56 protein-coding genes and 1 pseudogene (2 of these 57 cut by a window edge) are annotated in these 56535 nt (G+C 60.3%); 25 read left to right on the top strand and 32 right to left on the bottom strand.

Features of this window, described 5'->3' with window-relative positions; all coding sequences use genetic code 11:
* Both KZ772_RS14205 and KZ772_RS14200 read right to left on the bottom strand, forming a co-directional pair.
* Positions 1 to 12, bottom strand: partial view of a nitronate monooxygenase family protein gene (locus KZ772_RS14205; protein ID WP_365871141.1) — the start only. The gene continues 1008 nt to the left of window position 1, outside the view; only the first 12 of its 1020 coding nucleotides appear in the window; the start codon lies at positions 10 to 12; its stop codon lies off the left edge, out of view.
* A 179-nt stretch (positions 13 to 191) separates the two neighbouring features.
* Positions 192 to 1214, bottom strand: coding sequence for an AraC family transcriptional regulator (locus KZ772_RS14200; RefSeq protein ID WP_290537177.1), 1023 nt, complete (start codon positions 1212 to 1214; stop codon positions 192 to 194).
* Between the two features lie 121 nt (positions 1215 to 1335).
* On the opposite strand from KZ772_RS14200, the gene KZ772_RS14195 reads away from it, so the two are divergent.
* A complete protein-coding gene (locus KZ772_RS14195) occupies positions 1336 to 2268 on the top strand; it encodes a sterol desaturase family protein (RefSeq protein ID WP_290537176.1) in 933 nt (310 codons plus the stop codon).
* Positions 2269 to 2349: 81 nt separating this feature from the next.
* On the opposite strand, the gene KZ772_RS14190 is transcribed toward KZ772_RS14195, so the two are convergent.
* The 6 genes from KZ772_RS14190 to KZ772_RS14165 all read right to left on the bottom strand — a co-directional run bounded on the left by KZ772_RS14190 (position 2350) and on the right by KZ772_RS14165 (position 7379).
* Positions 2350 to 2592 (bottom strand): hypothetical protein, encoded by a 243-nt coding sequence (locus KZ772_RS14190; protein WP_290537175.1) that lies wholly within the window; start codon positions 2590 to 2592, stop codon positions 2350 to 2352.
* 291 nt (positions 2593 to 2883) lie between these two features.
* On the bottom strand, positions 2884 to 4176 hold the full coding sequence (locus KZ772_RS14185) for an MATE family efflux transporter (protein ID WP_290539488.1): 1293 nt from the start codon (positions 4174 to 4176) through the stop codon (positions 2884 to 2886).
* Positions 4177 to 4455: 279 nt separating this feature from the next.
* Positions 4456 to 5538: a patatin-like phospholipase family protein gene (locus KZ772_RS14180; protein ID WP_290537174.1), complete on the bottom strand. Its 1083-nt coding sequence runs from the start codon at positions 5536 to 5538 to the stop codon at positions 4456 to 4458.
* Between the two features lie 179 nt (positions 5539 to 5717).
* Complete coding sequence (locus tag KZ772_RS14175) at positions 5718 to 6620, bottom strand: alpha/beta hydrolase (RefSeq protein WP_290537173.1); 903 nt, start codon at positions 6618 to 6620, stop codon at positions 5718 to 5720.
* A gap of 25 nt (positions 6621 to 6645) precedes the next feature.
* Positions 6646 to 6930 carry a pyrimidine/purine nucleoside phosphorylase gene (locus tag KZ772_RS14170; protein WP_290537172.1) on the bottom strand — a complete coding sequence of 95 codons (285 nt, stop codon included), beginning with the start codon at positions 6928 to 6930 and terminating at the stop codon, positions 6646 to 6648.
* Positions 6931 to 6992: 62 nt separating this feature from the next.
* Positions 6993 to 7379, bottom strand: coding sequence for an OsmC family protein (locus KZ772_RS14165; RefSeq protein ID WP_290537171.1), 387 nt, complete (start codon positions 7377 to 7379; stop codon positions 6993 to 6995).
* Between the two features lie 77 nt (positions 7380 to 7456).
* On the opposite strand from KZ772_RS14165, the gene KZ772_RS14160 reads away from it, so the two are divergent.
* On the top strand, positions 7457 to 8404 hold the full coding sequence (locus tag KZ772_RS14160; protein ID WP_290537170.1) for a pirin family protein: 948 nt from the start codon (positions 7457 to 7459) through the stop codon (positions 8402 to 8404).
* Positions 8405 to 8494: 90 nt separating this feature from the next.
* Here the strand turns inward: KZ772_RS14160 and KZ772_RS14155 are convergent, their stop codons facing one another.
* The 8 genes from KZ772_RS14155 to KZ772_RS14120 all read right to left on the bottom strand — a co-directional run bounded on the left by KZ772_RS14155 (position 8495) and on the right by KZ772_RS14120 (position 18174).
* A complete protein-coding gene (locus KZ772_RS14155) occupies positions 8495 to 9208 on the bottom strand; it encodes a DUF4397 domain-containing protein (RefSeq protein ID WP_290537169.1) in 714 nt (237 codons plus the stop codon).
* Positions 9209 to 9317: 109 nt separating this feature from the next.
* On the bottom strand, positions 9318 to 10064 hold the full coding sequence (locus tag KZ772_RS14150; RefSeq protein WP_290537168.1) for a DUF4397 domain-containing protein: 747 nt from the start codon (positions 10062 to 10064) through the stop codon (positions 9318 to 9320).
* Positions 10061 to 11185, bottom strand: a complete 1125-nt coding sequence (locus KZ772_RS14145) for an AI-2E family transporter (RefSeq protein WP_290539487.1) — start codon at positions 11183 to 11185, stop codon at positions 10061 to 10063. The genes KZ772_RS14150 and KZ772_RS14145 overlap by 4 nt, the downstream gene beginning before the upstream one ends.
* Before the next feature lie 24 nt (positions 11186 to 11209).
* On the bottom strand, positions 11210 to 12190 hold the full coding sequence (locus KZ772_RS14140; RefSeq protein WP_290537167.1) for a calcium/sodium antiporter: 981 nt from the start codon (positions 12188 to 12190) through the stop codon (positions 11210 to 11212).
* Between the two features lie 232 nt (positions 12191 to 12422).
* Positions 12423 to 15491 (bottom strand): efflux RND transporter permease subunit, encoded by a 3069-nt coding sequence (locus KZ772_RS14135; RefSeq protein WP_290537166.1) that lies wholly within the window; start codon positions 15489 to 15491, stop codon positions 12423 to 12425.
* Complete coding sequence (locus tag KZ772_RS14130) at positions 15491 to 16564, bottom strand: efflux RND transporter periplasmic adaptor subunit (protein WP_290537165.1); 1074 nt, start codon at positions 16562 to 16564, stop codon at positions 15491 to 15493. Before KZ772_RS14130 ends, KZ772_RS14135 begins: the two co-directional genes overlap by 1 nt.
* A 313-nt stretch (positions 16565 to 16877) precedes the next feature.
* Entirely contained in the window at positions 16878 to 17612 is a 735-nt protein-coding gene (locus tag KZ772_RS14125; RefSeq protein WP_290537164.1) for a glutathione peroxidase, read from the bottom strand.
* 115 nt (positions 17613 to 17727) lie between these two features.
* The gene (locus KZ772_RS14120; protein WP_290537163.1) at positions 17728 to 18174 is read right to left on the bottom strand and encodes a DNA starvation/stationary phase protection protein; all 447 of its coding nucleotides are present in this window, start codon (positions 18172 to 18174) and stop codon (positions 17728 to 17730) included.
* 261 nt (positions 18175 to 18435) lie between these two features.
* Between KZ772_RS14120 and KZ772_RS14115 the strand changes: the two genes are divergently transcribed.
* From KZ772_RS14115 to KZ772_RS14100, 4 genes are all read left to right on the top strand, one after another.
* Positions 18436 to 19095 (top strand): hemolysin III family protein, encoded by a 660-nt coding sequence (locus KZ772_RS14115; RefSeq protein WP_290537162.1) that lies wholly within the window; start codon positions 18436 to 18438, stop codon positions 19093 to 19095.
* Positions 19096 to 19254: 159 nt separating this feature from the next.
* Positions 19255 to 19566: a metalloregulator ArsR/SmtB family transcription factor gene (locus KZ772_RS14110; RefSeq protein ID WP_290537161.1), complete on the top strand. Its 312-nt coding sequence runs from the start codon at positions 19255 to 19257 to the stop codon at positions 19564 to 19566.
* Entirely contained in the window at positions 19563 to 20003 is a 441-nt protein-coding gene (locus KZ772_RS14105) for a YeeE/YedE family protein (RefSeq protein ID WP_290537160.1), read from the top strand. The genes KZ772_RS14110 and KZ772_RS14105 overlap by 4 nt, the downstream gene beginning before the upstream one ends.
* Entirely contained in the window at positions 20000 to 20425 is a 426-nt protein-coding gene (locus KZ772_RS14100; RefSeq protein WP_290537159.1) for a DUF6691 family protein, read from the top strand. Before KZ772_RS14105 ends, KZ772_RS14100 begins: the two co-directional genes overlap by 4 nt.
* Before the next feature lie 166 nt (positions 20426 to 20591).
* On the opposite strand, the gene KZ772_RS14095 is transcribed toward KZ772_RS14100, so the two are convergent.
* Positions 20592 to 21068: a glutathione peroxidase gene (locus KZ772_RS14095; RefSeq protein WP_290537158.1), complete on the bottom strand. Its 477-nt coding sequence runs from the start codon at positions 21066 to 21068 to the stop codon at positions 20592 to 20594.
* A gap of 71 nt (positions 21069 to 21139) precedes the next feature.
* On the bottom strand, positions 21140 to 21814 hold the full coding sequence (locus KZ772_RS14090; RefSeq protein ID WP_290537157.1) for a type 1 glutamine amidotransferase domain-containing protein: 675 nt from the start codon (positions 21812 to 21814) through the stop codon (positions 21140 to 21142).
* Positions 21815 to 21951: 137 nt separating this feature from the next.
* Between KZ772_RS14090 and KZ772_RS14085 the strand changes: the two genes are divergently transcribed.
* Positions 21952 to 23304 (top strand): deoxyguanosinetriphosphate triphosphohydrolase, encoded by a 1353-nt coding sequence (locus KZ772_RS14085; protein WP_290537156.1) that lies wholly within the window; start codon positions 21952 to 21954, stop codon positions 23302 to 23304.
* 65 nt (positions 23305 to 23369) lie between these two features.
* Here the strand turns inward: KZ772_RS14085 and KZ772_RS14080 are convergent, their stop codons facing one another.
* Both KZ772_RS14080 and KZ772_RS14075 read right to left on the bottom strand, forming a co-directional pair.
* Complete coding sequence (locus KZ772_RS14080; RefSeq protein WP_290537155.1) at positions 23370 to 24074, bottom strand: hypothetical protein; 705 nt, start codon at positions 24072 to 24074, stop codon at positions 23370 to 23372.
* Positions 24075 to 24113: 39 nt separating this feature from the next.
* On the bottom strand, positions 24114 to 26099 hold the full coding sequence (locus KZ772_RS14075) for a hypothetical protein (RefSeq protein WP_290537154.1): 1986 nt from the start codon (positions 26097 to 26099) through the stop codon (positions 24114 to 24116).
* Between the two features lie 188 nt (positions 26100 to 26287).
* Between KZ772_RS14075 and KZ772_RS14070 the strand changes: the two genes are divergently transcribed.
* From KZ772_RS14070 to KZ772_RS14040, 7 genes are all read left to right on the top strand, one after another.
* Entirely contained in the window at positions 26288 to 27541 is a 1254-nt protein-coding gene (locus KZ772_RS14070; protein ID WP_290537153.1) for a hypothetical protein, read from the top strand.
* A 21-nt stretch (positions 27542 to 27562) separates the two neighbouring features.
* Positions 27563 to 28009: a hypothetical protein gene (locus KZ772_RS14065; protein WP_290537152.1), complete on the top strand. Its 447-nt coding sequence runs from the start codon at positions 27563 to 27565 to the stop codon at positions 28007 to 28009.
* A complete protein-coding gene (locus KZ772_RS14060) occupies positions 28006 to 28839 on the top strand; it encodes a hypothetical protein (RefSeq protein ID WP_290537151.1) in 834 nt (277 codons plus the stop codon). Before KZ772_RS14065 ends, KZ772_RS14060 begins: the two co-directional genes overlap by 4 nt.
* A gap of 38 nt (positions 28840 to 28877) precedes the next feature.
* A complete protein-coding gene (locus KZ772_RS14055) occupies positions 28878 to 29510 on the top strand; it encodes a CsgG/HfaB family protein (protein WP_290537150.1) in 633 nt (210 codons plus the stop codon).
* Between the two features lie 68 nt (positions 29511 to 29578).
* A complete protein-coding gene (locus KZ772_RS14050) occupies positions 29579 to 30769 on the top strand; it encodes a PDZ domain-containing protein (protein ID WP_290537149.1) in 1191 nt (396 codons plus the stop codon).
* Positions 30770 to 31181: 412 nt separating this feature from the next.
* Positions 31182 to 32252 (top strand): hypothetical protein, encoded by a 1071-nt coding sequence (locus KZ772_RS14045; protein ID WP_290537148.1) that lies wholly within the window; start codon positions 31182 to 31184, stop codon positions 32250 to 32252.
* 120 nt (positions 32253 to 32372) lie between these two features.
* Positions 32373 to 34055: an alpha/beta fold hydrolase gene (locus KZ772_RS14040; RefSeq protein ID WP_290537147.1), complete on the top strand. Its 1683-nt coding sequence runs from the start codon at positions 32373 to 32375 to the stop codon at positions 34053 to 34055.
* An 11-nt stretch (positions 34056 to 34066) separates the two neighbouring features.
* On the opposite strand, the gene KZ772_RS14035 is transcribed toward KZ772_RS14040, so the two are convergent.
* The 6 genes from KZ772_RS14035 to KZ772_RS14010 form a co-directional block, all read right to left on the bottom strand.
* A complete protein-coding gene (locus KZ772_RS14035; RefSeq protein WP_290537146.1) occupies positions 34067 to 35761 on the bottom strand; it encodes an alpha/beta fold hydrolase in 1695 nt (564 codons plus the stop codon).
* A gap of 157 nt (positions 35762 to 35918) precedes the next feature.
* Positions 35919 to 36416: an NUDIX hydrolase gene (locus KZ772_RS14030; protein WP_290537145.1), complete on the bottom strand. Its 498-nt coding sequence runs from the start codon at positions 36414 to 36416 to the stop codon at positions 35919 to 35921.
* Between the two features lie 186 nt (positions 36417 to 36602).
* The gene (locus KZ772_RS14025) at positions 36603 to 37505 is read right to left on the bottom strand and encodes an endonuclease/exonuclease/phosphatase family protein (RefSeq protein WP_290537144.1); all 903 of its coding nucleotides are present in this window, start codon (positions 37503 to 37505) and stop codon (positions 36603 to 36605) included.
* 3 nt (positions 37506 to 37508) lie between these two features.
* Complete coding sequence (locus KZ772_RS14020) at positions 37509 to 38144, bottom strand: thiol:disulfide interchange protein DsbA/DsbL (RefSeq protein WP_290537143.1); 636 nt, start codon at positions 38142 to 38144, stop codon at positions 37509 to 37511.
* A 172-nt stretch (positions 38145 to 38316) separates the two neighbouring features.
* Positions 38317 to 38970 carry a c-type cytochrome gene (locus tag KZ772_RS14015; protein ID WP_290537142.1) on the bottom strand — a complete coding sequence of 218 codons (654 nt, stop codon included), beginning with the start codon at positions 38968 to 38970 and terminating at the stop codon, positions 38317 to 38319.
* A 23-nt stretch (positions 38971 to 38993) separates the two neighbouring features.
* Positions 38994 to 39287, bottom strand: coding sequence for a c-type cytochrome (locus KZ772_RS14010; RefSeq protein WP_290537141.1), 294 nt, complete (start codon positions 39285 to 39287; stop codon positions 38994 to 38996).
* A gap of 169 nt (positions 39288 to 39456) precedes the next feature.
* Between KZ772_RS14010 and yihA the strand changes: the two genes are divergently transcribed.
* Positions 39457 to 40110: a ribosome biogenesis GTP-binding protein YihA/YsxC gene (gene yihA / locus KZ772_RS14005; protein WP_290537140.1), complete on the top strand. Its 654-nt coding sequence runs from the start codon at positions 39457 to 39459 to the stop codon at positions 40108 to 40110.
* An 884-nt stretch (positions 40111 to 40994) separates the two neighbouring features.
* On the opposite strand, the gene KZ772_RS14000 is transcribed toward yihA, so the two are convergent.
* The 6 genes from KZ772_RS14000 to KZ772_RS13975 form a co-directional block, all read right to left on the bottom strand.
* Positions 40995 to 41327 carry a Na+/H+ antiporter subunit G gene (locus tag KZ772_RS14000; RefSeq protein ID WP_290537139.1) on the bottom strand — a complete coding sequence of 111 codons (333 nt, stop codon included), beginning with the start codon at positions 41325 to 41327 and terminating at the stop codon, positions 40995 to 40997.
* 128 nt (positions 41328 to 41455) lie between these two features.
* A complete protein-coding gene (locus KZ772_RS13995; protein ID WP_035245990.1) occupies positions 41456 to 41725 on the bottom strand; it encodes a K+/H+ antiporter subunit F in 270 nt (89 codons plus the stop codon).
* Entirely contained in the window at positions 41719 to 42204 is a 486-nt protein-coding gene (locus tag KZ772_RS13990) for a Na+/H+ antiporter subunit E (protein ID WP_290519662.1), read from the bottom strand. Before KZ772_RS13990 ends, KZ772_RS13995 begins: the two co-directional genes overlap by 7 nt.
* On the bottom strand, positions 42201 to 43682 hold the full coding sequence (locus tag KZ772_RS13985; RefSeq protein ID WP_290537138.1) for a monovalent cation/H+ antiporter subunit D: 1482 nt from the start codon (positions 43680 to 43682) through the stop codon (positions 42201 to 42203). Before KZ772_RS13985 ends, KZ772_RS13990 begins: the two co-directional genes overlap by 4 nt.
* The gene (locus tag KZ772_RS13980; protein WP_290537137.1) at positions 43679 to 44014 is read right to left on the bottom strand and encodes a Na+/H+ antiporter subunit C; all 336 of its coding nucleotides are present in this window, start codon (positions 44012 to 44014) and stop codon (positions 43679 to 43681) included. The genes KZ772_RS13985 and KZ772_RS13980 overlap by 4 nt, the downstream gene beginning before the upstream one ends.
* Entirely contained in the window at positions 44014 to 46806 is a 2793-nt protein-coding gene (locus KZ772_RS13975; RefSeq protein ID WP_290537136.1) for a monovalent cation/H+ antiporter subunit A, read from the bottom strand. The genes KZ772_RS13980 and KZ772_RS13975 overlap by 1 nt, the downstream gene beginning before the upstream one ends.
* 375 nt (positions 46807 to 47181) lie before the next feature.
* Between KZ772_RS13975 and KZ772_RS13970 the strand changes: the two genes are divergently transcribed.
* From KZ772_RS13970 to KZ772_RS13930, 10 genes and pseudogenes are all read left to right on the top strand, one after another.
* Complete coding sequence (locus KZ772_RS13970) at positions 47182 to 49509, top strand: putative monovalent cation/H+ antiporter subunit A (protein WP_290537135.1); 2328 nt, start codon at positions 47182 to 47184, stop codon at positions 49507 to 49509.
* Positions 49510 to 49682: 173 nt separating this feature from the next.
* On the top strand, positions 49683 to 50150 hold the full coding sequence (locus KZ772_RS13965) for a Na+/H+ antiporter subunit B (protein WP_290537134.1): 468 nt from the start codon (positions 49683 to 49685) through the stop codon (positions 50148 to 50150).
* The gene (locus tag KZ772_RS13960) at positions 50147 to 50494 is read left to right on the top strand and encodes a Na+/H+ antiporter subunit C (protein WP_290537133.1); all 348 of its coding nucleotides are present in this window, start codon (positions 50147 to 50149) and stop codon (positions 50492 to 50494) included. The genes KZ772_RS13965 and KZ772_RS13960 overlap by 4 nt, the downstream gene beginning before the upstream one ends.
* Complete coding sequence (locus KZ772_RS13955) at positions 50491 to 51984, top strand: Na+/H+ antiporter subunit D (protein WP_290537132.1); 1494 nt, start codon at positions 50491 to 50493, stop codon at positions 51982 to 51984. The genes KZ772_RS13960 and KZ772_RS13955 overlap by 4 nt, the downstream gene beginning before the upstream one ends.
* A complete protein-coding gene (locus KZ772_RS13950) occupies positions 51981 to 52454 on the top strand; it encodes a Na+/H+ antiporter subunit E (protein ID WP_290537131.1) in 474 nt (157 codons plus the stop codon). Before KZ772_RS13955 ends, KZ772_RS13950 begins: the two co-directional genes overlap by 4 nt.
* A 144-nt stretch (positions 52455 to 52598) precedes the next feature.
* Entirely contained in the window at positions 52599 to 52874 is a 276-nt protein-coding gene (locus tag KZ772_RS13945; RefSeq protein WP_290510906.1) for a cation:proton antiporter, read from the top strand.
* Positions 52783 to 52977, top strand: a pseudogene (locus KZ772_RS18625) (monovalent cation/H(+) antiporter subunit G); the annotation flags it as partial. The gene KZ772_RS13945 and the pseudogene KZ772_RS18625, both read left to right, overlap by 92 nt.
* 61 nt (positions 52978 to 53038) lie before the next feature.
* Complete coding sequence (locus tag KZ772_RS18620) at positions 53039 to 53227, top strand: monovalent cation/H(+) antiporter subunit G (RefSeq protein WP_365870311.1); 189 nt, start codon at positions 53039 to 53041, stop codon at positions 53225 to 53227.
* Positions 53228 to 53430: 203 nt separating this feature from the next.
* Positions 53431 to 56199: a DNA polymerase I gene (gene polA, locus KZ772_RS13935; RefSeq protein ID WP_290537130.1), complete on the top strand. Its 2769-nt coding sequence runs from the start codon at positions 53431 to 53433 to the stop codon at positions 56197 to 56199.
* Positions 56200 to 56248: 49 nt separating this feature from the next.
* Positions 56249 to 56535: the 5' portion of a hypothetical protein gene (locus KZ772_RS13930; protein ID WP_290537129.1), read on the top strand. 271 nt of this gene lie beyond the right edge of the window; only the first 287 of its 558 coding nucleotides appear in the window; the start codon lies at positions 56249 to 56251; its stop codon lies off the right edge, out of view.

Here is a 56535-nt window from a genome sequence, read left to right as displayed (position 1 = left end):
CCTGCCCCGCAGAACGGACACTCCGGGGGCGTTTGGATGGCGTCAACGTTCTCAAGCCCCCTATTTTGCAACAATGACAGGAATGTTCACCCCCTCGGACATTTTGGGTAGCGGCGTCCCGTTTCGAACACCAAGCTCCTGTTTTGCAACGCATTCCATGATCATAATCCGGCACCGGTAAAGATCATGGATTAGACAGCGGATTCTTTTTTGTATGCGGCCGCCAGGGGCTTTCTGGCCTTGCCCGGGGTGGTACCGGTCCAGCGCCGGTAAGCCCGGCTGAAGGCGCTGTGTTCGGAAAACCCCAACAACAGGGCAATGTCGCCCAGGGTCAGGGAGGCTTCCGCCAGGTAATGGCGGGCCAGTTGTTCCCGGGTGCGGTCCAGCAGTTCCCGCCAGGTGAGCTGCCGCTCGGCCAGGCGCCGCTGCAGGGTACGCACCGACATGTGCAACTCCGCCGCCAGCCGCGGCAGGGTCACCGCCGCTTCCGGCATCAACCGCACCATGGCCTGCTGCAGGGCCCGGTCGAAACTATCGGAATCCGGCAGGGCCAGCAGCATGGCACGGGCCTGCCGATCCAGCAGGTTACGCATGCTGGGGTCACTGTGGGGCAACGGCATGGCGAGAAAGTGAATCGGAAAACTGACGCAGGTGTGGGACTGGGCGAAATGCACCGGGCAACCGAAGAAAGCCTCGTAGGCCTGACAGGCTGCCGCCGGCGGCGCCGGGAATACGAAGGACACCGAGGAGGGTGACGGCGGGTCGTCCACCAGCCGGCGCAGAAAGGTAATCAGTGCGGCAATGGCGACAGTATCCGCCAGCTCCCCCACGGAATCTTCGGCGGGCCAGCGCACTTGGATCTGCTCCCCCGCGCCCAGCACTTCCACCATGTCCCGACCGTAAAACAGGGTTTCGTAGCGCTGGTAGGCCTGCATGGCCTCACCCAGGGTGCGGCAGGTGAGTATCAGATAGCCGAGCATGCCCACATGGCGGGGCTGCACCATCGCGCCGATGGACAGACCCGGTGCCACCCGGTCCGGCCGGAGCGACACCGCCTGCTGCAACAGGTCACGCCAGAGCGGCAGGGGTACCAGGTCCGCCGGGCTGCGGCTGTCGAGTACGGTGCGCAGAGCCGGCGCCGGCAGGTTTTCCCGGTCCAGCCAGTCCGTGAGCAGCTGCACCCAGGCTCCAGTCACGCGCATGGCTGTGGCCATGGTCCTCTCCCGCCGTTTGTCCGATGGCATAGATTGTCAAAAATACGGCATAGAAGGTCAATACAAACCCGCTTGCCAATCGCACAATGATCCCATCATCAATCACAACGGGAAGATGCCCATGGCTCTGATGGACTGGTTCAACAGCGTGTGGCAGAACAGCGGCTTGGCCCCGCTCTGGGAAACCGTGGCTCCCTGGCTGGCCCTGGACGAACGGCAACTGATCTTCATGGTGGCCACGCCCTTTTTTATTGGCGTGTTCCTGTGGGAGTTTCTGAAGATCCGCCACAATGCCGAGCTGGTGGATACCCGGGAATCCATTCGTAATTTCATGCTGGGTGCCGGTTACCAGACCACCGAGCTGCTGTTCGCCGGCCTGATCGCCTTCCCGGTGTATGCCTTTGCCTATCACCACCGGCTGCTGGATATCGAGCTGACCTGGTTCACCGGTGCCCTGCTGTGGGTGCTGACCGATTTCTGTTTCTACTGGATGCACCGCAGCTCTCACCGGGTGCGCTGGTTCTGGGCCGCCCATGTGACCCACCACTCCTCCGAGCGGATGAACTTTTCCACCGCCATGCGCCAGAACGCCACCAACATCTTCAACGGTGGCTGGCTGTTCTATGTGCCACTGGCGTTTGTCGGCTTCAACCCGGTGTGGATCGGGGTGTGTTATGCCCTGTCACTGGTCTACCAGTTCTTTATCCACACCACCCTGGTAAAACGACTGCACCCGGCCATCGAATATGTGTTCAACACGCCCAGCCATCACCGTGTCCACCACGGCCGCAACCCGGACTACATCGACACCAACTACGGCGGTGTCTTCATCATTTTCGATCGTCTGTTCGGTACCTTTACCCCGGAACGGGACGAGGAACCGGTGGAATACGGCATTACCCGCCCGGTGTACAGCAACAACCTGCTGGTGAACTGGTGCCATGAATACGTGGATATGTTCCGCGACATGAAACAACGCGGCCCCATCGGGCAGCGGTTGAAACATCTGTGGAAGCCACCGGAGTGGGAGAGGGGAGAGAAAGGGGAAAGCTAGCGGCGGCCTATGCTAAAGCCGCGATAGCGAAACAACGGCGACGCCGTCTATGGGTGGCGTCGCCGTTGTTTGCCAGAACCGTTAGTGCTGAACCCCCGCCACGCGACCGTCATGACGGTCCGACAAGTGATTCATTTTTTCCAGCAACGGCTGCAGCGACTCATCCAGCGTCTGCGCTGCATTCTCATAGGCCGCTTCGAGCTCCAGTCGATAATCCCCGAAGTGGCTCCGTGGTTGCACGTCCTCGACGGCCTGTTCTTCGGCCTGCACCGACAGCGTCAGTACACAAAGGGCCGCCCCCAGCATTCCGTTTGCAATGCGCATGATATTCCCCAAAAGCGTTATCGGTATCCATACCGGCTCTATGGCGACGAAAGACGTCCTTGCGACGCCCATTGCATGGCAAACGAGCCGTGCAACATGTCGCAGTGACCGGCGTTATTGGGGTGGGAGTCTAGGCTTGCCGAGAGGCACGTCTACCAAAATATGTGCACTGGTTACAAAAACAAGTATTTGTTATTAAAGGGAATACGCCTATGTCATTAGCCGGATGCACACACTTACGCATATGCATTTAGTGAGTAAAGGAAGAATGCCTGACCCCGGTATCGACAATCACTGACGATGCCACCCAGCCTCACCCTGCCCCTCACTGGCCAGCGCCTGCTGATAGAACCCCCACGCCATCACCCCCGCCAGCAAGTTGCCGAATGCCGCCCCCAGAGCCAGGCCACCGAAGTCACCCAGTTGGTAGCCCAACCACAGCAGAGGCAGGTAGCACAGGAACAGGCGCAGGAAGGAAATCAGCATGGCGCGCATGGGCCAGCCCAGGGCATTGCTGGCGGAGACCACCAGCATGCAGACGCCGAGCAGGCCATAGCTGGGTGGCAGCCAGCGGATCAGCAGGGTCAGGTAGGCCTGCACCGGCGCCGTCTCTACCAGCAGGCCGGCCAGCGGCGCCGCCAGCAACGCCATCGCCAGCCCCAGCAATACCTGCCAGCCAATCACCATGGCCGCCGCCACCCGCATCAGGCGGCGCACTGTCTCCCAGTCGTTGCCTCCATAGCAACGGCCCAGCCAGGGCGGCAGGGCCATGGTCATACCCAGCACCAGCACGATGGAAAAACTTTCCAGCCGGCTGGCCATGCCCCAAGCCGCCACCGCCTGATCGCCTGCCCGGGCCACCAGTGCCGTGGCCAGCATGGCCGCCAGCGGCGGCATCAGCTGGCTGATCATGGCCGGCCCGGCAATCTGGGCGAACGGCCAGGCGGATACCCGCATCTGCACCAGCATGCCGTGGCGCTGCACCCAGCCTTTGCCGCGCAGGGCCAGCACCAGAATGCCAAGGCCGATGGCGAAGGCCAGCAAGGAGGCCAGCGCGGCACCGGGCAGGCCGAAGCCGTCCCAGTCTCCCACGCCAAAGATCAGCAGCGGGTCCAGCATCAGGTTGAGCAGGCTGGTGAGCACCATCATCAGCCCCGGAAAACGGGTATTGCCGTGGGCCCGAAACAGGCTGTAGCCGAAGTACAGTACCCCGCCCACCCACATGGCCAGCACCTGGATCGCCCAGTAAGGACGGATCAGTTCGCGAATAGCCTCACTGGCACCGATCAGGGAGAACGCCGGGGCCTGCAGCAGCCACAGAAACAGCACCAACACACCCAGCAACAAACCACCGCCAGTTAACACCAACGCGCCCAGCCGGTTGGCCTGGTCCTGCTGCCCGGCACCGATGGCGCGGGAGATCAGCGCGGCGATGGCAATGCCGATACCCACCTGCACCCCGATCACCAGAAACGACAGCGGAAAGGTAAACGACTGCGCCGCCAGCGGCGCCGTCCCCAGCCGCGCCACAAAGATGCTGTCCACCAGGTAGAACCCGAGTAACGACATGACACCCAGCGCCATGGGCCAAGTCTGCTGCCAGAGCTGGCGGACGAGGGAGAAGGTGGAGGGAGGGGCGGTCTGGGACAATGGGCAACCTTGGTGGTGATTCCAGGTCAGGTGAGACTAGCAGGGGTTCAGCTAACAGTTAACAGTGAATAGTTAACAGCTGCGCGATCAGGACCTGCTTTGAATTTAAACGTACGAGGCCGCGCACTGATGTTCAGCACGACCTGATACGTTGAAGGAAGCAGCACTGCCTTGTGTGCTGTTCATTATTCACTGTTAACTGTTCACTGGCTTTTAAAGCGGCTGGATGCGATCCACCAGCTTGCCGCTTTCCACCAGCTCCAGGAATTCATCGCCCAACCGCTGACTCTCCCCCACCGCCTTGCGCCAGTAGGCCTCGCGGCCGGCGTCATCACCCAGGTAATGCTTGAAGTCGGTGCGATCCGGCAACTTGCCGTGAGGCAGGCTGGCCAGGTACTCCCGGGAGGGGGACACCAGCAGCAGGCGGCGCAGGCGTTTGGGGTCGCCGTTGCGCCAGCGCAAAGGCTTGTCGAACCAGCCGGGGATCACCCGGTCAGTGAAGTGCGGATACAGCACGATGCCCGTACTCTGGTATGGCAAGTCCAGGTGGTAATCGAGCATACCACCGTCCCGATAGACACCATCCGGCGCCCCCGGCAACTCGGTGACCCCGTCGAGCACCATGGGAATAGCGGCACTGGCCAACAGGGCCGCGCGCAGGTTCTCTGCCCGCATGGAGATATGGTGGGTCGTGAAATCATTCAGCGGCCCTACCGGTAGAGGAGTACCGTCCGGATAAACCAGGCCTCGCTCCATGAACAGGCCGGTGGCCTGGCGGCTAAAAAGATTGGTACCGATCAGCCCGGCCAGGCCCAGCCCCAACCCCAGGCCACCGTTACGGGCCATCAACCCGCGGCTGCGGATCACCACGATCACCAGCCGGTAGTCCTGGTTATGCAGAATGTGCTGGTCGCGGTCCTGCAGCAGCTCGGAGAGCATGGCCGCACAGCGGTGACTGACTTCTTTCGCGGTAATGCCTTTGGGAAAACGCTGGCGGGTGTATAGCTCCGCCAACCGCGCCAGCCCCTGGGCCGGATCCTGGCCCATGGCAATAGCGGCAAAGCGCCAGCTACCAATGGAGGCGCCAATCAGGGTACGACGGCGAGGCGCCCGAGGGAGAAAGTCCCCGAAAACCGCCCGGTCCAGCCCGTTGATACCCAACGCCTTGGGACCACCGGCCGCACCGGGCACAATGTCCACATCCTCGGCACGCAGGCCATATTCGCGCAAATGGGCAATAGCGTCAGTACCCGCGCGTAACGTCAAGGCCGGGGCTTTGCTGTGAATGGCGACCACCTGTTCTCTCCGAAGCCAGCTCAGGAAAGTAATGCATCCTACCCGCTATTGGCAGATTTCCGAAATTGCATTCCGCTACCAGTGAACGCAGCCGCACCCAGACGGATTGGTGTCGTTCGCCTGGGCTCAGTGCCCCCTTCGCAATATGGAGGCTTGTGTCGCATCCATTCTCACCATCATCACTCCTTGCCGGCCAGAAACTCGCCAAACGCCCGGGTAAACGCCAGCGGCTGGCTCATCAACGGCACATGACCGGAGCGCGGCAGCACCACATGGCGGGCACCGATCAGTTCGGCAAAGGCCGCCTGGCCTTCGGCGGGATACAGGGGGGAGCGGGCGCCGGTAATCACCGTGGCCGGCACCGGAAAATCCGCAGCAGAGGGCCGGTAATCATGGGTCCCGGACAGGTAGGCCTGCAGGTAGGCACGGATATCTGCCAGCTCCGCCACGGGTAACAGCCGAGCCCACAATCCGGACCAGCGGGAAGTGGCCCGGAAGGCGGAATGCAGCCCGGGGCGACCGGCCACCTGGGCGAGAATATGGGTCAGCTGACGCAGTACCGCTTCGCGCAGGCCGGCGGCCAGGTTGGCGATTCGCCCCTGATCCGGCGCCGCTTCCAGCAAGGCCAGCAAGTCACGCAGTTGCGAGAAGAAGTGTTCCTGTCGGTCACCGAACAGGCCATGGGCCCAGTCCGGCTGGTTGGCGATGCAGGGGGTCTGATCAATATGCAGATAACGGCCCACCGGGGAGAAATCCCCATGGGCATGCCAGTGCAGGCTGGTGGTGGCGCCCAGGGAATAGCCCACCAGATGGAAATCCTGCAGGCCGAAATGGGCCACCAGATCTTCCATGTCCTGCATGTGATTATGGAAGACATCCGGCTGGTTGAAACGGGCAGCGGCAGAATTCCCCGCCCCGCGCAGATCCGGCATATAGAACTGGTAACGACGCAGGTAGGGCAGCACGAAGGGAAGCCAGTCGCGCCCCTGCATACCCAGCCCGTGCAACATCAGCACCGGCTGGCCACGTCCCAGAATTCTCACATGCAGTGACTGGCCATCCCTGGCAGGAAATAACGGCATTCCAACCCCCCGTTCTTCCGTGTTGTTATTCGCCGTACAGACACAGGTAAGCGGTATCCACTGCCACCTTTACCTGAAAACGGCTGTCTGCCACCACTTCAAAGGTGTCACCGGCAGCAAATGTCTGCCAGTCGGCGGCGCCGGGCAGCTTCACGGTCAGTGCGCCACTTACCACGGTCATGGTCTCGTGCTCACTGGTGCCAAACTCGTAATCCCCGGGCGCCATGACACCCACCGTGGCGGGCTTGGTCTCGGTTTGAAAGGCAATGGATGCCACCTTGGCATCGAAGTATTCGTTGACCTTGAACATGCAAGGGCCTCCGCTGAGTCAATGGAGGCGCGAGTATGCCAAAACCAGCGTTGCCGTGCCGCTTATTTCCAATCCGTGGCGATCGGGGTGCCCTGGCGAACGGTATTGGTGACCGGGGTTTTGGCGGCAATCTCCAGCAGGCGCTGACGCTGTTCCTCACTCAGCTCACCGCTGCAGGTCAGGGTACGATCAATATATTCCTTGCCCGCATCATCCCGATAAAAGTGCAGCCCTACCTGGATTTCCCCCAAATCCCACCCCTTGCGCTCGGCATACATGCGCAAGGTGATAGAGGTGCAGGCCCCCAGACCGGACAGCAACAACTCGTAGGGGTTGGGGCCGCTGTCACTGCCGCCCAGCTTTTCGCCTTCATCAGCGGCCAGCCGATGCTGCCGGACATCAATCTGTTGCACATACTTCTCAACGCTATGTACCTGTACTCGCGCCATTGCGCTCTCCTTTTCTTTATCGTCAGCCGCTTTCATACTGAAAACCCTAGATCAATGACTATGCCATGGAGGCGGCCATGAGCAACACCAATGCCAGCGGCGAGATGGTGGAATGCCCCAATCTTGCCGGCAAACCCACTCTCAAGGCAGTGGCATCACGCAAGAGCATTCTCGGTAACGGCCTGCCGATCATTCGTCACCTACCCAGCCGCGACCAGCGATTGATTGGCCCCTGGTGTTTTCTCGATCATATCGGCCCCACCTCACTGGCTGCCGACAATGGCGTCGATGTGGGAACCCATCCCCATATCGGCCTGCAGACCGTCACCTGGCTGTTCGAGGGCGCCTTGCTGCACAAGGACAGCCTGGGCTATGAACAGGAAATCCGCCCCGGCCAGCTCAACCTGATGACCGCCGGCCATGGCATTTGTCACTCAGAGGAAAGCCCCGACGGTTTTAGCGGCCCCATGCACGGCCTGCAATTCTGGATCGCCCTGCCCGCCGAAGACGAAGACACCGCCCCGGCCTTCAGCCATCACACCGATCTGCCGCAATGGAATCAGGATGGGGCCGAGATCACCCTGGTGGTGGGCGAACTGGATGGCCGCCGCTCCCCCGCCCAGGTGTTCTCCCCCCTGGTCGGGGCCGATATCGTGGCGAAAGAGGCCTGCACCCTGACTCTTCCCGTGCCTGCGGGATTTGAACTGGGCTTATGCATTAACGAAGGCCGCACCGACGTGGACGGAGAAACCCTACAGGTCGGTGAGCTCTACTATCTGGGGTGTGGCCGTGACAGTCTGACGCTAACGCTAGACGCCAACAGCCGTGTGATGCTGCTGGGCGGCGAGCCCCTGGGGCAACCGGTACTGTTGTGGTGGAATTTCGTAGGTCGGGACCAGGAGCGCCTGGAAGACGCCATGGCGGACTGGGAGCAGTTCCCCAACAAACGATTCGGTGATGTAGAGGCCTATCAAGGCAAACCCCTGAAAGCCCCCAGCCTGGACCCATCAGTACGACTGAAATAATACGGACTGGCTGTAGGAGCTATGCTCGCATGGCGAACCGCTAAACATGTTCGCCATGCAAGCATAGCTCCTACACAAACACAGCCCGGATCAGGACCCTTCTACCTGCTGGCAGAACATGGCCATGTCCGGGTCGGCAAATCCCTTGTGGGTAATGATGGCGTCATAGGTCTTGCCCGCCTGAACCGCACAGGAGACTGTAGCCAGGAGGCTGTCATCAGCGGCATCCCTGACTTCAATTTCCATTCGGCTGCTGCCGTCAGGCACATCCGAGAAATAACCTGTGGCTTTGCCGTAATCCAGATCCGCAGCGCTGCCAATGGAAAAGCTGGTGCCCGCCTCGCCATACATGGCGTGTATAAAGCGCACACCGACCTGAGAGGAAGTTATCGTTGGAAGCTGTTGACGGAAGGATGCCAGCTGCAATTCGCCACCGACCACATCTCCCATGAAAACCAGGGTGTAATTGTCGCCGGATTTCAAACTCGCACTATCGGCATGAAAATCGCTGCCATTTCTACGCACAGAAAACTCGACAGTCTCCGTGCCGGCATCCAGCTTCAGATTCATGCCATCTTGCTCGTCAGTGGAATAGCCCACATCTTCAAACAGAGGATCGGAGGATTTGTTGGTGACCACATCCACACGAATGCTGGACGCATCCGGGGTAGTGAAGTCCGTCAACTGGTTATGGAAATACAGGCTGGCAGGGGGACGCAGCAAATCTTCCACGTCATCGTCATCCCCTCCGCAACCCGACAACACCACCACACCGGCCATGGCCAGCAAGCCCAGCGTTTTCATTGTTTTCTCCCGAATAGATTACCGACGCCATGATTATCATGGCCAGTGGTGTTTTTTTGGTAATAGTTGGCAGTTTGGAGGGGCTCGGAAGGGGGGAAGCGCCAGCCGCTCAGTTGAACGGCTGGCAGTACAGGGCAATTTGATCATCGTCGCTGTCGAAACGACGGTAGGCAATGATGGCATCGTAGCTGCGGCCGCTGCTGACGCTGCAGCTTACCTGGTCGATCTCCAGGCCCTGGGTTTCGTTATTGACCGTCACCTCCAGGGTGCCACTGGCATTGACCGACACATAGCTGCTGCCTTCGGCATACTCCAGACCGGATACCAGCGACTGGCCGGCCGCGCCCGGCGTGACAACGCTGAGTTCATCGCCGGAGAGGCGCGACAGAGTATTGATGAAACGCACCCGGATCTGGCCGCTGGTCACGGTCATTTGCTGGTGCCGGTAGGTGCGCAATTGACGGTTGTCCAGGGTAGTGTCGCCCATCAGCACCACGGTATAGCGATCACCCGCTGTAAGGGTGCGATTCAGCGGGCCGTTGACCAGGGTGCTGCCGGAATTGCTGCCACGGGCATCGAAAGAGAGCGACTCACTGTCGTCATCCAGCTCAATGGATTCGGCGCTGACATTGCCTGTAATCGTGTAGCCCACATCGTCCTGCACCGGCGTGTTCTGGTTATCCACGAACAGATCCACGGTGACGTCATCTTCGCTGCCGCCACCCAGCTGGGTCAGCTGGTTGTGAAAATAGATTCTGGCGTTGTCAGAAAACAGGCCATTATCATCCTCCTCATCACAGCCAAAGGTGGACAGGCCAGCCACGGACGCCGCCAGAACCAGACGCAGGAAAATCATGATGCCTCACTCCCGGGCGGCTCCTCGCTGCTGTCCTGCTGCTCCAGCAGGGCGGCGGGGCTCTCACCCTCATTGAACTCGCGTATGAAAATACCCCAGAAGGCCACAAACAGGGCGGCCAGCAGAGGCCCCAGCGCGAAACCGGTGATGCCGAACATGGCCAGGCCACCGAGGGTGGAAAACAGCACCACATAGTCCGGCAACTTGGTATCCCGGCCCACCAGGATCGGGCGCAGGATATTGTCCACCAGGCCGATGACGAAAATGCCAAACAGGACCAGGATCGTGGCATTCACTATATCACCAACCGCATACAGGTAGAGTGAAACCGGTAGCCAGATCAGGCCCGCCCCCACTGCCGGAATCAGCGACAGCACTGCCATCACCACCCCCCACAGCAAGGCACCAGGGATGCCCAGCCACCAGAAGATCAGCCCACCCAGGGCCCCCTGGGTGGCCGCCACCAGCAGGTTGCCCTTAATGGTGGCCCGGGTCACTTCAGCGAACTTGGCAAACAGCAGCTTCTCACGCTCGTCACCCAACGGCAGGGCACGGATCAGCATGCTGACCATGGCATCGCCATCGCGAATCAGGAAGAACGCCAGATACAGCATCAAGCCCAGATTGAGGAAAAACTGGAAGGTATTCTGGCCTACGGCCAGGGCACGTTTTGCCAGGAACTGACCTGCCCCGGTAAACGCTTCCACGGTCTGCGACTTGACCCGTTCAAGATCAATATCAAAACGCTCGGCGGCGGACTGCAGCCAGGGGAATGCCTGCTTGATGCGATCCACATAGTCGGCCAGATTGAGCTCGCCGCTCTGCACTTTCTGAAACAGGGATACGCCTTCGGTGACGAAGGAGGAGGCCACCACCAGCACCGGAATCACCACCAGCACGACACACAATACAAGGGTGCACAGGGACACCAGATTACGGCGATGAGGCCATTTGCCAAGCAACCGTTTCTGGAACGGATAGAAAATCACGCCTATGGCGCAGGCCCAGAAGATCGGTGCGAAGAAGGGTTTCAACAGCAGCGCAAACGCCACGCTGACAGCCACCAGCGTGAACAGAAACGTGCCACGCTCCAGCTTTACCGATATATCCGTATCCTGCATCGCCACTACGTCCCTCTTTACACTTTAACGGGCAGCCATGATCACGCCGCCGCCCAGGAAACTCATATAAGACACGAACACCACCAGCAATACGATACCGTTGCCGCGGGTGATCTGGCCCTTGCGGCCCCATAATCCGAAGCCCATGACGAACAGGGCCAGAGTCAGCACCATCATCAGGCTCCAGTCACGCTGCAATACCAGCGTTTCCACGCTCATGGGCTTAATGGCGCCAGCAATACCCACCACGGCCAGGGTATTGAACAGATTCGAGCCTAGCACGTTACCAAAAGCGATATCGTGTTCGCCCTTGCGTACCGCAGCGATGCTGGATGCCAACTCCGGCAGGGACGTGCCGATTGCCACGATGGTCAAACCGATAATCAGATCACTGACCCCCAGTGACTGGGCAATGTCCACCGCGCCCCACACCAGCAGGCGAGAGCTTGCCACCAGCAGGGCCAGACCCACCACCAGCCAGAACAGGGACGTCTTCAACGGCAGCGGATGCTCGGCCAGATCGGTTTCCACTTCCCCGGCCAGCACATCGCCCTTGCCAGTCATGGCAGCATAGATGGACCACCCCATCAGCAGCGCCAGGATGGCAATCAGCACCCAGGCATCCGCCCGGGAGATATTGCCATCCAGCAGCTGGTAGCCAGCCACCAACGTTACCAGCGTCAGCACCGGCAGTTCTTTCTTGAGAACCGCTGAATTCAGTGCGATGGGGCTGATCACTGCGACCACCCCGAGAATCAGGGCAATATTGGAAATATTGGAGCCATAGGCATTGCCCAGTGCCAGCGAGGGGTTGCCATCCAGAGCCGCCATGGCAGATACCACCATCTCCGGTGCGGAGGTACCAAAACCGACGATCAACATGCCGATCAGCAGCGGCGGCATACCCGCATGGGCCGCCGTACCGGCCGCCCCTTCCACAAACTTGTCAGCACTCCATACCAGCACGATCAGGCCAGCGATCACGGCGGCAATAGCCAGCAACATGGGGACTCCTTGGGGTAGTGAATCGTTTCAGGCGGGCATTGTGGCAGAGAGATGGGTGGCTGGCACCTGTCATTGAGTTGCTAGCGTTGAGCTACTAGCTGCTAGACGCGAAATTGCACGGCGCCACCCGGAAAGGATGAGCGCCGCGCCTTAACGACAGACCCGGTCCTTTCTAGCTTCTAGCTTCTAGCTTCTAGCTTCTAGCTCGTAGCTCGTAGCTCGTAGCTCGTAGCTAAACATGCTCCTCCTTCCCCGGCTTGATGCCATAGGCCAGCGTATAAAGCACCGGCACCACAATCAGGGTCAGGATGGTGGCGAAGCCCAGGCCGAACATGATCACCACGGCCATGGATTCGAAGAAGGCGTCGAACAACAGCGGGATCATGCCGAGAATAGTGGTCACCGCCGCCATGCACACCGGTCGTACCCGGGAAACGGAAGCGCTCATCACCGCCTCGAAGGGCGCCAGGGTTTCCATCTCCAGTTTTATCTGCTCCACCAGCACGATGCCGTTCTTCACCAGCATGCCTGACAGGCTGAGAAAGCCCAGTAACGCCATGAATCCGAAGGGCGCATTCAGCAGCAACAGGCCCAGGGTCACACCGATGATCGCCAGCGGCACCGTGGCCCAGATCACCAGCGGCTGACGCAGGGAGTCGAACAACAGCATGGTGATGATGAACATGAACAGATAGCCCATGGGCAGGCTGCCGAATACTGCCGTCTGCGCATCTTTCGATGCCTTGTACTCGCCACCCCATTCCAGGGAATAGCCTGGCGGCAATGCCAGCTCGGCAATGGCCGGACGAATCCGGCGCAGCACCTGGTCGGCAGTTTCATCGCCGAGCACATCCGGTTCCGCCTGGACGGTCAAGGTGCGCTTGCGGTCGCGGCGCAGGATCAGCGCGTTCTCCCATTCGGTGCGGAAGTCGGACACCACCTGGGTAATGGGAATGTAGGTGGCATAAACCGGCGACCATACCTGCACATCGTTCAGGTTGTCGGCACTGAGGCGCTCCTCTTCCGGGGGCCGGGCGACGATAGGCAACAGCTGGCTACCATCCCGATACAAGCCAACGGTACGGCCGCTGAAATTCAGTGCCAGGGTATTATCCAGATCTTCCCGGCTGATCCCGGCACGGCGGGCCTGGGCCTCCTGGAACTGGGGACGGATCACTTTTTCCTGCTGACGCCAGTCATGGCGAATGCTTTCCAGACCGCCATCGGCGCGCATGATCGCCTGGGCTTTCAGGCCCAGCTCGCGCAGGGTCTGCGGGTCCGGGCCGCTGAAGCGGGCCTCGATGGACGCCGGCGGGCTGGGGCCGATCATCAGCCGTTTCACTTTGGCAAAGGCCTGCAGATGCTCTTCACCGATCAGTTGCCGGGTGGCGGACAGGGCCGCATCAATCTGCTCGCGCTCGCTCACCTGAACAATCAGCTGGGCATAGCTGGGATAACTTTTCTCCGGGTTGTAGGGCAGCATGAAGCGCTCGGCCCCGCGACCGATGGTGCTGGTCACCCCGGTGACTTCCTCCATTTCCAGCAGCGATGCTTCCAGGCGCTCCACCGCTTCGCGGGTGGCACGGATATCACTACCCTGGGGCAGCCAGTAATCCACCAGGAACATGGGCGTATTGGAGGGCGGAAAGAAGGCCTGCTTGACCGCCCCGAAGCCCACCACCGCCATCACCAGCAGGATGCCCATGCCGGACAGGGTGAGTACCCGGTGGTGAATGGCCCGGTCCAGCAGACGCCGATAGATCACGAAGATCTTTCCTCTGTAGGGATCTTCGGCCTCACCATCCGCACCGCCCACATCCTTGTCAGAGAAGAACAGGTCGGCAAAGAACGGCACCAACGTCACCGCGGTAATCCAGCTGAGCAGCAGGGAAATCAGCAGCACCCAGAACAGGGTATTGGTGTATTCCCCGGTGGCATCTTCGGACAGGCCGATGGGCGCAAACGCCATGATGGCAATCACCGTAGCGCCGAGTAGCGGCCAGATAGTCTGGCGGACAATATCCACCGCCGCTTCCAGTTTCGACATGCCCCGCTTCATGCCCACCAGGATGCCCTCGGTGACCACGATGGCGTTATCCACCAGCATCCCCAGGGCGATGATCAGCGCCCCCAGGGAAATCCGTTGCAGATCAATGGCCAGCACCTTCATGACGATAAAGGTGCCGAGAATGGTCAGCAGCAGTACGCCGCCCATGAGCAGGCCGGAACGCACCCCCATGAACACCAGCAACACGGCGATGACGATGGCAATGGCCTCACCCAGATTGAGCAGGAAAGCACCCACCGAGCTATCTACTTCCTGGGGCTGGTTGTACACCGTGGCCAGTTCCATGCCCGCCGGGCGCTGGTATTCCAGCTCCGCCAGACGCTGCTCCACCCGCGCGCCCACTTCCACCACATTGACTCCCTTGGAGAAGGAAATTCCCAGGGTCAGGGCCGCGTCACCATTAAAGCGATAAAGGTGGTCCGGTACTTCCGCGTAGCCCCGTTCAATGGTGGCCACATCACGCAGGTAGACCAGCTCATCGGCGCCCGGGTCGGAAATCAGCAGATCGCCCATGTCCTGCACTGTGGGGAATTCGCCGGTGGGGTAGATACGGATGTACTCGTCACCCACTCTGACCTTGCCCGCCGGATTCACCGTATTCTGGGTCTGCAACAGGGAGAAGATCCGTTCCGGGCTGATGCCAAGGGACGCCAGCCGGGTGCGAGAAATCTCCACCAGCACCTGCTCCTGACGCTGGCCGCCCACCACGACTTTGCCCACGCCTTTCACCAGCACCAGCTCCCGGGTCAGGTAGTCGGCGTAATCCTGCATTTCCTGATAGCGGTAACCGTCTCCGGTAATCGCCAGCAGAATGCCGTACACATCACCGAAATCATCCATCACCTGGATGGTGCCGACCCCGGGTGGCAACTGCGGCTGCAGGTCGGTGAGCTTGTGGCGCAACTCGTCCCAGATCTGCTTGAGTTGACTGGCCCGGTAGGTGGGCTTCATCTCCACCTGCACCTGGGACAGGCCGTTGCTGGAAATGGAGGTGACATAATCCACGTAGGGCAGATTCTGGATCGCCATTTCCACCGGCAGGGTCACTTCCTCCTCCACCTGGCGGGGCGACGCACCCGGGTAGCTGGTAATCACCATGGCGGTCTTGATGGTGAACTCCGGATCTTCCAGCTGACCCAGCCGGGTAAAGCTGACAATCCCGCCCACCAGCAGAATCAGGGTAAACAGCCAGCTCACCACCCGGTGGCGAATGCTGTATGCGGCGATATTCATTACAGCCCCCGCTCTTTCACCAGCTCACGGACCGTCTGCCCCTCTTCCAGATGGTGGACCCCGGCGCTGACCACCCGGTCCCCAGCGTCCAGGCCGTCGAGAATTTCCACCCCTTCACCGACCACCTGGCCCAGCGTCACCGGCACCGCCGTCACCGTGCCAACTTGATCCTGCGGCTGATAGCGCCAGACAAAGGCGCCTTCCTTGCCGTCCTGCTTGAACACTGCCTCCACCGGTACCTGTAGCTGCTCGGTGGTGGCCTTGCGGATCTGGCTCAGGTCGATGGCCACATCCACGCTCATCCCCGGCAGTACCAGCAGTCCTTCCGGGTTAGCCATGGTCAGGGTGATGTTGTAGGTCTGGGTGCGGGCATCGGCGCTGGCTTCGTGCTCCTTGTAGCTGGCTTTGAAAGTCCGGTTAGGGGCCCCTTCAAAACGCACCGTGGGCTGGTAGTCTTCACCACCTTCACGCAGGTTGGTAAAGAAACGCTCTGAGACGGCGAACTCGATATCGATGTTGTCATCGCCCTGCAAATAAAGGATCGGTTCCTTGGCCTGCACAAACTGGTAGTTCTCCACCTCGGTGCGTGCCACGGTACCTTCATAGGGCGCCTTCAAGCGGGTGTATTCCACATTGTCCCGGGCCTGGCTCAGGGCCGCCCGGGCCTGCCGCCGACGGGCCTGCAGTTCATCGAACTGGGCTTCGGATATCACCCCGCGCTCACGCAGGCTGATACCCCGCTGATACTGGCTCTCGGCAAGATCGTACTGGGCCTGACGATCCGCCAGCTGATTATTGAAATCCGCCGGATCCAGGGCCGCCAGCAGCTGCCCCTTCTTCACCTGTTCACCGGCACGCACCGGCAGCTTCACCAGTTGCCCGGACACCCGGAAGGCCAGTTGCGACCCTTCCGTGGCCACCACTCGCCCCGGATAGTGACGCAGCTGCCCGGCTCCATCGCCATTCACCGTGTACAGTTTCACCGGCTGCGGCAACGGCGCCTCCGCCGGCGGCTCATCGCCGCATCCCGCCATCGCCAGAGACAGGCCAACCAGTGCCCAGAAACGTGCCATGCGTGCTCTCCCAATGTCATGGTACTTATCAGTACCAATTATCACATACCTTGCCGAATGTTGGTGGACCCAATTCATGACCTTAACGAATTCTGACCTGAAATAACTGTGGAGTCTTTGTGTAGGGTGCACTGAGCCCAGGGCGAACTGCCCCTCGTCTTGCAAAGCCGCGGGGGTTCAGCAACCAAAAAAAGGGCCGACAGACGTCGACCCAAGGGGGGAATAAGGTGCACAGCGGGAAGGTCCACCCGACCTGCCATGCGGTGACGGTGAGCGCGTCACGGGGTTACTCTTTACGATGCCTCAGGCCTGATCAGGCCTTGAGCCAGGCCTCCAGCTCGTCGGCGCCGCCAATGCGTTCGCCTTCGATGTACACCTGAGGCGTGGTGCCGGCACCGGTTACCGCTGCCAGGGAGCTGTAGCTCAGACCCCGGCTGCCCAGTTCGATTTCTTCAAAGGCGTAGCCGTTATCGGCCAGGGCCTTCTTGGCACGGGCGCAGTGCGGACAGCCTGGCTTGGTGAAAACGGTGACCCGCTTGGGCAGGGCCGCCTCGCCATTGATGTAGTTGAGCATGGTGTCCGCATCGGAAACCTCGAACGGGTCACCGGGCTTTTCCGGCTCGATGAACATGCGCTCAATCACGCCATCTTTCACCAGCATGGAATAGCGCCAGCTACGTGGCCCAAAACCGAGATCCTGCTTGTCCACCAGCATGCCCATCTTGTCGGTGAACTCACCGTTACCATCCGGAATGAAACGGATATTGCCGGCAGACTGGTCTCCGGCCCAGGCGTTCATCACAAAGCCGTCGTTAACAGACAGGCAGACAATGTCATCCACACCGTTGGCTTTCAGCACCGGCGCCAGTTCGTTGTAGCGGGGCAGGTGAGTGGAGGAGCAAGTCGGGGTGAAGGCGCCCGGCAGGGCGAACACCACCACGGTTTTTCCCTTGAACAAGTCATCGGTGGTCACGTCCTGCCATTCATTCCCTTCACGGGTTCGGAAGGTGACCTGGGGGACTCGTTGCCCTTCGCGGTTTTCCAACATGCTTAGACTCCTGGTGCAATTTAGAGGGTGCTTCATTTGATTTGAAACCAATGATAGCCACCCTCTATCCATACTAAAAACGGATTACTTCTATCCTTCTGATTGATCCTACCTATCAATCCAGATGGGCGGACAGCATCCAGGCGGCTTTCTCGTGAATCTCGATGCGATCACTGGCCACCGTGGAGGACCCTTCATCCTCGTGCTCACCGGCCAGCTTCAGCACCCGGTTGGCCTGCTCGGCCACGGTGCGGTGGTCCTCGGTCAGCTCCCGAATCATGTCACTGGCGGACGGATCGCCCACCGCATCCCTCACCATGGACAACTTGGAAAATTCCGCATAGCTGCCCGGCGCTTTCCAGCCCAGTGCACGGATGCGCTCGGCAATGGTGTCCACTGCCAGAGCCAGATCGGTGTACTGCTGCTCGAACAAAAGGTGCAGGCTGTGAAACATGGGGCCGGTCACGTTCCAGTGGTACTTGTGGGTTTTCAGGTAGAGGGTATAGCTCTCGGCCAGTAACTTGCTCAACTGCTCGGCAACCTGCTTGTTGTGCTCAATCATTGCGTGGCTCCTTGCTGTTCAAATGTGGCGAAAAACTTGTTCCCGCTGTTCCTTTACATGGCCTTGTGAACAGGAACTTCAACCCTGTTGCGCCATGCGTCAGGATCAACATAACGTCACACCCGATCCATCGACAGAAAATTGATTTCATTACATCGATAGAAAACACTGATGTTCATATCTGTCCGAATTGGCGCTTTACAGGCGCCGCAGACGCTCGGCATGATGCAGTCTCCTCTCACCGGAAAGAAGATGCCGTCAATGTCCGCAACCCCACAGCCGGAAACGGATTACTCTATTCTGGAAGAATGGTTGAATGGCTTGACGCACGGCATCGGCGCAGCGTTGAGTGTCGCCGGCACCGTGATACTGATCGTTGCCGCCAGCCTGCAGGGCGATCCCTGGAAAATAGTCGGCTTCAGTATTTTCGGTGCCAGCCTGATTCTGCTCTACAGTGCCAGTGCCCTGTACCACAGCCTGCGCAACCCGAAATGGCGTGCGGTGTTCAAGATGCTCGATCACTGCGCCATCTATGGGTTGATCGCCGGCACCTACACGCCCTTCCTGCTGGTGAATCTGCGCGGCCAGACTGGCTGGATCCTGTTTGCCGTGATCTGGACACTGGCGCTCATCGGCATTGGCCTGAAGGCCATGTACGGGCACCGTTTCAAACTGATGCGGGTGGGCATTTACCTGGCCATGGGCTGGCTGATCCTGTTTGCCTCCGGGGAACTGACCACCAAATTGAACGCGGTGGGCTTCTGGCTGATCCTGGCCGGCGGCATCACTTACACCGCTGGTGTTATCTTTTACCTGGCGGACCGTTTCATTCCCTTTAACCATGCTATCTGGCACCTGTTCGTGATGGGTGGCAGCATCTGCCACTTCTTCGCCGTCTACTACGGTGTGCTGCCGGTATAACCCCTTGCGGGCCGGGCTCCCGTCGGAAAGCCAGCACGGAAAGTCCCACCAGATCCCAACGGAGGGTTCAGCGGCGAGATACCGGTGACGCATTCACGCCCTTGCAAAACCCCACTTAATCATTATATATTTTATTTAAATATATTTTATGGAAGAGCCATGCAAACCCTGGATATGGATGCCCTGCGCGACAACGCCACTGAAGCCAGTCAGCTACTCAAGGCGCTGTCGCACCCGGACCGGCTGCTGCTGCTCTGCCAGCTCACCAACGGCGAGCGCAGCGTCAGCGAGCTGGAGGAGTTGGTTGGCGTTTACCAACCCTCTCTATCCCAGCAGCTCGGCGTGCTGCGCCGGGAGGGGCTGGTGGCCAGCCGCCGGGACGGCAAGCTGATGCACTATTCCATTGCTGACCCCAAGGCTTTGGCCGTGCTGGAAACCTTGTACACCCTTTTTTGTGGAGAGCCCCAATGACCATCGACTGGAATGCCTTTACCCCCTGGTCGGCCCTGGCCGGTGGCGCCCTGATTGGGCTTGCCGCCGCTCTCTTTATTCACGCCAACGGCCGCATTGCCGGCATCAGCGGCATCGTCGGCGGGCTGCTGCGCCCCTCCCCCGGTGACCGGGGCTGGCGACTGGCCTTTGTGCTGGGCATGGTTGCCGCCCCGCTGGTATGGGGACTGGCCACCACCCTGCCGCCGCTGATCATCGCCGCGGACTGGCCCCTGCTGATTGTGGCCGGGCTGGTTGTCGGCATCAGCACCCGCTACGGCGCCGGCTGCACCAGCGGTCACGGCGTGTGCGGCATCTCGCGGCTGTCGCCACGCTCGCTGGTCGCTACCCTGGCATTCATGGGCAGCGGTTTTGTCACCGTCTTTGTGGTTCGCCATCTACTGGGAGGTGCAGTATGAACCGCTCGCTTTTGAGTGCCTTTATCGTCGGCTTGGTTTTTGGGGTCGGTTTGTTGCTGGCCGGCATGGCCAACCCGGCCAAGGTACTGGCCTTTCTGGATCTGGCCGGCGACTGGGACCCGTCACTGGCGCTAGTGATGGTAGGCGCCATCGCGGTGGCATCGGTGGGCTTTGCCCTGACCCGGGGTCGCAGTCTGGCCTGGAGTGGTGACCCCATTCAGATTCCCGGCAACCGCAAACTGGACCGACGCCTGGTACTGGGCTCCCTGGGCTTCGGGGTGGGCTGGGGACTGGCGGGCTTTTGTCCGGGCCCGGCGCTGGTGGCACTGGGCACCGGCAGCCTCAAGGCGGTGATTTTCGTCGCCGCCATGGTAGCGGGCATGGCCGCCTTTGAATGGCTGGAAAAGCGCAAGGGCGTGTAAAAGCAGCTACAAGCTACAAGCCTCAAGCTACAAGGCGCGCCAATGGCCCTCAAGTTCTGAAAGGCCATGCCCGCGCCCGATCCTAAAATCGCGGGCTGCAAGTTTGCCGCATATCCCGACCTTTACCGCGTTGCAGCTTGAAGCTTGTAGCTTGCAGCTCGTCTTTTCACAGCAGGGCTTCGATATCCTTGCGGATCGCTTCCGGCTTGTCGGTGGGCGCGTAGCGCTTGATGACCTTGCCATCCCGGTTGACCAGGAACTTGGTGAAGTTCCATTTGATCGCCTTGCTGCCCAGCACACCAGTAGCCTCGTTTTTCAGGTACGCGTACAGCGGATGGGTGTTGTCACCGTTCACGTCGATCTTGTCGAACATGGTGAAGCTGACCCCGTAGTTCTTCTCGCAGAAGGCGCCAATCTCGTCTGCCGCGCCGGGCTCCTGCTTGCCGAACTGGTTGCAGGGGAAGCCGAGAATCTCCAGGCCCTTTTCCTGCAGGTCTTCATAAAGCGCTTCCAGGCCCTTGTACTGGGGCGTGAAGCCGCACTTGCTGGCAGTGTTCACAATCAGCAGCACCTTGCCCTTGAAGTCGGCCAGGTTCTTGTCTTCACCACTGAGGGTGGTGGCGGTGTAATCGTAAATCCCCATTATCTCTCCCGTAACCAAGCAAACGCCCAAAGGCGCGGTGTCGTAACCTTATCGCAGCCAACCTGTCTCGGCTATTCCCGGTACAGCGCCTCGACCATGGCGTCGGCCACGGCCTGGCTGGATTGCGGGTTCTGCCCGGTAATCAGGCGCCCATCCGTCACCGCATGGCTGACAAACTTGTCCGCCAGATCCAGCTTGGCACCCAGCTCTTCCAAACGCGTGGCGAGCAGGAAGGGCATCACCTCATCCAGCCCCACTTCCCGCTCTTCCTCATTGGTAAAGCAGGTCAGGGTGCGGTTCTGCACCAGCGGCGCGCCGTTCTCATCGCGCAAACCGACCAGAGCCGCCGGACCATGGCAGACAGCGCCGAGCAGGCCTCCCTGGACCCAGGTGCGCTCCATCACCGCCGCCACCAGTGGGTGGTCGGGCATGTCGAACATGGCGCCATGACCACCGGGCACAAACACCCCGGCGAAACCGTCTTCCCAGATTTTCTCCAGCGGGCGGGTATCCTGCAGGGCCGCAATGGCCTCGGACCATTGGGCCTTCTGCTCATCATCCGGCACGGAATTGGGGTCCACCGGGATCTTGCCACCGCGGGGACTGGCCACCACCACCGGAATATTCTTCTCACGGAACAGCATCCAGGGCACCGCGAACTCTTCCAGCCACAGGCCGGTCTGTTGACCCTGGCCCATTTGCGCTGCACTGGTAACCAGCATCAGCAGGGGTTTATCAAGATTCATTACGCCTCCCGTTCGTGTTCAACTGCGTTCCTGTTCTGTTCATCCCAGCACGGCCCATGGCAACATGCTGTGATTGGTTCTTCTCACGTTGGGTGCGACGGCGTTTTTCATCAAGCCCGCAGGCGGATTTTTTTTGTATGGACTGGCACCAGTTACTCAACAAGGCCCGGCTGGGCGGACGCAGCGCCAAGGATGAAAGCGGACGTACCGCCTTCCTGCGCGACCACGACAAGATCATCTTCTCCGGCGCCTTCCGGCGCCTGGCGCGCAAGACCCAGGTGCATCCCCTGGCCACCAACGATCATGTCCATAACCGGCTGACCCACTCTCTGGAGGTGTCCTGCGTGGGGCGCACCCTGGGCATCCGCGTGGGTGAACGGCTGCAACAGCGGCAGCTGTTGCCGGACACGGTCAGCGCCACCGACTTTGGCGACATCGTCCAGTCCGCCTGCCTGGGCCACGATATCGGCAATCCGCCGTTTGGCCACACCGGTGAACGCGCCATCCGTGCCTGGTTTCAGGAGCGCGGCCAGCGGTTTCTGGATATGTTGCCCGCCCACCAGCAAAGCGATCTGACCTTTTTCGAAGGTAATGCCCAGGGCTTTCGCATTATCACCAAGAGCGAGTACCACCAGTATGACGGCGGCATGCGCCTCACCTACGCCACCCTGGCCACCTTTCTGAAATATCCCTGGCTGTCCGACGATGCCGGCGCCGCCAGCAGCAAACCGGGCAAGTACAGCGCCTTTGTCTCGGAAGCGGATGCCTTTCGCGAGGTAGCGGCTGCCACCGGCCTGCAGGAGATTTCTCCGGGCCGTTTCTGCCGCCATCCACTGGCCTATCTGATGGAGGCCGCCGACGACTTCTGCTATGCCATCATCGATCTGGAAGACGGCCTGGAAATGGACCTGCTGCACTGGGACGAGGTCTATGCCCTGCTGCAACCGGCACTGCCGGATACCCCCGAAGTGCGTGACCTGATCCACTCCGACCTGCGTGACGGCCGCAAGGCCGCACTACTGCGCGGCAAGATCATCGAACGGTTTATCGAAGCCGGAGTGGAAGCCTTCGTGGCCAACCACGACAACCTTCTGGACGGAAAAATGGAAGGGGATCTGATCAGTCACTGCGAACCAGCAGTGCGCGACGTGGTGGAAAATGCCAAGCAACTGGCGCGCTCGAAAGTCTTTGAACATCCCAGGAAGATCGAGCTGGAAATCGGCGCCTTCGAAGTGATGGGCGCGCTACTGGACGGGCTCATTGAAGCGGCAGTGTCCCATGCCTGCGATAGCGCCAGGAACTATCGCCATGAACGGATCATCGACCTGATCGGTCGACACAGTTTTCCGGAGAATCTGGCGACACTGCCAGAACAGGAAAGGATCTATCAGTGCATCATGCGGGCACTGGATTTTCTTGCCGGCATGACAGACAACTATGCCACCTATCTGGCCAAGCAGTTTTCAGGGATGGCGGAAACACGCTATTGAAAGCGATCGTGAAAAAGCGCTCCCGGACTGGATGTCCGGGAGCGCTGTGATGCCAGGGTGAAAGATCAAAGTGCCGGGGTTGGCACCTTCACACCCACGGCGATAAAGGTCTCCAGCTCATCGATGGAGCCGAACGTATCCGAGCCGGTATAGTTGGCATACCCACCGAGAATCATGGTGTCACCATCGGCACTCAGGGTGAACGTTTCCTCATCACCGGGAGCATCGCCGGGCCAGAGCACGGTTAACTCCTGGCCGCTGACAGACCAGCTACCACCCGGACCATTGGCTTCGTCGATTGACTCATTGGTTTCCGTGAAGTGCTCACAGTTTTCCCCGAACTCATCACAGTTCTGCTCTTTTTCCAGATTCATGAAGCGAGCCCCTTCATTGATGACCTCCTGCAAGGTGCCATCGGCGTTGAAGGTAATCAGGGAGCTGCCTCCAAAGTGCTCCAGCGACGTGCTCTTGTAGGAGGAACCAGCATCTGCGTAGTTCTCTGAGAGATTACCGGAGAACACCACCAGATAGGTGGAACCACTCACAATGCTCGACAAGTCAGTGGGTGCAGCACCTTCGAGTGCATCCAGCCTTTGGGAGTTGTCATTGATCGCTGCAATCAGGGCGGCAAAATTCCCATTCACTTCGCTGGCAAGGGCCGGCGAATTGGCAGAAAAGACGGTGGTATCTGTACCTTCTACAACCTCGGAAGCCATCGCGCTGGCGCTCATCATTGCTGCGGTGAGGCCTGTCAGAATCATTTTTTTCATGTCTATTTCCTCTCAACGTTTTTTCTTGAACCAACGGCCTCACTGCCAGTTGGCTTGATCCCAGTTAAATTCGTCCCAGACAGCATCAGGGGTTTCATTGTTGCAAGCGTTTGCAGCAGGGTCCGGGTTACACGGATCCGCATCATCCGGGTCCGCCGTATTGGCACCGAAACCATCGCCATCCTCATCGACACTTTCGGTAGCATCATCCGGGAACGCATCTGCGTTATCCCCCACACCATCACCATCCGTGTCAGTGGTTTCCGTTGAATCGTTGGGGAAAGCATCTGCATTGTCCCCCACCCCATCGCCATCACTGTCAGCGGTTTCGGAGGGGTCGTTGGGGAAGGCATCCCCATTGTCACCCACGCCATCGCCATCGCTGTCTACGCTTTCAGCGGGATCTTCCGGGAACGCATCGCTGTTATCACCGACGCCATCTTCATCGCTATCGGCAGTTTCCGTACCGTCGTTGGGGAAGGCGTCACTGTTATCCCCGACACCGTCATTGTCTGAATCCGTGGTCTCGGTGGGGTCTTCGGGGAAAGCATCGCTGTTGTCGCCAACGCCGTCTTCGTCCGTGTCCGTGGTTTCGGAGGGGTTATTCGGGAAGGCATCCCCATTGTCTCCAACGCCATCGTTATCACTGTCCACGGTTTCGGTGGGATCATTCGGAAACACGTCCGCATTATCACCGACGCCATCTTCATCGCTATCCAGCGACTCGGACGGGTCTTGCGGGAAAGCATCGCCGTTATCCCCAACACCATCCCCATCGGAATCTACCGTCTCGTTGGGATCTTGGGGAAAGGCGTCGCTGTTATCGCCAACACCGTCAGCATCGGTGTCGGTGGTTTCGGCAGGGTCATCCGGAAAGGCATCATCACCATCAACAACGCCATCATCGTCGCGATCCGGATTATAGGGAGCGCTGTCCTGCTCATTGAGCTGGCCATCGCCATCAATATCCGCATCACTGCTATCCGGCGTACCATCCAGATCGATATCACTTTCGGTTTCTGCCGGCTCGATAACCGTGGTGGTGTTCTCCGCGGTAGTGGTATCCGCGTCCACGCCGGTATCAGCGGTTTCATCGGCCACCACCGTTGCCACTTCAGACACCGTCCTGGTAGAGCCGGGGATAGTGAGTGTGGAAGGGTCCTGGGTGACTTCCCCCGCCACATCCGCAATGTTGGCGAAAGTCGGGATGGCTTCACCATCACTCTGTCCATCTACCAGGCCGTCATTGAGGTCTTCAGACAGGGCGGCAAACATGGAATCCGCCGTTTCCGTGCTGTTCGGATCGGCGGATTTGGCGGTTTCCGCCATGTCGGCCATCAGCGCCGCCACGGCTTCCACCGCGGTCCGCAACTTGACTACCTGCTCCTGGTCATCCTGGTCGCCGGTAATCAGCGGCGGGGAAGACAATAGATCCACGCTGTCATCCAACAGGCCAAAGCCGAACTGGCTGCGCACCTTTCGCTTTGAAAGCGTCAACGCTGCCGCCCATTCATCCGCGCTTACCGAGCCATTACCATCACCGGCAAAACCATTGGCTGGGTTGTCCGCATTGGCCAGCGCCATGTTCACCACCAGGGTGCTCAACGGTGTCGGGTAACTGGTTTGCCCAGCCGCTACCGCCTCCGCGGAGGTCACCGACAACAGACGGGTGATCACCGGCGCCTGCCCCGTAGTCAGGTCGACGGTATCCCCATCGGCCTGCACTTCAACCAGAATTTCACCGGTGGTGCCCTCAGGAATACTGACATTGGTAAAGGCAGCACGACTATTGGTACCACCGGTATCCAGTTGAGCCCCCGCCCCACCTGGTGCATTGATATCCAGCTGATACAAGGTGACAGCGGCATTGGCCAGCGGCCCCTTGACGGCGCTGCCCTTCATGGCAGTACCGGTCTGCGGGGTCCCCGATGAGCCCCCTCCTCCGCCACTGCTGCCGCCACTGCCGCCACACCCTGCGATAGCCACCGCTACCGCCAGGCTGGCGACCCGTAAAGTTCCCTTCATTGTTTTTCTCCCATTTCCTCGATGACGGGAAATCAGGCTAGCGACCGCCCAAGATCACCGCATCCCCCATATGGGGGATGCGCAGCGATGGCAGCCTGGCCAATACTGTCCCAGAACGACTCCGGGCGGCGACGGATCTGGGGATATCCCGCACGCCCGCAACAAGAAAACATCCAACGGGGAAGTTGATGGCTACCTTTTTTACGCCTGCTGTTTCAGGGGAACACCCCCTCTTTGTCAGCAAGAAACACCTGCTGCCGCTGATCGCTGCCGGCCTGTTGAGCGCCTGCGCCACCGGCCCCAAACAATACGCGGTGACACCGCTGGACCCGGCCAAACAGGAGTATGTGGCCAGCCAGCCGTCTGCCCTGCAGCCCGCCTGGCGAAAACTGTTCCAGGAAGGACGCCGCAATGAAGTGCTCAACCTGATGGAAATCGGCGCCACCGCGTTCAAAACCGGGGATCTGGACACCGCCCGCCGCACCCTGGATGAAGCCATTGCCAATATCGAGAGCGTGTATGCAGACAACGAGGCGGCACGCAAGGCTCGCAGCCTCTGGTACGAAGAAGGCGAGAAGGAGTTCAAGGGCGAGCCCTACGAACGCTCCATGGTCTACTACTATCGCGGCCTGATTTACCTGATCGATGGCGATTACGGCAACGCTCGCGCCACCTTCCTCAATGGCCTGTTGCAGGATGCCTTCGCCGAGGAAGAACAGCACAGCACCGACTTTGCCTCACTGGTCTACCTGGCCGGTTGGGCGGCACGACTGGATGGCAACGAGCGTCTCGCCGGTGAGCATTTCGAGGAATACCGTCAATTCCGCCCCGACGGCCCGGTACCAGGCGACAAGGACAACACCCTGATCGTGGCGGAAACCGGCACCTCCCCACGCAAGCTGGCCGACGGTGTGGGTCACTACGAGCTGGTCTACCGTCGCGGCAAGGGCTTTACCGAGAATCGCGCAAAGATCGCTGGTGAGGGTCTCAACCAAACCCTCTACCCGGCAGAAGACGTGTTCTTCCAGGCGTCCACCCGGGGCGGGCGGGCCGTGGATCGCATTATCGAAGGCAAGGTGCAGTTCAAGCAGACCACAGGAAACGTGGGCGACGCCATGACCAGTCTGAGTGACAACAGCCTGATCACCGGCATCGCTGCCGGTGCCGGAGGCGGCCTTGCCGCCGGCTTCAATACCATCACCGCCATTGGCGTGGCCGCCCAGGGCATGTCCGCTCGCACCAAGACCCGCGCCGACACCCGCTACTGGAGCAGCCTGCCCGACACCCTGCATCTGGGCAGTGCCCAGCTTTCCCCGGACACCAGCAACGCCAGTGTCACCTTCACCAACAAGGCCGGAATTACCCAGCCACCGGGCAGCAAACCTGCCCGTATTTTCTTCGACAAGAATGGCAACGGCGTGATTTTCGCCAGTGCCCGTTAACCCTACGTTAAGGAGAACACCATGCATGCGAAATTCGCTATTGCCGTCGGCCTGCTCGCCGGCGCCCTGCTTGCCGGCTGCCAGAACAGTAACAAGCTGGAACATGAACAGCGTACCGCGCCAACCACCTACAACAGCGTGACCTTCACCGATTACGACCTGAATCGTAATTTCAGTGGCGGCATTCCCGGTCCTCACAAGGTGTTCCGCTTTACCGCCGAAAAGCATGGCATTCGTCGCACACCGGCTAATACATCGGAAGTCTTTGTCGTCCTGCGTAATCACACCGATTACAACGGCATCCTCGAAGCTCGCACCCAGTTCTTTGACCAGTCCGAGATTCCCACCGACGTGGAACCGCGCTGGCAGCGAGTGGTGGTACCGGCCAACTCCACCAGTGTCTATCTGGAAAAATCCACCACCACCGCGCAACTGAAATACCGGGTGGAAGTGAGGCAGGCCAAATGAAAACTGTCGTCGCTATCGCCTTGCCCTTCGCCTGGCTGGCCAGCAGTCAGGTTCTCGCTCAGCAGGATCACCCCGCCACCGAAATGATGGCACCCGCGCAGGCCCCCATGAGCGAAGAAGCCTACGCGGAAAGCCTGCGTGATCAGTCCCAGCGCCCCCCGGAGCAGGACGTCATCAACCGTTTTCGTCAGGCCTTCCCCGACCAGGGAAAACCGCGTATTGCCGTCTTCTGGAATCGTGAATTCCCCAGCCGCGTCAGCGACTGGTACAGCCATTATCGCAGCAGCCTGAATGCCAAGGGTGAACTAAACGTAACCGGCAAGGATGCCCGTGAAGAAAAAGGCCGCGCCACCCTGACGATGGAACAGGAAAGCCGTGGCGGGTTACGTACCAGCGATCGTAACGCCATTGCCATGGGTTTGCAGGGCGGACTCATCAGCGCTTTCAAGCAAGGCGGGGCCACCGTCATTGATCAGGCCATGGCCCAGCGCATCACCGATAACGCCCTGGAAGACGGCACCTTCGAACGCGCCTCTCCAGATCAGTTGCGCCTGCAGATGCGCGCCCTGTCCCAGCAAGCGGATTACGTATTGGAACTGGTGGTAGGCAGCGAGTTTGACCGCGATGGCCTGTACCAGGTGCGCGTGTTGTCAGTGAAAGACGCCAGCGTGGTGGCTGTGTTCAACACCGACGGCAAGCCGCCGGGCAGTGAAGACCAACATGCCTGGGTGGTGGCTGAAAGCGGCTTCGAAAAACGCGATCGCCCGCAACCCATGAGTGCCACGGGCAAGGAAATCGCTCTCCATACCATGGCCCAGATGAGCCAGTAAGCACCTTATTTATCCACGAATTCCATGAGGGGAACACCATGAACGCTTTTAAACCCATTGCCATCCTCGGTGCCGCTGTACTGCTCAGCGCCTGTGCACCGTCACGAGTCGATAACGCCGCCGGCCAGCCTTCTGTATACCAGGACGTAGGCAGTGCCGGTCGGGTTCAGGGGGTCGGTATCGAGTCCCAGGACGTGGTCGCCATGACCGACAAGATGATGCGCAGCCTGCTGTCCAATCCCATGGTATCCAACCGCCCCACCCCGCCACGGGTGCTGATCGACATGGACGGCTTCAAGAACGAGAGCACCTCGGTGATCAACCTCAATATGCTCGCCAAGCGCCTGCAGATCGAGCTTACCCGTGCCGCTAACGGGCGCATGGTGTTCGTCAATCGCCAGAATCTGGCAGCCATCCAGAAAGAGCGCGAAATCAAGCGTGAAGGGCTGGTGGACGGCGGCACCATCCGCAAGACCCAGGCCACCGCCGGTGTCGACTATCAGATGTTTGCCACCATCACTTCCCAGGACGCCATCGACCGCCAGAGCCAAATGCGTCAACGCTACCACTACATTTCCTTCGAAATGGTGGACATGGAGCTGGGCACCCTGGTGTGGGGCGACGGCTTTGAGATGAGCAAGGCCACCCAGGACAACATTCTTTACCGCTAACACCTCGTTCCGTTTGCGGGCGTCCGGGGAACGACCGCCCGCGCGGATCGGGATACAGGAGAAATATCATGGAACGTCTTTCTGCCGGCATCCGCTTGGGGGCGGTTTTTATCGGCTCGGTATTCCTTGGCGCGTGCGCCTCCAACCACCACAGTGGCACCAGCAACCATGCCTCTGTCGCCATCATGGGACTCGCAGGACAGGCCAGCACTGCCGAAACCACCACCAACGGTCGGGTAACCACATCAACGGATACCAACGCCTACCACGCACAGGTAGTGCAAGCGAGCAAATCCGGCCAGACCGCCTGCGTCAAGGCGGAAGTGCAGTCTGGCAAGATGGTCTACCACTCCACCATCGCCCCGCCAGGCACCTTCCAGGTGCAATCCCAGCACTCCACGGATGCCTGGCGCTGTGTGGATTACAGCAATGGCGGCCAGCAAGTCTGGGCGCTGCTGGATACGAACGCCACCGGCACCGCCGTCAACGCGGAACCCCTCGGCAAGGGCCTGCTTGGCATTCGCATCAACCAAACTGAAGACAAGCACTTCCTGAAAGTGGAAAGCCTGGTGCCGTTGAGTGCTGCAGAAGAAAGCGGCCTGCTGCAGAGCGGCGACCTGATCGTAGCCATCGGTGAAGGCAAGGACGGGGAAATGACCCCGACCAGCGGCCAGACCCTGCAACAGCTCGTTGCCCAAATGCGTGGCGAGCCCGGCACCTTTGCTCGCCTGAGCATCATGTCTCCGGGCACTGCCGGCACCCGCGACGTGCTCCTGGAGCGTCGAGAGCAGACTGCTGAGCAACAGGTCGCCATTCAACAGCAGCAGATCGACGCCCTCGCCATCAAGGACAACAGCGGCCAGTTCCTGTCGCCCTACACCAGTGATGGCGTTACTGCGGAATGGGTCAACAAGACCATCAACGTGTCCATGGGCAAGGCAACCGGGTCAGCCGTTGGCGGCATCGCCGGCGCCTATGCCGCCAACAAGGTACTGGAAAACGTCCCCTTCGGCGGCATGCTCGGCGGCTTTCTCGGTTCCAAGGCCGGCAAGGCCGTGGGCGGAAATACGGCGCTGGAAGCCTCCGGCGGCTGGGACTTCATTCGCAGCAGCTCGGACATTTCCTTCAACTCCATGAATGACATGGCTCGCTGGCTGGCCACCACCCACAGCGGCAAGAGCAACTTTGTCGATGTGATCAAGGCCGCCGACAAAATCTACCCCGGCCTGCAAACCGCCGTGGCCAATTCGGCACGCTGATCAGGAGCCCACCATGTCTATTCTTTACGTCTACCGACTAACCCTGATCTTTGCCAGCGCGCTGCTAGTCAGTGGCTGCATGACCTATCGCTATGTGCCCGCTGAAGGGAATACCCCACTCAGCACTGACAACGGGTCTCTGCCTGTCAGGTTTCACATCGAGCCTGTGAGCGTGGAAGCCCACTCCCGGGTTCGCAGCCATCCTGATTGGAAAGAAATCCCCCCGGCTCTGGAAAGTTCTCTCGAACCAAAAATACAAGCGTTATCCGCTGGCACATCGGCAAGCACGTCTCCGAGACTGGCAGTACACATGGAAAACTCCCAGTTCAAAATAAACTGGGGCCACTTTTTCATGTATATCGCCTCAATCTTCACTCTACCAAGCAGCTCCGACATGCCATTCGATAGTGAAATGACTGTAGCAGCGGGTGACGAAACACTGTTCACGTCCCAGGCCAGCGGCAGCATCCGGGGTTATATTTCCGTCTATTCACCCTCGGCACTTTTCGTCGGCAAAAAAGATCCTGCTATTGCCTCCGCGGACATGGCCACCGACATGATGCGCCAACATCGGCAAGCGCTGGAAGAATGGGTCGCTGTGCAGAAACAACAGTACGATCAGGAAATCGCTGGCAAGGATATTCTCGAACAACGTCAGTGGTTGATCGACAATCCAAGCAGCCTGTTTGCCAGTGAGATTCTTGCCAACCTGGCCAGCCATACCCCGAGCCGCAACAGCCTGGGCTGGCACCGGGAAAATGTGTCCCTGTTTCCCGGGTACGTGGCCTTCCTCTCCGAGGAAGACGCCCTGTGGTTTGTCGGTCCGGACGGGCAACGGGTGATCGATCTGGTGGATGCCGCCAGGCGCGGCACCAGCCAGTCCATTCTGGCAGCTCAGGTGGAAGCCCAGGGGCCCTACAAGCTCTTCAGCGACGAGGAAATCCGCCGCTTGCGCAAGAGCGGGCTCTCCAGCGACCTTATCGCTGCCATGATCCGCAGCGGCACCCAGCCTGCCGCGCAACCCGACACCACTGCCAACCTGGCGGCCAGCCCCCGTGCCAGCCAGCAAGAAACCTTGGCGGCCCTGCTGATTCCTGACAACAGCGGCGAGTATATGAGCCCCTGGACCAGTGATGGCGTTCTGGCGGAATGGGTCGACAAGGCCATCAACGCCAAGATGGGCAGCGCCGTCGGCTCCGCAGCAGGCGCCTACGCCGCGCAGAAAGCGCTGAATAACGTGCCTTTCATCGGCGGTTTTCTGGGCTCGAAAGTCGGTAAGGAAGTCGGCCGCACCGCTGCCATCAGCGCGTCCGGCGGCATGGACTACATTCGCCAGACCTCCGACCAGTCATTCCGCAACCTGGAAGACATGGCCCGTTACCTGAAAGCGGTCCATGCCACCAACAGCAACTTCCAGGATGCCATCAAGGCCGCCGATGCGATCTACCCCGGCCTGATGCAATCTCTGGCTTCCGCAGAGTAAATCCCTCCTGTCCTCCGGGTCAGCAAGGCTGACCCGGAGGCAACATTGCGCCCTTCCCGATTCACTCCTCCTTCCCGAAAGTTTGATACAGTTCATACAGGGAACTGAGGGTAAAACGCCATGGATGCTGAACAAAAACAATGGGACACCCTGATCGGGCGCATCTATGAAACCGCCCTGTCACCGGGTGACTGGGGGGAATTGCTGGAGCCCATGGTCGACTGGTGCCAGCGCCAGGAGCAAGATCTGGAGGTGATGGAGTCGCTGCTTCAACACCTGGATCGCGCTGTTCGCAGCAGCAATCACATGCACTCCCAGGAAGACCAAAACCACCTCCTCAATGACATGACCAATCGGCTGCCCTGGCCCATGCTCATGCTTGATGACCAGCTGCATGTGGTGAAACACAATTCGGCAGCCGACCGTATCCTGGCCTCCGGGCCACTGCGCATGGCCGATGGCGGCGCGCTGATGCTCAGTGACCCTCGTCTCAAGCAGCAATTACAGCAGGTTGTTCGCTTGCAGCAAGGCCGTGACAGCCAGTTACTGCATTCCGAGCAGGAACAGCTGGTACTGCTTTGTATGCCGGTGTTCCGCTCTGACGCCCCTGATGAGGTGTCACGTATCACCACGGTAGTCTGGGTGTTTGCCGACAAAAGCGTGGCGGCGCCATCGGTCCAGTCCCTGGCTGACCTGTTCGGCATTTCCCCCGCCGAAGCCAGGCTACTGCATCTGCTGTGCAAGGTGGGCAATCTCAGCCAGAGCGCAGAGCTGCTATCCATCAGTGTTCACACCGCCCGCACCCAGCTGAAATCGATCATGGGCAAGACCGGCATCAGCAGCCAGGTGGCCCTGGTCAGCCGGGCCATGAGCCATGCGTTGCTGGCGACGCCGGCTCTCACCACCCACGATGGCCGCGAAGAGCGTTTCATGGTGCTGCCCGACAACCGCGTATTGAGCTGGTTCGAATATGGCTGCCCGGAGGGTAAACCTCTACTGGTCATGGAGAATCAGGCCGGGAATATGCCGTGCCATGAACCCCATCATGACTGGTATGTATCCCAGGGACTGAGGGTGCTGGTGGTGGTTCGCCCCGGCTTTGGCATTTCCAGCCCCTGTCCGAATGGCAACTTTGTGGATTTTGCCGAGGATCTGCGCCATTTTTGCGAACGCCTTAACCTGCAAAAACCCGTCCTGGCCGGCTATTGTTTCGGTGGACCCTACGCCCTTGCCGCTGCCGCCAAATACCCATCCCTGTTTGAACGGGTCGGTGTGATTGGCAGCATTGTCCCCTGGCAATACATGCAGGAAGGCCAGCTTGACCCCATGCATGGTCGGCTCCTGAAAATGGTAGATCGTGACCCCAGACTCTTTATCGCTCTTGGCAAGATGGCATTGCGCGGGGTCAATCGCTCGCCGGAAAAATTCTTTTCCTTCTTCTCCCGGTTTCTGGATGACAAGGACGCCAGCCTGATCAACGACCCAGTCGTGCAGGCAATCACCCTGCCGCAATTACGGCAGCGCTGGTTTCAGGGGGCCAGAGTGATCATTGATGACTATTTGCGGGTACTGCGACCCTGGGGATTCGAGTTGGAGGAAATTTCTATTCCCACCCTGGTCTGGCACGGCGCCCTGGACCGCAGCGTGCAACTGGAACCGGCCCGGTTGATGGCCCAGGGCATCCCCGGCGCCCAGTTCCATGTGCTGGAAGATCAGGGACGCTACCCGGTGATCGAGTGCTGGCAACCATTCATTGAAGCCCTGGCGGGTTCGGTACCACAAGCCATCACGCAACGGGCCTGATCACGACGGCCTTACTCAGCCACAAAGCTGGCCAGAATCTGCGGCCACCGGGAATAGATAAAAAAGTGACCACCATCCGGCAACAGGGTTAGTTCACTGTTGGTTAACCAACGATCAAGTTGTATTGCCTGATCAGCGGGCACCTGCCCATCCTGTTCGCCATGCCAGAGATACACTGGCAGCGTCAGTGATGATGGTTCCGGGAGCGGCGTGCGTGCCACTGCCTGCAAGTCCTGAACGAATCCCATGGAACCCTGCCGGCACGACTCTCTCAGCGCCAGCAAATAACGTTCCTGATGACCCAGTTCGGCAAGCAGTTTGCGGTCCACCGACGATCCCAAATGGCGGCGAGGGTTTTTCAGAATCGTGCGAGCCATATGGTCCAGAACAGTCTCAGCCAGGCCCGGCGCCTTGTCAGCCAGAGCAACAGCCAGGCGCATCATGCCCTTCAACGGTTTACCCGCCTCCCCACCCGGAGGAGCCAGACTGGAAACCAGCCCCAGACGGCTGACTCGGTCTCCCAACCGGGCCGCGCAATGCAAGGCCAGGAATCCGCCCAGCGAGTAACCCAACAGATGGAATTGCGGCAGCCCCAGATGATCGGCCAGGCATCGCATGTCCTCCGCCAGATCATCCACCGTCCGCTCGGTCAGCGCCTCCGACTCACCATAACCTGGGCGCTCGACGATAATCAGGCGAATCTGCATGTCCCGCAACACACTGTCACCGCCAGGCACCTCCAGACGGGAGCCACGCACACTGTGACAGAACATCACCGCCACCCCCTGCGGATCACCGTACTCCGCAAAACAGAGCCGCTGACCATGGGCGCCTTTGCAATAACGTAACCCCGTCGCTTCACCGATCTCATCAGCTACGTTTCCGGTTATCGACTCTCTACCCCTGAGAGGTGCCAGACCGGACAGTACCAGCGACACCAACTCTGCCTGCCGGGCCGTTTCCGTTTTTCGGAAAACGGATTTTAACTGGGTTCGTACCGTCTGCTCCGAGACCTGACGGCGCTGGGCAATGCTGCGCAGATCATAGCCATGAATCAGGTCCCGAGTGAGATCTGCCTCCGCTGCCGACAACTGATACAGGTCGATCAGCGTTTGCTCATCAATCAAGGACTGGAACTCAGGATTGGATAAAAACAGGGTGACCGCCGGGGGGTCATTGTCGTCCCTGTCTTTTACCAGATCTGCCGGACATACCAGCAGGGAGACGGAGCGAGGATCCCCCGGGGACAACATCAAGGCATGGCTGCTGCCTTCGTTGAGAGACTGCGCGATATAGTGATGGAGCAGTTTATGCTGCTCACGATTATTGATCCGGAAATGGCCATCATGATTGGCCAGCATTTCATGTTCTGCCAGGGTGCGATCAGCCTGCTGGTTCAACATGATGATATTCAACCGGTCATCGAGCAACGCCACCCCCATCGGCAGCATTTCCAGCGTGCGATCCAGCAAATTCTGCGACACCGCCTGGGACTCGAACCGGTCAGCCATGTCCAGCGCCTGGCGGATATGGGGCAGCAGTTGCTCAAGCAGTTCCCGTCTGGCCACAGGATTCTGGTAGATGGCATCGTCGTCAAAGGGGTTGGCGGTTTCCTGCAGTGCCGCCACCAACGCCGGCCAACGATTTTTATCCTGAGCAGCCTGATACAACAGCAAGGCCAGATCCGATGTGGAAAACCCCGTCATTCCCCTCCTCCTGTCACCCCGACATTCACAATCAACTGCACCATGACAGAAGACCTGGCGAGATGTCACCGCTTCAATGAAACCGACCAGGCACCCACAGCAGCACCGCCAGTCAGGACAAACAGTGTATCCAGGCTACCGTGATGAAGCTGTCAGCTCAGCACCCGTTCTGTTGGGGCGCAACGCTGGAGTCGACCTGCTCACGCAGCAATTCCTTGAAGTCCTCGAACTGATAGGAGAAACGCCAGTTCTCCTTATCCAGTTCATCCACTCGATACCAGCCGATCGCCTTCACTTCCAGGCGGCCGGCAGTGGGCACATCCGGCTTTTCCGGTGAGCACGCCGGCTTGCAGTCATAGAGATGGAACCCGTTTTTCATCACTCTGAGACGCCGGCCCACGGTCACATCCAGCCCGGTTTCCTCATAGGTCTCCCGGTGCGCCGTACACTGGGCCAGCTCATCGGCTTCACGAGTACCGCCCGGCACCCCCAGCTTGCCGCCCCAGCGATGGGTAATCAGCAGCACCTTGTCCTCATGCAGAATCAAACAGCCCGCATTGGCACGCCGATCATCTTCCTGACCAGCCACCCGCGGGCAATCAGCAAGCACCGCGCCGGGCAGCAGCAAGCAAAGCAGCCAGAGCATTCGCTTCATGTTTTTCCCCATGGGCCGGTAATGGGACCCCATATTTAACAGTGAAGAGTGAACAGTTAACAGCGGCGCGGGCAACGTTTCCTGGCCCCCAACGCAAGAGGCCGCGACCCATAATCTGGCGCGGCCTCAAAGGCTGGAGCAACCCATAAACTCAATCGCGAACTATTAACTGTTCACTGTTAACTGTTAACTAATCAGCGGCAGCCGGTGCTCCCGCGTTGCCGCAATCACCTCATCCGGGACCAGAATTTCCGTGGCCAGAGGCAGGTGGTCGGACAGCAGGCAGTCGTCAAGTACGCGTGTGTGACGACTTTGCAGTGCCGCTGACAGAAGAATGTGGTCGATGTGCCGATCCGGGGCCCAGCTCGGGTAGGTATTGAGGTTATCGGCCTCCACAGTCCGCAGCCCCAGGCTTGCCAGAGGGGATGCTTCCAGGTGCTCCAGACGGCAATTGAAATCCCCCATCATCACCACATACTTGTAGCCTTCAAGCAACCGGGTCAGGTAAGCCAACTGGGTATTGCGCACCTTCTCGCCAAGGGCAAGATGGGCAACCACCACCACCAGAGGCTGGATAGGATGACCATACTTGATGATGATGGCACCACGCCCGGGCAGACCGGGTAACCGATGATCCTTCACCTCGAAGGGCTGATGGCGACTGAGGAAACCATTGCTGAACTGGCCGAGACGGCCCAGATTGCGGTTGAGTTGCTGGTGCCAGAAGGCGAAATCGCCCAGCGATGCCAGGTGAACCAGCTGATTCATGTTGCGTGACCGCAGGCTGCCACCATCCACTTCCTGCAGCCCCACCACATCAAAGTGGCTCAGCACTTCGGCAATCTGTTCGATGGTTTCCACGCTGCGCGGATGCGCTACCAGGTGTTTCCAGCTACCGGTGATGTAATCGCCAAATTTCTGGCTGCCGATGCCGGCCTGGATATTGAAACTGAGCAGCTTGATGCTCTTTTCCGGGAGGATGATTTCACGGGTCTGGCGAGTCCGTCGCACGCCTTCCCGAGCGAAGGAAAAGCCCGCAGGGCGGGCTTTCCAGTCACGATAAGCATTGCGGGCACGGTCCAGCAGCATGAATCAACCGCCAGTCCTTTCCTTGTTGGCCAGATACTCGATGACCTCGAACAGCTCGCCGGTGGTCTTCAGGTTCTCGCGCAACACCAGGTACTTGCCGTTAACAACAAAGTTGGGCACGCCCGGAATCTTGTATTCCTTGGTCAGCGCCTCCGCCTGACGCACCTTGGTGGACACACCAAAGGAGCTGTACAGACGGTTGAACTTGTCCGGCTCCACGCCGTATTTACGGAAGAAGTTGGCCAATGCCGGCTCATTGAACAGCGGCTCACGGTGCTTGTGAATGGCATCAAACAGGGGACCGTGGACTTCATCCACCAGGCCCAGGGTTTCCTCGATATAGTAAGCACGAGCCAGCGGCTCGGCGTTACGCAGGAACAGCACCGGGGTGCGCACGTAATCAATATAGTCCGGCTTGGATTCCAGCCACGTGTCTACCGCCGGTTCCAGGGAGTAACAGTGGGGGCAGGCGTAGGAGAAAAACTCCCGCACTTCCACCTTGCTGGGGTCACTCACATTGCCGGGCACATCCAGAATCTTGTAATGGGTGTCCACGGCAAAACGGGCATGTTCGTCGGCTGCAACCGCAGCGGTTGCCAGGCCCAGACTCATCAGCAAAGCCGTCACAAAGCGAAGCATGGGTTCATCTCCTTATTGTTGGTCTCCGCACGGTATGACCGCCGGAATCATTATTTTCTCCCGCCGCCGAGTAAAAACACATCGATGCAGGGAGAATCATTTATCTTTTCATGATAACAACGAAAAAGGCAGCCCGCAGGCTGCCTTTTCTACAAACCGTAACCAATCAGATCTATTTGGACAAACCAGCAATGTAGCTGGCTACCGCCTTGATCTGGGAGTCACTCATTTTGGCAGCAACGGTCTGCATCATGCCTGGGGCGTCACCATCGGTATCGTTGGTGCGCTTGACCACGTTATCGCCCAGGTCATTACGGCCAGCGGCACGGAAAGCCTTCAGCTGATCTTCCACATACTGGGCATTCTGACCAGCCAGGTGCGGATACTTGGCGCCATCAATACCCTGCCCTGCAGGGCCATGGCAACCGGAGCATGCAGGCAGACCATTAGCTGCATCCCCACCGCGATACAGTTTGGCTCCCTGCTCTACCCATTCCGGGTCAGCCTGACCGGATTGCGCTTCCTGAGAAGCATAATACGCCCCCAGATCCGCCATGTCCTGCTCACTCAGGTTGGCCGCCTGGCCGGCCATGATGGCATTTTCACGTTTACCGGACTTGTAATCCTGAAGCTGCTTGACCAGGTAGGCTTCACCCTGACCCGCCAGTTTCGGGTAGTTACCAGCAATCGGCTTGCTACCACCGGGGCCGTGACAAGCGGCACAGGGAGCGGCTTTTGCTTCACCAGCCTCAGCATCGCCTGCAGCCAGAGTCGGGTTGGCTACTACGGCAGCCGCCATCAGCACGAACAGTTTGAAAAACTTCATGGCCTATCCTTTCGTACAGCGTCTTATTTGCTTTTGGACATGTACTCAATCAGAGCACGGTATTCGTCGTCGCTACAGTCGTTGCACATGCCTTTGGGCGGCATGGCGTTGAACCCTTCCTTCACGTGCTTGACCAGGGTATCCATGCCTTTAGCACGCAACGGTTTCCAGGCGGCTTCATCGTGAGCCTTGGGGGCACCGGCTGCGCCGGAAGTATGGCAGAAGGTGCAGCTACTGTTATAGCGCTCTTCCACGGTGGCGGCGCTGGCCGCTCCTGCCATCATGATCAATGCAATACCTGCTACCAAACCCTTCATATCCTACCTCTGCTATGCTGGCGTCAACCGCTGGCGAAGTGTGGATTTGCCTTTCCCGTCAAACCCTTGTAGAACGTCGACCGCCCTGGCAACCGCCAGGAGGGCCAGGCGGACGGGATTATATACCAGTCTGGCACGCGCCGTCATATTCCATGTGAAGGGTAAGGTTATGGGTAACAGTGAAAAGCATCCAGCAGAGATCCTGCTCCATCAGGCCAGTTTCCTGCAAAGTGCCCAGCGCCTGGACCAGTGCCCGCCTGACGAAGGCCGGGAAGTGGCCTTTGCCGGCCGCTCCAACGCCGGCAAATCCAGCGCCATCAACCGCCTGACCGGCCAGAGAACCCTGGCGCGAACCTCCAAAACCCCCGGCCGCACCCAGTTGATCAACTTTTTTGCCCTGGACGACGAACGGCGTCTGGTGGATCTGCCCGGCTATGGCTACGCCAAGGTAGCCAAGAGCAAGCGTAACGAGTGGCAGGAACACCTGGATCACTATCTGGCCGAGCGCCAGGTGCTGGTGGGGCTGGTGCTGATGATGGATATTCGTCATCCGCTCAAGGATTTCGACCTGCTGATGCTGGAATGGTCCGCCCAGGCCAACATGCCCATCCATATCCTGATGACCAAGGCCGACAAACTGAAGTTCGGCGCTGCCAAATCCACCCTGCTGAAGGTGCAAAGCCAGCTCAAGGGCCATCCTGCACCACTGTCACTACAATTGTTCTCTGCCACCAATGGCACCGGTTGCGACGAGGCCTGGAAAAAACTGGGGGAATGGCTGGAAATAGGGTCAGACGCCGATCGCCGGATGTCGGACGACTAGGCCATCTTTTAGCGTCAGACCTCCGACTTCAGACGTCCGACTTTTCTCCAGACAAAAAAATCCCCGGCAGCAATTCTTGGGGGGAAGGGAACGACTTGCTGCCGGGGGGGCTTGCCACCCCGGCTTCTTTGGGGGAAGAAGGCCGGGGCAAAACACGACGAACCGGTGAGGGTACTGGGGGATCGGGGGGCCGGCCCGTCGCTCTTATAGAGACTGCCGTTTTTTCAGAAAAGTTCCAGCCCTTCATTCCCTGTTTTTGCCCGACTGTCGATGTACGTCACAAAACTGGCACTAAGGGGCACTCCCGTCCCACGACAGGGCGCCAGCGAGGCCTGGCTGAACGCGAAGGAAGCCCCCTATCTCACTGATCAGCAAGCACTAATAGCCAAACAGAAAACCTGGCACGCTGATTGCTTTATTACAATCTGCGAACCTGTATAAAAAACGCGAAGAATTTGCAGTTTGCCATTGCCTTCCGACACAAGCGGCGGGCAAAAAAAAATCCCTGGCAGCAATCTTGGGGGAAGGGAACGACTGTGCTGCCAGGGAGGCTTGCCGCCCCAACCTCTGGGGAGAGATTGGGGAGTCCAAATAAGCTACGGATCGACGAGGGTACTGGGGGATCGGGGGGTGCCAATCCGTAGCTATTCTTTACGACCACACCGTTTTCCCGAAAGTTCCTGCCAGTTTCACCTTTTACATTTTTTACAGAACAAGCTGCGAGCCCCTAGCTTTTAGCTTCTACGCGATTGTCCGCAAGCACCACATCCCCGAACTCTGCGCCGCGATTCACGCCAAACCCAAACACCCCGCGGGCACAGCCTCAAGGGCTCCCCACCGTAATGTCGCGACTCAAAGCTAGCAGCTAGAAGCTCATAACTGCCTTACTGCTTCCAGGGCTCCCCGCGCGTGCCCTTCATCCGTTTCAGATCCCGGTGCATGGCCGCCTTGGCCAACATGTGGGCCGATACCGGGGCCGTGATGAACAGGAACAGGGTGATCAGCACCTCATGCAGTTGCAGCCCGCGCTCCTGCCAGGAAAAAAACAGCAGGGACGCAATGATGGTACCGCCCACTCCCAGGGTGGTGGCCTTGGTAGGACCGTGCAGGCGAGTGTAGAAATCCGGTAGGCGCGCCAGGCCGATGGATCCGATCAGCGCAAAAATGCCGCCCACCACTACAAAAATCGCCACCAGCCATTCAATTACTGTGTCCACTTTATTCTCCAGCCATTGTACGAATACAGGGCCCAGGTACTTGATAGAAGGTCAAATGTCGGAGGTCGGACGTCTGACGCTAAAACACAGACCCAGACTTCCGACGTCAGACCTCAGACGTCCGACCATCACTCAATAATGTCGCCGCGGGTAATGTATTTGGCCACCGCCACGGTGCTGACAAAACCGATCAGGGCAATCAGCATGGCGGCCTCGAAATACAGCTTGCTGTCCACCTGGATGCCATAGACCACGATCAGGGCAATGCTGTTGATATACATGGTATCCAGCGCCAGCACCCGATCCGGCAGGGAGGGGCCGATCACCAGCCGATACAGGTTCAACACCCAGGCCACCGTAAGCAGGCCAAACGTCAACGAGATGGCACTCTCTAGCATTCGAAAATCTCCTTGATCGGCCCTTCGTAGCGCTGCTTGATTTCCGCCACCAGGGCCTCCGGATCTTCCACGTGCAGGGCATGCACCAGCAACCGGGTGCGGTCCTCACTGACATCGGCGGACACGGTCCCCGGGGTTAGCGACACCGTGCTGGTAAGCACAGTAATGGCAAAGCTGTCGCGCAGGTCCAGTGGCACTTCCACAAAACCGGGCTGCAGATCCTTCACCGGCCCCAGCACTTTCAGGGCCACCGCCAGGTTGGCCAGCAGAATATCCTTGGCCACCCGCAGCACGAAACGCAGCAGCCCCATACGATCACGAACCAGCGGCACCTGTGGCCAGAAAGGCCGGGTGCCCAGCGGCAACACCACCGCCAGAATCAGCCCCAACAAGGCATGGCCCACACTGAAGCCATTGAGGAGCAGCCAGGTCAGCCACAGCACCAGGGTAAGACTGGGATAGGGAAGCAAGCGCTTCATGAGGCACCTCCCAACACCGCGCGAATATAAATCGTCTGGTCCGCCAGCTGGTCGGCCACGCCAGCGCATAGCTGCAGCAGAGGCTCCGCGGCCAGGGTCAACACCGGGCTCACCAGCAACAGGGCCAGCATGGGAATGACACGCCGCTTACCGAGTTTCTTGCCGACAGCCTCACCATGCACCCGCCAGAACAACGTCGACCCGGCCCGGCTCAGACCCACCAGGCCAGCCAGCCCCGCCAGCAACAGGAGCGCCCAGTAAGGGGCACTGGGCACCGCCTGCAACAGCGCCACCTTACCGACAAAACCGGACAGGGGCGGCAACCCCACCACCGCCACCGCGGCAGCAAAAAAGGCCGCGCCCAACCAGTTGCCGTGGGCCAGTGGCGGACCGGACTCCAGCCGGTCATCGCTATCGCCCCGGGAGCGGCGCAGCAGATCACAGAGCAGGAACAGGGCACCACAGATCAGGGTGGAATGGATCAGGTAATAGAGTGCCGGACCGACAGTCTCGGGGTCTCCCAGACTCAGTGCCGCCACCAGCGTGCCCACGGACATGACCACCAGATAGGCCACCAGCCCGCCCAACCGTTTCGCCGCCAGGGCACCGATAGCCGCCAGCGCCAGGGTTACCAGCGCCAACCACCAGAGCAGATCGGCCCCCAGCCCCGCCAGCGGCCCGTCACTGAAGGCCAGCGCCTGCATGCGCAGGATGGCGTAGATGCCCACCTTGGTCATGATCGCAAACAGCGCCGCCACCGGCGCGGTGGCATTGGCATAGGTGGCCGGCAGCCAGAAGTACAGCGGAAACAGGGCCGCCTTCAGGCCGAACACCACCCACAGCAACAGCACCGCCACGGTCAGCAGGATCTGCTCGCTGCCCTCAAGGGCCTGGGCCTTGACCGCGAAGTCGGCCATGTTGAGGGTGCCGGTGGTGCCGTAGATCAGTCCCAGGGCGATCAGGAACAGGGCCGAGCCGGCCAGGTTCAGCACCACATAATGCAGGCCGGCCTTGACCCGATCCGGGCCACGGCCATGCAACGCCAGGCCGTAGGAGGCGATCAGCAACACCTCGAAGAACACGAACAGGTTGAACAGGTCACCGGTGAGGAACGCCCCGTTGATACCCATCAACTGAAACTGGAACAGGGAATGGAAGTTGGGCCCCCGGCGATCATCACCGGCGCAGCCATATAAGAGTGCCGGCAACGCCAGCACCGCAGTGAGCAACAGCATCAGGGCGCTGAGCTTGTCCAGCACCAGCACGATACCGAACGGCGCCTGCCAGTCGCCCAGCTGATACACCCCCACGTCACCCTGGGCGGCCTGTTGCCACAGCACCAGCGCCACCGGCACCAGGGCAATACAGGAGAGCAGACCGGTAAAGCGCCGCAACCGTTGCCGCTCGCGCACCTCCAGCAACAGCAGCAGCCCGGCGAGGGCAGGAATCAGGATGGGCGCAATAATCCAGTGCGTCATGAACGTTGCTCCCCGTCCTGACCATCCACATGGTCACTGTGCTGCTCCCCCTGACTGCGCAGGGCCAGCACCACCAGGAAGGCAGTCATGGCGAAACCGATCACGATAGCGGTGAGCACCAACGCCTGGGTCAGCGGGTCGGTGGGGTCTTCACTGGCACCGACCACCGCCACCTGGTTGATCTTCAGGCCGCCCATGGCAAACAGGAACACATTCACCCCGTAACCCAGCAGGGTCAGCCCAAGCACCACCGAAAAGGTGCGCGCACGCAGGCACAGGTATACGCCGGTGGCCACCAGCACGCCGATAATCAGCGCCACTAACAACTCCATCAGGTGGTCTCCTTCTTGTCATCCAGCAACGACAGCTTGCCCAGGTTGGCCAGGATCAGCAGGGTGGCGCCCACCACGGTGAGGAACACGCCGGTATCAAACAACATGGCACTGGCCAGCTCGAAGTCGCCGATCATGGGCAGGTGCACATGGGTAAAGGTACTGGTCAGGAAGGGCGCATCGAAGGCCCAGCTGGCTACCCCGGTCAGGCCCGCCAGCAACACGCCAAGGGCCACCAGCGGGTGGTAATCGCCAGGAATACGTTTGTGCACCCAGGTCACCCCGGATGCCACGTACTGCAGCAGCAGTGCCACCGAGGTAATCAGCCCCGCCACAAAGCCACCGCCAGGCAGATTGTGGCCGCGCAGGAAGATATACACCGCAATCATCAGCGCCAGCGGCAACAATGGCCGCGACAGGGTCACCAGCACCAGCGGGTGGGCGTCATGGGCCCAGGGCCGGCCAAAGGGGTCGTACTTGGCAGACACCAGCTTCAAGTCACTGAGCAGGGCATAGATCCCCAGGGCCGCGATGCCCAGCACGGTAATCTCGCCAAAGGTATCAAAGCCACGGAAGTCCACCAGGATCACGTTCACCACATTGGTACCGCCCCCGCCGGGCACGCTGTTTTCCAGGAAGAAGGGGCTGATGGTGGCAATCTCGGTGGTCATTACCAGCAAGGCGGCCACCGCCACCCCCGTGCCGATCAGCACCGCCAGCACCGCATCACGACCCACCCGCAAGGAGTTGGAATCCGCCTTGGCCCGCGCCGGCAGGAAGTACATGGCCAGCATCAGCAGCAGCACGCTGACCACTTCCACAGAAAGCTGTGTCAGGGCCAGATCCGGCGCCGAGAAGCGCACGAAAATCAGCGACACAATCAGCCCCACCACACTCAGGCAGATAATCGCCATCATCCGCTGGCGGTGCAGCACCGTGGTCAGCAGGGCGGCAGCAATCAGCATCAAGGCACAGAGAACCGATACCCCATCCACCGGTAGCATGGCGCGCTCTCCGGTGAAGCTGGCCAGGTTGGGCAACTGCCATACCAGCACCGCCGCCACCAGCGCCAGCACCCAGGCCAGATAACCCTGCAGTGACCCGCTCTGCAATCGCCGGGTAACACCAGCGGCCAGCCGCACCACGGCCTGGATCCGGCCTTCGAACACCCGCTTGGCATCAATCTCCGGCAAACGCGCATACCAGGCAAACAGCCCGCGACGGCACGCGTACACCGCGATACCCCCGACCAGGGCGATGACACTCATCAACAGCGGAATATTGAGCCCGTGCCACACCGCCAGGTGATACTCGGGCAGGGTACCACCCAGGGTAGCCGTGGCCGCCACCGCCAGCAGCGCCGCCACGGTGATCGCCGGGAACACCCCCACCGCCACACACAGGGCCACCAGGATTTCCACCGGGATCTTCATGTAACGGGGCGGTTCCTGGGGCGGGAACTTGGGCAGATTCACCGGCTCGCCATTGAAGAACACATCGTGGATAAAGCGCGCCGAGTAGGCCACCGAGAACACCCCGCCCAGGGTCGCGCCCAGCGGCAACAGCCAGCTCAGGGCGCCCAGCTGGTCGGACTGCAGGGTCTCGGTAAAGAACATTTCCTTGGACAGGAAGCCGTTCAGCAACGGCACCCCGGCCATGGCCGCCGACGCCACCATGGCCAGTACCGCCGTGTAGGGCATGTACTTCCACAGGCCATTGATTCGGCGCATGTCGCGGGTGCCTGTCTGCTGATCGATAATGCCCGCAGCCATGAACAGGCCCGCCTTGAAGGTGGCGTGGTTGATGATATGAAACACACCTGCCACCGCCGCCAGCGGCGAATTCAGCCCGAACAGCAAGGTAATCAGACCCAGGTGACTGATAGTGGAAAACGCCAGCAACCCTTTCAGATCATGCTGGAACAGGGCCCATACCGCCCCCCACAGCAGGGTGGCCATACCGGCGGCGGTGACCAGATAGAACCACAGGTCGGTGCCCGCCAGCACCGGATAGAAACGCGCCAGCAGGAAAATGCCGGCCTTCACCATGGTGGCCGAATGCAGGTAGGCACTCACCGGCGTCGGCGCCGCCATGGCATGGGGCAACCAGAAATGGAACGGGAACTGGGCACTCTTGGTAAACGCCCCCAGCAACACCAGGCAGAGGATCACCGGGTAGAGAGCGTGTTGCTGAACCAGCGCACCACTCTCAAGCACCGTACTCAACGAGAAGCTGCCCACCACATGACCAATCAGCAGCACCCCGGCCAGCAGCGCCAGGCCGCCCATGCCGGTGACCGTCAGCGCCATACGAGCACCCTTGCGAGCAGCACTGTCGTATTGCTTGTAGCTGATCAGCAAAAAGGAACTGAGACTGGTCAGCTCCCAGAAAAACACCAGAAACAGCAGGTTATCGCTGGTCACCACCCCCAGCATGCTGAACATGAACAACAGCAACAAGGTATAGAAACGGCCGCCATCATCCTTGGCCGGCAGGTAATAGTGGGCATACACCACCACCAACAAACCGATGCCCAGAATCAACACGCAGAACAACAGCGCCAGGCCATCCAGCCGCAGGGCCAGATTCAGCCCCAGGGACGGCAGCCAGTCCAGTGACCACTGCTGCATCCCCCCTTCCCAGATCGGCATTGACGCCTGGGCCAGCAGCCCCAGGGCAGCCACCACCGGCAGCGCCACCAACAGGGCGCACCAGCGCCTCCCCAGCTGGCGAGTAAACATGGGAAGCAGCGCCGCCAGAAGAGGAAGCAGAACAATTGCAGGCAACATCATGTGCTCTCTTGAATAACAATCCTTGTGCTACCCACAGGCAGCAAAACTCGGCAAGTATGCCATGCCCCCCTTCCCTTGCAAGAATCCCACCGACAGCAGCAGCTGTCACAGCGAGCAAACCGGACAACAGGAAACAGGCACGCACCCCCCATTTGTTTTCTTCTTGTTACACACTCAAAGCGAAAACCCAAAAATATGCATTTTTTATCCCGATCATCTCTCTTAAATAAGTAGCCACAAGCCGCCTTTTTTCGCCTCAAAACGGAACTTTACCTTGCCTGAGATTTCACATAATGCGTAGCATAATTCCATGCTAATCATCGTTTTACGGTGATGCCATATTCCGCGAAAGCGGGCTACTGATAACGGAGCGCCATGCTGACAGGCATCTTGTCTGGATTCTTGCTCGCACCCCTGGCCCCCGCCCTGCATCGGCTATTCCCCCGTTACAGTGGCTGGCTTCTCTCCCTGCTTCCCGCCGGGCTGACCCTGTATTTTTTCAGCCACTGGCAACCCGTTACCCAGGGCAACACCCTGTTGTCGCGGCTCGACTGGGTACCCGACCTGGCCATGCCGCTGAGCTTCATGCTGGATGGCCTGTCACTGCTGTTTGCCCTGATGATCTGCGCCATCGGCGCGCTGATCTTTATCTATGCTGGCCGCTACCTGGAAGGTCACCGGGATCTTCCCCGGCTCTACGTACTGCTGCTGTGTTTCATGGCCGCCATGTTGGGCGTGGTGCTCAGCGACAACCTGATCGTGTTGTTCGTGTTCTGGGAACTCACCAGCATCACCTCCTACCTGCTGATCGGCTTCAACCATGAGGACGCCAACGCCCGGGCCAAGGCCCTGCAGGGGCTGATCGTCACCGTGGGTGGCGGGCTGGCGTTGATGACCGGCTTTATTCTGCTGGGTCAGATCGGCGGCAGCTATGAGCTGTCGGTGCTGATCACCCGGGGCGACACCATCGTTGCCCATCCGCTCTACGGGCTGACACTGGTGCTGATCGTGCTCGGCGCCTTTACCAAAAGCGCCCAGTTCCCGTTCCACTTCTGGCTACCCAACGCCATGGCCGCGCCCACCCCGGTGAGCGCCTACCTGCACTCGGCCACCATGGTGAAGGCGGGCATCTACCTGCTGGCACGGTTGCACCCGGCCATGGGCGGCACCGAGCTATGGCTACTGCTGCTGGGCGGCGCCGGCGCCATCACCATGGTGCTGGGGGTGTTCCTGGCCCTGCGCGCCACCGGCATCAAGCGCATGCTCGCCTATTCCACCGTAATGGCCCTGGGCACCCTGACGATGCTGATCGGCCTGGGCACCCGCACCGCCCTGCTCGCCGCCATGAGCTACCTGCTGGCCCACTCGCTCTACAAGGGCGCCCTGTTCATGGTGGCCGGCATCATTGACCACCAGACCGGGCGCAAGGATTTTCTCGACACCGGCGGCTGGTCCCGCTACCTGCCCGTCACCAGCGCCAGCGCCGGTCTCGCCGCCCTGTCCCTGGCCGGGGTGATACCCCTGTTCGGTTTTATCGCCAAGGAACAACTGCTGGAGGCCGGCCTCAACCATGGCCATGCCCTCGCGCCCCTGTTCAGTGCCGCCATCGTGATCGCCGCCACCCTGGGGGTAGCCGTGGCCGCCGTGATCGGCATCCGCCCCTGGTTCGGCGCGCCCGCCGCGCTCACCCACACCCCCAGCGAAGCGCCCCCGGCCATGCTGCTGGGCCCGGCGCTGCTGGCCAGCCTGGGCCTGCTGCTGGGTCTGGCCCCGGGGCTGATTGACCGCAGCCTGCTCAGTGCCGCCGCCAGCGCCAGCCTGGGCGAAGCAGTGACGCAACCGCTGGCCCTGTGGCACGGCATCAACACCGCCCTGCTGATCAGCATCGGCGCGGTGCTGGTGGGGCTGGTGCTGTTCCGCTACTGGCAGGGCTTCCGCCATCACACCCGCTGGGCGGACACCGCCGCCCGCTTTGGCCCGGAACAGGCCTATCACCGCCTCATGGATGGCCTGGTGGCGCTTTCCAGTGGCCAGACCCGGTTGCTGCAAAGCGGCTACCTGCGCTATTACCTGATCAGCACCCTGCTGACCCTGGTAGGTCTGGTCGCGGCGGCCCTGTGGCTGCACCCGGATGCCCTCAAGCTGCGCCCGGACTTCACCGACATTCAGCTCCACGAAGCGGTGATCGCCGCCGTGCTGGTCACCGCCACCCTGGCAGCGGTGACCCTGCAATCACGACTGGGGGCAGTGGCCAGCCTGGGGGCGGTGGGCTTTTCCATCGCCCTGCTCTACGTGCTGTTCAGCGCCCCGGACCTGAGCATCACCCAGGTACTGGTGGAAACCCTCACGGTGATCATGCTGGTGCTAGTGCTGTTCCGGTTGCCCGGCTTCCTGCGCCTCACCCGCACCCGTACCCGGCTGGCTGATGCCCTGGTGGGCATCACCGTAGGTGGCATGGTCACCGCCCTGTTGCTCAGTGTGCTGGGCAGCCGCTACCACGGCAGCATTGCCCACTACTTCATCACCGAGAGCGTGCCCGCCGGTTACGGCCGCAATATCGTCAACGTGATTCTGGTGGACTTCCGCGCCCTGGATACCCTGGGCGAAATCTTCGTGCTGGCGCTGGCCGCCACCGGGGTCTACGCCATGCTCAAACTGCGCAGCAAGGGTGACACCACGGAACCGGAGGAAACCCATGACTAACAGAGAAGTTGCAAGCTACAAGTTACAAGTTGCAACGCGGTTGGAGATTTCCTTTATCTTGAACGCAACGAGCCGCGTCGGCAGCGGGGGGCGCGGCCTCACTGCTTTGAAAAACAGGCAAAGCCCTGCCCGCGTTGCAACTTGTAACTTGCAACTTGCTTCCCGGAGGCTCTATGCAGTCTAGACGCCGCATACCACCCCCGGACCGCAACGCCCTGCGCACCCAGTCGCTGATCCTGCGCACCACCGGCTTTTTCCTGCTGCCGCTGCTGTTGCTGTTCGCCCTGTTCTTGCTGCTGCGCGGCCACAACGCGCCGGGCGGGGGCTTTATCGCCGGGCTGGTGGCGTCCGCGGCCATCGCCGTGCATCTGTTTGCCATGAGCGAAGCCGGTGCCCGGCGAGTGCTGCGGGTGGACCCACGCGATTTGATCGCCTGGGGGCTGATCCTGGCCCTGGTGGCCGGGGTACTTGGCCTGTTCAGCGGTCTGCCGTTCCTCACCGCCCACTGGTTGACGGTAAGCCTGCCAGTATTCGGCGAGCTGAAACTGGGCTCGCCGCTGCTGTTCGATCTCGGGGTGTTTCTGGTGGTGGTCGGCACCGCCAGCACCATCATCATCAACCTGGCGGAGCAAGACACATGACCAGCCTGATGGCCCTGGTGGTGGGCGTGCTCTACGCCGCCGCCATCTACATGATGCTGCGCCGCTCCATCGTCAAACTGGTGATCGGGCTGGTGCTGCTGTCCAACGCCGCCAACCTGCTGATCTTCACCGCCGCCGGCTTGCACCGGGATGCCCCGCCGCTGGTGCCGGATGATGCCCAGGTACCCGCTGGCCTGGTGGCCGATCCGCTGGCCCAGGCGCTGATTCTCACCGCCATTGTCATCGGCTTCGGCGTGCTGGCCTTTGCAGTGGTACTGATTCGCCGCGCCTACGAAGTCGTGGAAGCGGATGACATGCACCAGATGCGGGATACCGACACATGAACCTGCTGGTCATCCTGCCCATTCTTATCCCGCTGGCAGCGGGCGCCCTGTCCCTGCTGGGCCGACACTCCCAGCGAGTACAGGCCGCATTGGCCGTAATCGGCAGCGTCACCCTGGTGGCCAGTGCCGTGGCACTGTTACTCGCCACCTGGGAACAGGGCCATATCGTCACCGAACTGGGCCGCTGGCCGGCGCCCTTTGGTATCGTGCTGGTCAGTGATCTGCTCGCCGCCATCATGGTGTTGCTCAGCGCCGTCACCGGTGCCGCCACTGCATTTTATTCCCTGGGCAGCATCAGCATCGCTCACCGCAAGGGCGGCTATTTCCCGCTCATGCACCTGCTGCTGGCCGGGGTCAACGGCGCCTTTCTTACCGGCGATATCTTCAACCTGTACGTGTGGTTCGAGGTGATGCTGGTGGCGTCCTTCTCCCTGCTGATTCTGGGTGGTGAGCGGGCGCAAATGGAGGGGGCCATCAAGTACGTGACCCTCAACCTGGTGTCCTCTGCCCTGTTCCTGTCCGCCGTGGGGCTGCTTTACGGCCTGGTGGGCACACTCAACATGGCCGACATTGCCGTAAAGCTGGGCGAAGTGGATTCCGGCATGACCACGGTCATCGCCATGCTGTTCATGGTGGCCTTCGGCATCAAGGCGGCGGCGTTTCCGTTCTTCTTCTGGCTGCCCGCGTCCTACCACACGCCCCAGGTGGCGGTGTCCGCCCTGTTCGCCGGGCTGCTCACCAAGGTGGGGGTGTATGCCCTGTTCCGGGTGTTCACCCTGATCTTCGGCATGGACGACCCACTGGTCCGCCAGGTGCTGCTGTGGGGCGCCGGGCTGACCATGGTCACCGGGGTACTGGGCGCCGCCGCCCAGTTCGAATTCCGCCGCATCCTGTCATTCCATATCGTCAGCCAGATCGGCTACATGATGATGGGCCTGGCGCTAGCCTCGGTGAGCGTGCTGGCCCTGGCCGGCGGCATCTTCTACATCATTCACCACATCATCGTGAAGGCGAACCTGTTCTTTGTCAGCGGCCTGGTCTACCGCCTGCGTGGCAGCTACGAGCTCAAGCAACTGGGCGGCCTGTATCGTGACAAGCCCTGGCTGGCCCTGCTGTTCCTGATCCCCGCCCTGTCCCTGGCGGGCATGCCGCCACTATCCGGCTTCTTCGGCAAGTTCATCGTCATCCGCGGTGGCGTGGAAGCCGGTGCCTGGGCGCTGGTCGCCGCCGCCCTGCTGGTGGGCCTGCTGACCCTCTACTCCATGACCAAGATCTGGGCTGAGGTATTCTGGAAGGCGGCACCGGAAAACACCGCTTGCGCCGCCAGCGGCAGCAACACCCTGCTCTACGCCACGGTGGCCGGCCTGGCGCTGATCACCGTGGCCATCGGCCTGGGCGCCCAGCCGGTGCTGGTACTGTCCCAGGCCGCCGCCGAGCAGTTACTGGACCCGAGCCTCTATATCACTGCGGTACTCGGAGAGGCACCATGAGCCCGTTGAGCTGGAACCTGATCCTGGCCCTGATCTGGGCCGCCGTCACCGGCAACTTCAGTGGTGCCAATTTGCTGGTGGGCTTTGTACTGGGTTACCTGATTCTCGGCTTCGCCCTGCGCGACGTGCCGGACTTCGCCCGCTATCGCAAAAAAGTGCCCCGCCTGTTTTTGTTGCTCAGCCACTTCCTGCGCGACCTGGTGGCATCCAATTTGCGGGTGGCCTACGACGTGCTCACCCCCACCCACTATATGCGCCCGGCGGTGGTGGCGGTGCCCCTGCGAGCCAAAACCGATGGCGCCATTACCATCCTCGCCAACATGATTTCCCTGACCCCGGGCACCCTGAGTCTGGACGTGTCCAGCGACCGCAGCGTGCTCTATCTTCATGTGATGTACCTGGACGACGAGGCCGACCTGCGACAACAGATTCACGCACTGGAAGACCGGGTACTGGCGTTACTGGAATAGGAAGCGCGGCAGGTGGCGGGCAACACGACAAACCCGCCGTAGGAGCTATGCTTGCATGGCGAACCCGCTGCCTTCGCAATGAAATTCGCCATGCAAGCATAGCTCCTACGAAAGAAACACAGGCGATTGAAAACGGAGACCGGCATGCTGGAAGGCGCAATATTTCTCAGCTATCTGCTGCTCAGCCTGGCGCTGCTGTGCGCCCTGGTGCGGCTGGTGCGCGGCCCCACCCTGCCCGACCGGGTGGTGGCCCTGGAGCTGATGGCCTCGCTCACCGTGGCCTTTATCGGCATCTATGCCCTGAACAACGACCGGCCCGCGTTTCTGGATGTGGCCATGGTGCTGGCGCTCACCGCCTTCCTCACCGCCGTCGGTTTTGCCCGTTACCTGGAAAAAGGAGGCCACCGAGGTGATCAATGACCTGCTGGTATCGGTGATGATGGTCGCTGGCACCTTCTTCATGTTTCTGGCCGGCATCGGCGTGCTGCGCATGCCCGACCTGCTGATGCGCATGCACGCCACCACCAAGGCCGGCACCCTGGGCGCCGGGTTGGTGATGCTGGCCGTGGCCACCCACTTCCTGGATGCCCCGCACCCTGGCCATCATCCTGTTCATCCTGCTCACCGCCCCGGTGGCCGCCCACGCCATCGGCCGCGCCGCCTACTTCGTGGGCGTACCCCTGTGGGACAAGATGCTCAAGGACGACCTGAAAGACCGCTACGACCCGGACACCCACATCCTCCACAACCCGGACGACGACAAACACCCCTGAGGCCGCCAGCACCATGTAGGAGCACCTCTTGAGGTGCGAACCGGAGCCTTAGCGACGGCATAACCTCCAAGCGCCCCCCCCCCCTAACGTCACCTCGCCGGGTTCGCACCTCAAGAGGTGCTCCTACAGATTAGCCCTGCCTGCCGAATCCGCCCATTTCCGCTACACTCTCTCCACTCACTCATCAGCAGAAGCCGAACACCATGTCCGCAGCCGAAAAACCCATCATCCTGGTCGATGGTTCCTCCTACCTGTACCGCGCCTTTCACGCCCTGCCGCCGCTCACCACCTCCAGCGGCCAGCCCACCGGGGCGGTGCGCGGCGTGGCGGCCATGCTGCGCAAGCTGATGAAGGACTACGAGCCGGAATACATGGCGGTGATTTTCGACGCCAAGGGCAAGACCTTCCGCGACGAACTGTTCGAGCAATACAAATCCAACCGCCCGCCCATGCCCGACGACCTGCGCGAACAGGTGCAGCCCCTGCACGACCTGATCCGCGCCATGGGCCTGCCGCTGATCATCGAGGAAGGCGTGGAAGCGGACGACGTGATCGGCACCTTCGCGCGCATCTTCGACGAACAGGGCAAGCACGTGCTGATCTCCACCGGCGACAAGGACATGGCCCAGCTGGTCACCGACAAGGTCACCCTGATCAACACCATGAACGACGCCCTCTACGACATTGAAGGCGTAAAGAAGAAGTTCGGCGTGGGCCCGGAACTGATCATCGACTTCCTCGCCCTCATGGGCGACAAGGTGGACAACATCCCCGGCGTGCCCGGCGTGGGCGAGAAGACCGCCCTGGGCCTGATTCAGGGCCTGGGCTCCCTGGAAAACATCTACCAGAATCTGGACAAGGTGGCCGAGCTCAGCTTCCGCGGCGCCAAGACCCTGGGCAAGAAACTGGAAGAACACAAGGAACAGGCCTTCCTCTCCTACCAGCTGGCCACCATCAAGCTGGACTGCGAACTCAGCGAAGACCAGGACGACCTGAAACTGCAGGCCCCGGACGCGGAAAAGCTGGCCGAGTACTACCGCACCCTGGAATTCAAGGGCTGGCTCAAGGAGCTGCTGGGCGGCAAGGACCCGGTGGCCGAAGACGCCGGCAAAGAGGTGGAGATGGACGCGGATGACGATGCGCCCGCAACCCCCGCCTTCGGCCGCGACGCCTACGACATCGTCTATAGCGAAGCCATGCTCGACAAGTGGATCGCCAAACTGAAAGACGCCGGCGAGTTTTCCTTCGACACCGAAACCACCAGCCTCAACTACATGAACGCGGAACTGGTGGGCTTCTGTGTGGCCGTGGACGACAAGGCCGCCTACATCCCCTTCGGCCACAACTACCCAGGCGCCCCGGACCAGCTCGACAAGCAGCGGGTCATGGACGCCTTCAAACCGCTGCTGGAAGACGACAACATCAAGAAGATTGGCCAGAACCTGAAGTACGACATGAGCGTGCTGGCCGAAGACGTGGGCATCACCCTGCGCGGCGTGGCCTACGACACCATGCTGGAATCCTACGTGCTCGATTCCGTGGCCACCCGCCACGACATGGATTCCCTGGCGCTCAAGTACCTGGGGCGCAAGACCATCAGCTTTGAAGAGATCGCCGGCAAGGGCGCCAAGCAGCTCACCTTCAACCAGGTGGGCCTGCACGAAGCCAGCCGCTACGCCGCCGAAGACGCGGACGTGACCCTGCGCTTGCACCAGACCCTGTGGCCCAAACTGGAAAAGGAAGGCCGCCTGCCAGAGGTATTCCGCGACATCGAACTGCCCCTGGTCACCGTGCTCAGCCGCATCGAACGCAACGGCACCTACGTGGACGCCACCCTGCTCAAGCACCAGAGCCAGTTCCTGGCCAAGCGCATGGCCGAACTGCAGGAAAAGGCTTTCGAAATCGCCGGGCAGGAATTCAACCTGGCCAGCCCCAAACAGCTGGGCGAAATTCTCTACGAAAAGCTGGAAATTCCGGTCATCAAGAAGACCCCCAAGGGCGCCCCGTCCACTGCCGAACCGGTACTGCAGGAACTGGCCCTGGAATACCCGCTGCCCCAGGTGATCATGGATTACCGTGGCGTGGCCAAGCTCAAGAACACCTACACCGACAAACTGCCGGAGCTGATCAACCAGCGCACCGGCCGCGTGCACACCTCCTACCACCAGGCGGTGGCCGCCACCGGGCGTCTGTCCTCCAGCGATCCGAACCTGCAGAACATTCCGGTGCGCTCCGAGGAAGGCCGCAAGATCCGCCAGGCCTTCCTCGCCCCGAAAGGTCGCAAGATCGTCGCCTGTGACTACTCCCAGATCGAACTGCGCATCATGGCCCACCTGTCAGGCGATAAAGGCCTCACCGACGCCTTCGAAAAAGGCCTGGATATCCACCGCGCCACCGCCGCGGAAGTGTGGGGCAAGAGCCTGGAAGACGTCAGCGACAACGACCGCCGCAACGCCAAGGCCATCAACTTCGGCCTCATCTACGGCATGAGCGCCTTCGGCCTGGCCAAACAGCTCGGCCTGCCGCGCAAGGAAGCCCAGGACTACATCGAGCTCTACTTCGAGCGCTACCCGGGCGTAAAACGCTACATGGAAGAAACCCGCGCCCAGGCCTCGGAACAAGGCTACGTGGAAACCCTGTTCGGCCGCCGCCTCTACCTGCCGGAAATCCGCAGCAGCAACGGCCAGCGCCGCCAGGCCGCCGAACGCACCGCCATCAACGCCCCCATGCAGGGCACCGCGGCGGATATCATCAAGAAGGCCATGATCAAGGTCCACGACTGGCTCGACACCACCCACTTCGACGCCAAGATGATCATGCAGGTGCACGATGAACTGGTGTTTGAAGTGGCGGAAGATCAGGTGGAAGATCTGGTCAAGGAAGTGAAGGCACGCATGGAGTCAGCGGCGGAGTTGAAGGTGCCGTTGATTGTGGATGCGGGGATTGGGAAGAATTGGGACGAGGCGCATTGAGCACCGGTCTGCCCAACTTGAGTCCAAATAGCCAAGGAAGCAGCATAAGATGAAGGAAGTTTTCCAAGGTCATGCCCTAATCAATTTGGGCTTGCTCGCGGACTTTCACAATCATGTAAATGCCTTGTTAGAAGAAGCGAAGTCCACAATTGAAGAGATTGAAAATAACTCAACTTATTGGCTCCATGTTTACAATCATGACTTCAAATATCGCTTAAGGGAGTCGGTCTTCCTTATGGTTTTCGGGCACCTCGAAGAGATGCTGCTTTTGCTTAGGCAGAACGACATGCCCCAGCCCCAGTCAAACTCTCTTATTAAAAAGTTCAGCCCAGTTTT

This window comes from Alcanivorax sp., assembly GCF_019431375.1.
GTDB lineage: Bacteria > Pseudomonadota > Gammaproteobacteria > Pseudomonadales > Alcanivoracaceae > Alcanivorax > Alcanivorax jadensis_A.
This window is presented reverse-complemented; position numbering and strand designations above follow the sequence as displayed.

What these genes read in the sequence shown, in the direction of transcription:
- KZ772_RS14050 (WP_290537149.1), top strand. Translation starts at nt 29,579, where the DNA reads ATGGAACGTCTTTCTGCCGGCATCCGCTTGGGGGCGGTTTTTATCGGC.
- KZ772_RS14030 (WP_290537145.1), bottom strand. Translation starts at nt 36,416, where the DNA reads ATGAAGCGAATGCTCTGGCTGCTTTGCTTGCTGCTGCCCGGCGCGGTG.
- KZ772_RS14185 (WP_290539488.1), bottom strand. Translation starts at nt 4,176, where the DNA reads ATGGCGCTGGGTGTCATGTCGTTACTCGGGTTCTACCTGGTGGACAGC.
- KZ772_RS14010 (WP_290537141.1), bottom strand. Translation starts at nt 39,287, where the DNA reads ATGAAGGGTTTGGTAGCAGGTATTGCATTGATCATGATGGCAGGAGCG.
- KZ772_RS13995 (WP_035245990.1), bottom strand. Translation starts at nt 41,725, where the DNA reads ATGCTAGAGAGTGCCATCTCGTTGACGTTTGGCCTGCTTACGGTGGCC.
- KZ772_RS13975 (WP_290537136.1), bottom strand. Translation starts at nt 46,806, where the DNA reads ATGATGTTGCCTGCAATTGTTCTGCTTCCTCTTCTGGCGGCGCTGCTT.
- KZ772_RS14160 (WP_290537170.1), top strand. Translation starts at nt 7,457, where the DNA reads ATGAGCAACACCAATGCCAGCGGCGAGATGGTGGAATGCCCCAATCTT.
- KZ772_RS13980 (WP_290537137.1), bottom strand. Translation starts at nt 44,014, where the DNA reads ATGGAGTTGTTAGTGGCGCTGATTATCGGCGTGCTGGTGGCCACCGGC.
- KZ772_RS14035 (WP_290537146.1), bottom strand. Translation starts at nt 35,761, where the DNA reads ATGACGGGGTTTTCCACATCGGATCTGGCCTTGCTGTTGTATCAGGCT.
- KZ772_RS14175 (WP_290537173.1), bottom strand. Translation starts at nt 6,620, where the DNA reads ATGCCGTTATTTCCTGCCAGGGATGGCCAGTCACTGCATGTGAGAATT.
- KZ772_RS14155 (WP_290537169.1), bottom strand. Translation starts at nt 9,208, where the DNA reads ATGAAAACGCTGGGCTTGCTGGCCATGGCCGGTGTGGTGGTGTTGTCG.
- KZ772_RS14120 (WP_290537163.1), bottom strand. Translation starts at nt 18,174, where the DNA reads ATGATTGAGCACAACAAGCAGGTTGCCGAGCAGTTGAGCAAGTTACTG.
- KZ772_RS14165 (WP_290537171.1), bottom strand. Translation starts at nt 7,379, where the DNA reads ATGGCGCGAGTACAGGTACATAGCGTTGAGAAGTATGTGCAACAGATT.
- KZ772_RS14075 (WP_290537154.1), bottom strand. Translation starts at nt 26,099, where the DNA reads ATGAAGGGAACTTTACGGGTCGCCAGCCTGGCGGTAGCGGTGGCTATC.
- KZ772_RS14105 (WP_290537160.1), top strand. Translation starts at nt 19,563, where the DNA reads ATGACCATCGACTGGAATGCCTTTACCCCCTGGTCGGCCCTGGCCGGT.
- KZ772_RS14100 (WP_290537159.1), top strand. Translation starts at nt 20,000, where the DNA reads ATGAACCGCTCGCTTTTGAGTGCCTTTATCGTCGGCTTGGTTTTTGGG.
- KZ772_RS14195 (WP_290537176.1), top strand. Translation starts at nt 1,336, where the DNA reads ATGGCTCTGATGGACTGGTTCAACAGCGTGTGGCAGAACAGCGGCTTG.
- KZ772_RS14080 (WP_290537155.1), bottom strand. Translation starts at nt 24,074, where the DNA reads ATGAAAAAAATGATTCTGACAGGCCTCACCGCAGCAATGATGAGCGCC.
- KZ772_RS13950 (WP_290537131.1), top strand. Translation starts at nt 51,981, where the DNA reads ATGAGCCCGTTGAGCTGGAACCTGATCCTGGCCCTGATCTGGGCCGCC.
- KZ772_RS14150 (WP_290537168.1), bottom strand. Translation starts at nt 10,064, where the DNA reads ATGATTTTCCTGCGTCTGGTTCTGGCGGCGTCCGTGGCTGGCCTGTCC.
- KZ772_RS14095 (WP_290537158.1), bottom strand. Translation starts at nt 21,068, where the DNA reads ATGGGGATTTACGATTACACCGCCACCACCCTCAGTGGTGAAGACAAG.
- KZ772_RS14190 (WP_290537175.1), bottom strand. Translation starts at nt 2,592, where the DNA reads ATGCGCATTGCAAACGGAATGCTGGGGGCGGCCCTTTGTGTACTGACG.
- KZ772_RS14015 (WP_290537142.1), bottom strand. Translation starts at nt 38,970, where the DNA reads ATGAAGTTTTTCAAACTGTTCGTGCTGATGGCGGCTGCCGTAGTAGCC.
- KZ772_RS14020 (WP_290537143.1), bottom strand. Translation starts at nt 38,144, where the DNA reads ATGCTTCGCTTTGTGACGGCTTTGCTGATGAGTCTGGGCCTGGCAACC.
- KZ772_RS14140 (WP_290537167.1), bottom strand. Translation starts at nt 12,190, where the DNA reads ATGTTGCTGGCTATTGCCGCCGTGATCGCTGGCCTGATCGTGCTGGTA.
- KZ772_RS14130 (WP_290537165.1), bottom strand. Translation starts at nt 16,564, where the DNA reads ATGGCACGTTTCTGGGCACTGGTTGGCCTGTCTCTGGCGATGGCGGGA.
- KZ772_RS14145 (WP_290539487.1), bottom strand. Translation starts at nt 11,185, where the DNA reads ATGCAGGATACGGATATATCGGTAAAGCTGGAGCGTGGCACGTTTCTG.
- KZ772_RS14070 (WP_290537153.1), top strand. Translation starts at nt 26,288, where the DNA reads ATGGCTACCTTTTTTACGCCTGCTGTTTCAGGGGAACACCCCCTCTTT.
- KZ772_RS14090 (WP_290537157.1), bottom strand. Translation starts at nt 21,814, where the DNA reads ATGAATCTTGATAAACCCCTGCTGATGCTGGTTACCAGTGCAGCGCAA.
- polA (WP_290537130.1), top strand. Translation starts at nt 53,431, where the DNA reads ATGTCCGCAGCCGAAAAACCCATCATCCTGGTCGATGGTTCCTCCTAC.
- KZ772_RS14085 (WP_290537156.1), top strand. Translation starts at nt 21,952, where the DNA reads ATGGACTGGCACCAGTTACTCAACAAGGCCCGGCTGGGCGGACGCAGC.
- KZ772_RS14135 (WP_290537166.1), bottom strand. Translation starts at nt 15,491, where the DNA reads ATGAATATCGCCGCATACAGCATTCGCCACCGGGTGGTGAGCTGGCTG.
- KZ772_RS13945 (WP_290510906.1), top strand. Translation starts at nt 52,599, where the DNA reads ATGCTGGAAGGCGCAATATTTCTCAGCTATCTGCTGCTCAGCCTGGCG.
- KZ772_RS14125 (WP_290537164.1), bottom strand. Translation starts at nt 17,612, where the DNA reads ATGTTGGAAAACCGCGAAGGGCAACGAGTCCCCCAGGTCACCTTCCGA.
- KZ772_RS14040 (WP_290537147.1), top strand. Translation starts at nt 32,373, where the DNA reads ATGGATGCTGAACAAAAACAATGGGACACCCTGATCGGGCGCATCTAT.
- KZ772_RS18620 (WP_365870311.1), top strand. Translation starts at nt 53,039, where the DNA reads ATGCCCCGCACCCTGGCCATCATCCTGTTCATCCTGCTCACCGCCCCG.
- KZ772_RS13970 (WP_290537135.1), top strand. Translation starts at nt 47,182, where the DNA reads ATGCTGACAGGCATCTTGTCTGGATTCTTGCTCGCACCCCTGGCCCCC.
- yihA (WP_290537140.1), top strand. Translation starts at nt 39,457, where the DNA reads ATGGGTAACAGTGAAAAGCATCCAGCAGAGATCCTGCTCCATCAGGCC.
- KZ772_RS14025 (WP_290537144.1), bottom strand. Translation starts at nt 37,505, where the DNA reads ATGCTGCTGGACCGTGCCCGCAATGCTTATCGTGACTGGAAAGCCCGC.
- KZ772_RS14200 (WP_290537177.1), bottom strand. Translation starts at nt 1,214, where the DNA reads ATGGCCACAGCCATGCGCGTGACTGGAGCCTGGGTGCAGCTGCTCACG.
- KZ772_RS13990 (WP_290519662.1), bottom strand. Translation starts at nt 42,204, where the DNA reads ATGAAGCGCTTGCTTCCCTATCCCAGTCTTACCCTGGTGCTGTGGCTG.
- KZ772_RS13985 (WP_290537138.1), bottom strand. Translation starts at nt 43,682, where the DNA reads ATGACGCACTGGATTATTGCGCCCATCCTGATTCCTGCCCTCGCCGGG.
- KZ772_RS13960 (WP_290537133.1), top strand. Translation starts at nt 50,147, where the DNA reads ATGACCAGCCTGATGGCCCTGGTGGTGGGCGTGCTCTACGCCGCCGCC.
- KZ772_RS14065 (WP_290537152.1), top strand. Translation starts at nt 27,563, where the DNA reads ATGCATGCGAAATTCGCTATTGCCGTCGGCCTGCTCGCCGGCGCCCTG.
- KZ772_RS14045 (WP_290537148.1), top strand. Translation starts at nt 31,182, where the DNA reads ATGACTGTAGCAGCGGGTGACGAAACACTGTTCACGTCCCAGGCCAGC.
- KZ772_RS14110 (WP_290537161.1), top strand. Translation starts at nt 19,255, where the DNA reads ATGCAAACCCTGGATATGGATGCCCTGCGCGACAACGCCACTGAAGCC.
- KZ772_RS14055 (WP_290537150.1), top strand. Translation starts at nt 28,878, where the DNA reads ATGAACGCTTTTAAACCCATTGCCATCCTCGGTGCCGCTGTACTGCTC.
- KZ772_RS14170 (WP_290537172.1), bottom strand. Translation starts at nt 6,930, where the DNA reads ATGTTCAAGGTCAACGAATACTTCGATGCCAAGGTGGCATCCATTGCC.
- KZ772_RS14115 (WP_290537162.1), top strand. Translation starts at nt 18,436, where the DNA reads ATGTCCGCAACCCCACAGCCGGAAACGGATTACTCTATTCTGGAAGAA.
- KZ772_RS13955 (WP_290537132.1), top strand. Translation starts at nt 50,491, where the DNA reads ATGAACCTGCTGGTCATCCTGCCCATTCTTATCCCGCTGGCAGCGGGC.
- KZ772_RS13965 (WP_290537134.1), top strand. Translation starts at nt 49,683, where the DNA reads ATGCAGTCTAGACGCCGCATACCACCCCCGGACCGCAACGCCCTGCGC.
- KZ772_RS14060 (WP_290537151.1), top strand. Translation starts at nt 28,006, where the DNA reads ATGAAAACTGTCGTCGCTATCGCCTTGCCCTTCGCCTGGCTGGCCAGC.